We start from the raw sequence: 57,671 nt of genomic DNA, 5'->3' as shown, positions 1-57,671 counted from the left end.
AGCGTACGGATTCGCGTACCTCAACGCCGACTCGACCGACCCGCTGATCGGCGCCTCCGGAGCGATCGCCGGAGTCCTCGGCGCCTATCTGGTGCTCTATCCGAAGGCCAGGGTCTGGGTGCTCGTCCCGTTCCTGGTCTTCCTGCCGCTGCGGCTGCCCGCATGGCTGGTGCTGGGCTTCTGGTTCGCGTTGCAGGCGGTGTACTCGTCCGGCGGCGGCGTCTCCACCGCCGGAACCGTGGCGTACGAGGCCCACGTGGTCGGCTTCCTCGTGGGGATGCTGCTGGCCTGGCCGCTGCGCCCGGGCACCCCGCCACCGCCGGAACCGCGTAGCCTGCTGTTCGGCAGACAGGCGCGGCACAGCTGGTGAGGCGGGCGGTGCCGAGGCATGCGGCGCTGAGGCGTGCGGCGTCCCCCGTACGAGGTCAGCGCGCGGTCTGCTGGTGGACGTGCTCCACGAGGCGGGTCAGCGCGTCCGGGTCGGTGCTCGGCAGGACGCCGTGGCCCAGGTTGAAGACGTGGCCCTCGAGACCGGCGGCGGCGTCCAGCACCTCGCGGGTCTTGGTCCGAACGGCCTCGGTGGTGGAGAAGAGGACGGCGGGGTCGAGGTTGCCCTGGAGCGCCTTGCCGGGGCCGACACGGCGTGCGGCCTCGTCGAGCGGGACGCGCCAGTCGACGCCGACGACGTCCGCGCCCGCCTCGCCGATGAGGCCGAGCAGCTCGCCGGTGCCGACGCCGAAGTGGATGCGCGGCACGCCGTACCCGGCCACGGACTCGAAGACCTTGGTGGACGCGGGCATCACCGAGCGCCGGTAGTCGGCGGGTGCCAGGGCGCCGACCCAGGAGTCGAAGAGCTGGACGGCGCTCGCGCCCGCCTCGATCTGCACCTTCAGGAAGGCGGAGGTGATCTCGGCGAGACGGTCGAGCAGATCGGCCCACAGCTGCGGGTCGCCGTACATGAGCGCCTTGGTGTGCTCGTGGTTCTTGGACGGACCGCCCTCCACGAGGTAGCTCGCGAGGGTGAAAGGTGCGCCCGCGAAACCGATGAGCGGGGTCTCGCCGAGCTCGGCCGTCAGGAGCTTGATCGCCTCGGTGACGTACCAGACGTCCTCAGGGGTCAGATCGCGCAGCTGGGCCAGGTCGGCACGGGTGCGGATCGGGTTCTCGACGACCGGGCCGACGCCCGGCTTGATGTCGAGGTCGATGCCGATGGCCTTCAGCGGGACGACGATGTCGCTGTAGTAGATCGCCGCGTCCACGTTGTGCCGGCGCACCGGCTGGAGGGTGATCTCGGCGACCAGCTCGGGCCGCATGCAGGAGTCCAGCATGGCGATGCCCTCGCGCACCTTGAGGTACTCGGGCAGCGAGCGACCGGCCTGCCGCATGAACCACACCGGCGTGTGCGGCACGGGCTCGCGCCTACACGCCTTCAGGAAGGCGGACTCGTACGTGGCTGTCGGCGGCTGGCCCGTGGCGGGGCGGTCATTGGCACTCACGACGGAAAGTCTCGCACGCCCCGCCGACCCGCAAGTGCCGGGCTCCGGTGCCCGGACCGGACCCTTCCGGCCTGCGCATTCGCGCAGCGCGATCCGGACAGTGGTCCGGCGCACGGGTGTCTCTCCCTGCGCGCGGGCTCCGTTCCCCTTAATCTTCCCCGCATGGCTGCGGCTCAGGGACGACTGTCGGACGACGCTGGCGGAATGGACGATGCCAAGGAGGGGGACCGGGATGCGAGGGAGACGGCTCCGCCGCCCTTCCGGGCTGCCGTCGACGCATTGAGGGCGGCGCGACTGCGGCCCGAGATCGAGATCGACCCGACGCGCCCGCCACAGCGCCTGGCCCCCTACGCTTACGCGCTGGAGGCCGCGGTCGTCGCCGACGACGAGGACCTGGCGGACGGCCGGCTCATCCTGCTGCACGACCCGGCGGGGCACGACGCCTGGCAGGGCTCCTTCCGGCTGGTGACGCTGGTCCGCGCGGAGCTGGAGCCGGAGATGGCGGCCGACCCGCTGCTCCCCGACGTCTCCTGGTCGTGGCTGACCGGCGCGTTGCAGGCCCGCGGCCTGTCGTACGGCGAACCGAGCGGCACCGTCACCCGGGCGAGCTCGCACTACTTCGGGGGGCTGTCCGAGCGTCCCTCCGCGTCCCAGATCGAGATCCGGGCCTCCTGGACGCCTCGCGAGGGCCTGGGCGGCGTACCGGACACGGCCACACACCTCGCCGCCTGGTGCGATCTGCTCTGCCAGATCGCGGGCCTGCCCCCGGCGGGGCCGGGCGACGGCTCGGTGGTGACCCTCCCGCAACGCCGGGGGCCGCAGTCCCGCTGAACGCCCTTCTCTCGTTTCTCCGTCTTCCGGGGCGCCCGTGTCATGTCGAACGGGCGCCCTTCCCGACCTCGCGCAACGCCGCGCCCTTTGCCGAGTTCCTTGCCGAGGCTTTGTCGATACGGCCACTTTCAGCCGTGTCGCGACACGGAACGACTCGGTTCGATCTTCGGATGATCGATCGCGTGTCCGAATTGCACGGATTGTTACTCACCAAATCGTGATCATTCTCTAAAGGCCGACGGGTTTGATGCCGAAGACGTCTGTGACCTTGAAAGCACGGTTCGCCCCGGCTTCATCCCCACAGCCGGTCCCGTCCCGCACCCCCAGGAGGCCTGGTGTCCGTTCTCCTCGAGCAGCCCGCAAGCCTGGTCGCCTACCGCCCGAACAAGCCGACCGCCATGGTGGTCGTGGCCGACCCACGGGTCCGATCCACCGTCACCCGCCACCTCTGGGCGCTCGGAGTGCGCGACGTCATCGAGGCGTCGTCCGTCGCGGAGGCCCGTCCCCGAATCGGCAACCCGCGCGACATCTGTGTCGCCGACGTCCACCTGCCCGACGGCAGCGGGCTCACCCTGCTGTCCGAGACCCGAGCCGCGGGCTGGCCCAACGGCCTCGCCCTCTCCGCCGCCGACGACATCGGCGCCGTGCGCAACGCCCTCGCGGGCGGCGTCAAGGGCTATGTCGTCACCGGCACCCGTACGAATGTCGGGCTCCCCACCCGACCCGGTGTCGCGCCCATCGGCTCGGCCGCCGCCCGTATGCACCGCCGCCCCCCGGGTGCCCCGAGCCACCCGGGCGGCTACCGCGAGCTCTCCGGCCGTGAGGTCGAGGTGCTCCGGCTCGTCGCCGAGGGCCAGTCGAACAAGGCCATCGGCGTCTCCATGGGCCTGTCCGCGCTGACCGTCAAGAGCCACCTCGCCCGCATCGCCCGCAAGCTCGGCACGGGCGACCGCGCCGGAATGGTGGCGGTCGCCCTGCGGACGGGGATCATCCACTGAAAGCGGGGGCACACCCCCCACCGGACCGGATCTTTCACCGACCTGACTGGTTTACGACCCTCCTACGCCCGCCGACGGAACGTTCCGTCGGCGGGCGTAGTCCATACACAGATACCCTTGACAGGTGACCGACGCCCAAGAGACCGCAGAAGACAGCTCACTGCGAACCACCGGAGGCGGCCCTCCGGACGACGTCGAATCGGCGCCGATCCCTTTGCTTGAGCCCCGAGAGGGCATTCCGCCCGTCGTCGCCGACGAGACCTCGCTCGCCGAGGTGATCGCGGCCTTCGCCGCCGGCTCCGGCCCCGTGGCCGTGGACGCCGAACGCGCGTCCGGGTACCGATACGGCCAGCGCGCCTATCTGGTGCAGCTGCGCCGCGAGGGCGCCGGCACCGCGCTGATCGACCCCGTCGCCTGTCCCGACCTCTCCGGACTCGGCGAGGCCGTCTCCGGCGTCGAGTGGGTGCTGCACGCCGCCACCCAGGACCTGCCGTGTCTGCGCGAGATAGGCATGGTGCCGACGCGGCTCTTCGACACCGAGCTGGCCGGACGCCTGGCCGGGTTCCCCCGAGTGGGCCTGGGCGCGATGGTCGAGAGCGTGCTCGGCTTCGTACTGGAGAAGGGGCACTCCGCGGTCGACTGGTCCACGCGCCCGCTGCCGGAGCCGTGGCTGCGCTACGCCGCGCTCGACGTGGAACTGCTCGTCGACCTGCGCGACGCCCTGGAGAAGGAGCTCGACCGGCAGGGCAAGCTGGACTGGGCCCGACAGGAGTTCGACGCGATCGCGCAGGCCGAGCCCGCGCCGCCGCGCAAGGACCCCTGGCGCCGTACGTCCGGGATGCACAAGGTGCGCCGCCGTCGCCAGATGGCGGTCGTACAGGAGCTGTGGGAGACCCGGGACCGGATCGCCCAGCGCCGGGACATCTCGCCGGGCAAGGTACTGGGGGACGGGGCCATCGTGGAGGCCGCGCTCTCCCTTCCGGCCAATGTGCACGCGCTTGCCGCCCTGAACGGGTTCGGGCACCGGATGGGGCGGCGCCAGCTGGAGCAGTGGCAGGCCGCCGTGGACCGCGCGAAGGCGGTGCCGGACGCCGAACTGCCGCAGCCGGGGCAGCCCGTCACCGGGCCTCCCCCGCCGCGTGCCTGGGCCGACAAGGACCCGGCCGCCGCCGCCCGGCTCTCCGCGGCGCGGGCCGCCGTGTCGGCGCTGGCCGAGCAGCTCAACATGCCGCAGGAGAACCTGATCACTCCGGACACGGTGCGGCGGGTGTGCTGGGAGCCGCCGGCCGGTGCCGACGCCGAGTCGGTTTCGGCCGCGCTTGCCGGGTACGGTGCGCGGGCGTGGCAGGTGGAGCTGGTCACACCGGTACTGGTGGAGGCGCTGACGGTGAAGGGGGCCTAGTCGCCGTTCGTGGATCTGTCGTACGGCGACTGGGGGTTGTTCCGGGTTGCTCGCGCGGTTCCCCGCGCCCCTTTCGGGGCCCTTGAAGCGAAAGAGCGACGTCGAGATCACGCCAAGATCCGGGGACAGCATCTTGGCGCGCCGACGCGGCGGAGCCGTATATGTCACGGCCCCGCGCCCCTGACGGGGGCTCCTGCACAGCCTCGTGCCGGTGTGACGTTCGCCGCTCCCGTCGTCGGGGGTGGGCAGGGTGGTTACCCGCAAGTAGCATGAGCGGTGAGCGCGCGCTCAGGGCGTGTGTGTCGCGCAGCAGTGCCATCCCGCATCTGGAGGAGAGCCATCGTGCCTCGTACCGTCAGGGACGTCGTCTTCGTCGACGGCGTCCGCACCCCGTTCGGCAAGGCGGGCCCGAAGGGCATCTACCACGAGACCCGCGCCGACGACCTCGTCGTGAAGGCCATCCGGGAGCTGCTGCGCCGCAACCCGGGCCTCGACCCGAAGAAGATCGACGAGGTCGCCATCGCCGCGACCACGCAGATCGGCGACCAGGGTCTGACGCTGGGCCGCACGGCGGGCATCCTCGCCGGTCTCCCCCAGTCGGTCCCCGGCTACTCCATCGACCGCATGTGCGCGGGCGCGCTGACCGCCGTCACCACCACCGCGGGCTCCATCGCCTTCGGTGCGTACGACGCCGTCATCGCCGGTGGTGTCGAGCACATGGGCCGCCACCCGATGGGCGAGGGCGTGGACCCGAACCCGCGGTTCGTCAGCGAGAAGCTGGTCGACGAGTCCGCCCTGTTCATGGGCATGACCGCCGAGAACCTGCACGACCGCTACCCCACGATCACCAAGCAGCGCGCCGACGAGTACGCCGTGCGCTCGCAGGAGAAGGCCGCCAAGGCGTACGCCAACGGCAAGATCCAGCAGGACCTGGTGCCGATCTCGGTGCGCAACACCAACGCGGAGGCCGGTGAGACCGGCTGGGGCCTGGTCACCGCCGACGAGCCGATGCGTCCGGGCACCACGCTGGAGAACCTGTCCGGCCTGAAGACCCCGTTCCGCGTCCACGGCCGTGTCACCGCCGGCAACGCCGCCGGTCTGAACGACGGTGCGACCGCGTCGATCCTCGCCTCCGAGGACTTCGCCCGCGAGAACGGCCTGCCGGTCAAGATGCGCCTGGTCTCGTACGCCTTCGCGGGCGTCGAGCCGGAGGTCATGGGCTACGGCCCGATCCCGGCCACCGAGAAGGCCCTCGCCCAGGCCGGGCTGTCGATCGAGGACATCAACCTCTTCGAGATCAACGAGGCCTTCGCCGTCCAGGTGCTCGCCTTCCTTGAGCACTACGGCATCGCCGACGACGACGCCCGCGTCAACCAGTACGGCGGCGCCATCGCGTACGGCCACCCGCTCGCCTCCTCCGGCGTCCGTCTGATGACGCAGCTGGCCCGCCAGTTCGAGGAGCAGCCGGAGGTCCGTTACGGCCTCACCACCATGTGCGTCGGCTTCGGCATGGGCGCCACGGTGATCTGGGAGAACCCGCACCACAAGGACGCCGGAGGCAAGAAGTGAGCACCGCTGAACTCCTGAAGGGTGCGGCCGAGCTGTTCCCCGACGAGGTCGTGACGTCCGCGCACGTACGCCACCTCGACCTGCCGTTCGGCGCCGGGCGCTTCGCGCTCATCACGCTGGACAACGGCTTCGACCACACCAAGCCGACCACCTTCGGCCCGGCGTCGCTGGCGAACCTCAACACCGCCATCGACCAGGTCGAGGCGGAGGCCGCGGCCGGCGAGATCGTCGGTGTCGGCGTCACCGGCAAGCCGTTCATCTTCGCGGTCGGCGCCGACCTCAAGGGCGTCGAGCTGCTGAAGAAGCACGACGACGCGCTCGCCATCGGCAAGGGCGGCCACGAGGTCTTCAAGCGCCTCGCGGGCATCGCGGTCCCGACCTTCGCGTACTACAACGGCGCGGCGATGGGCGGCGGCGTCGAGGTCGGTCTGCACTGCCAGTACCGCACGGTGTCGAAGGCCATCGCGGCCTTCTCCCTCCCCGAGGTCTTCCTCGGTCTGGTCCCGGGCTGGGGCGGCTGCACGCTGCTCCCGAACCTGATCGGCGCCGACAAGGCCGTCTCGGTCATCATCGAGAACTCGCTCAACCAGAACAAGCAGCTCAAGGGCAAGCAGGTCTTCGACCTCGGCATCGCCGACGCCCTCTTCGAAGGCGCCGACTTCCTGGAGCAGTCGCTGATCTGGACCGCGTCCGTCCTCAAGGGCGACATCGCGGTCGAGCGTCCCGAGATCGACCGCGGCGAGGCCTGGGACCAGGCCGTCGCCAAGGGCCGGTTCATCGCCGACAGCAAGGTGCACGGGGCGGCTCCGGCCGCGTACCGCGCCCTCGACATCATCGAGGCGGCCAAGGACGGCGACCTCCAGAAGGGCTACGACGCCGAGGACATCGCCCTCGCCGACCTGATCATGGGCGGCGAACTGCGTGCCGGCATCTACGCCTTCAACCTGGTCCAGAAGCGCGGCAAGCGCCCCGCGGGCGCCCCGGACAAGAACCTGGCCCGTCCGGTCACCAAGGTGGGCGTCGTGGGCGCGGGCCTGATGGCCTCGCAGCTCGCCCTTCTCTTCCTGCGCCGCCTCGAAGTGCCCGTCGTACTGACGGACATCGACCAGGAGCGCGTCGACAAGGGTGTGGGCTACGTCCACGCCGAGATCGACAAGCTGCTGGCGAAGTCCCGCATCAACCAGGACAAGGCCAACCGCCTCAAGGCCCTGGTCACCGGTGTCCTGGACAAGGCCGAGGGCTTCTCCGACGCCGACTTCATCATCGAGGCCGTCTTCGAGGAGATCGGCGTCAAGCAGCAGGTGTTCGCGGAGGTCGAGGCGGTCGCCCCGGCGCACGCGATCCTCGCGACGAACACGTCCTCGCTGTCGGTGACGGAGATGGCGTCGAAGCTGAAGAACCCCGAGCGGGTCGTGGGCTTCCACTTCTTCAACCCGGTCGCGATCCTGCCGCTCCTCGAGATCGTGCGCGGCGAGCAGACGGACGACGCCTCGCTCGCCACGGCGTTCGCCGTCGCCAAGAAGCTGAAGAAGACCGCGGTGCTGGTGAAGGACGCCCCGGCGTTCGTCGTCAACCGCATCCTCACCCGCTTCATGGGCGAGATCCAGAACGTCATCGACGAGGGCACGCCGGTCGAGGTCGCGGAGAAGGCGGTGGAGCCGCTGGGTCTGCCGATGTCTCCGCTGGTCCTGCTCGAACTGGTCGGCCCCGCGATCGGTCTGCACGTCTCGGAGACCCTCAACCGGGCCTTCCCGGACCGCTTCACGGTCTCCCCGAACCTCGCGGCCGTCGTCAAGGCGGGCAAGCGCGGCTTCTACGTGTACGACTCCGGGAAGCCGGAGCTGGACGCCGAGGTCGCCGCGCTCCTGAAGCAGGGCGATGTCGTCCTCTCCGAGGAGCAGGTGCGCGCCCGTGTCCTGGACGCGGTCGCCCAGGAGATCGGTCTGATGCTCGACGAGGGTGTCGTCGCCGAGGCCCAGGACATCGACCTCTGCCTGATCACCGGTGCCGGCTGGCCCTTCCACCTGGGCGGTATCACTCCGTACCTGGACCGTGAGGGAGTCTCCGAGCGGGTGACCGGCAAGCGGTTCCTGGAGGTCGGGGTGGCTTCCGTCCCCGCGTAACCGCTCCGCTCTGTCTCCCGGGTGCCCTGTATGCCAACGCGGCGTACAGGGCACCCGCCGTTTCCTCGCCCCCGCCGCCCCTACCCGTCCCATCCCCCAGGGGCTCCGCCCCCTCACCCCCGCCAGGGGCGCTGCGCCCCCTGGACCCCCGCATCGGCCTGAACGGCCTCGTCCTCAAACGCCGGACGGGCTGAAGACGCGGCCTGGCCAGGGCGGGTGGGACATCGACCTCCATCCTCGTCCTCAAACGCCGGACGGGCTGGGAGGGCGGGTCGGCGTGGGTGAGCCGCGGTCCTCGAACGCTGGACGCCCCGCTGCTTTCAGGGGCGCGGGGAACTGCGCGACGAGCCCCCACCGGCCCGCAGGCCAAGGAGCCGCCCGGGGGCCGGGGCGAAGCCCCGCTGCTTTAGGGGCGCGGGGAACTGCGCGAACAGCCCCCACCGGCCCGCAGGCCAAGGAGCCGCCCGGGGGCCGGGGCGAAGCCCCGCTGCTTTAGGGGCGCGGGGAACTGCGCGAACGGCCCCCGCCGGGCCGCAGGCGAAGGAGCCGGCCGGGGGGCTGGGGGCGGAGCCCCCAGGGATGGGACGGGTAGGGGCGGCGGGGGCGGGAAACGGCTGTTACACCGGGCGCCACGCCTCCAACGCCAAGCCCGGTTCATCCTTGCGCCGGGTGAGGAGGATCTCCTCGCTGCCGGGGGCGAGCGTCGCCGCGACCACACGCCCTTCCTCGTCCTCCGCCAATGACACCTCGGCCCCGACGGGCAGCCCAGGACCCGACTCGGTCCACCACGCCCCCGTCGACTCCTGCTCGGTGAGATACGCGGCGAAGACGATCCGACCACTCGCCGAACGCTGGGCGAGCAACGTGCAGTCGTAGCCGTCGAGTTCGCAGCGGATCGCCGAGACGGGACCGGGGCCCGCCGAGGCGAGCACAGCGACAGGCTTGGTGCCCGGGCGCCACGCGCACACATCACCCGCCTCGTCGGTGAAGAAGAGGGTGGTGGCGGAGGGGGACGTGGCCAGGGCGCGGAGGGTGCCGGGGCGTACCGGTGTCTCCAGTGACTCCTGGAGCACCGGCTGCTTGCCCGGCTCCTCCTGGCGCCAGTGGGCGACCCCGTCGGGCACGGCCGCGTACAGCTCGACGAGCCCGGACTCCCCCGTCACGGCCGCCAGATCCTCCCGTACGTCACTGCCCTTGAGGTCGCGCCACGGATCCCAGCCGCCCTTCTCCTTCTGGGCGACCATGCTGACCCCGCCACCCTTGTTGCGCACGAAGACGTGGGCGCGCCCCTGCGCGTCGACCGCGACGGCCGGCGTACCGGTGCGGTCACCCGTCTTGTTGGGGTGCCCGATCGAGTGCCAGTCGAGCGCGGCGAGCCGCGGCCGGAAGTGCGTGGTGTGGACGAGACCGGACTCGCCGGGCACGGTGGGGCGCCAGGAGACGAGATGGGCGTAGCCGTCGGCGCCCTGGCCGACGGCCAGGACGGGGTGCAGTCGCTGCTCGCCGCCGATGGTGCGCGGTGGGTCCCAGGGGCCGCCGGGTCCGCGCTCCGCCCGGCAGTGCACGGCGGTGCCCGACACCAGGTACACACTGAGCCTGCCGTCGCGACCGCGTCTGAGCCATTCGCCGTTCACCGGTTCACTTTAATCCGGGGGCCCGGCCGTCATCGCCAGGGGCCCAGGGGGCTGCCCGCGGCCGGTGACAGCTGGCGCCTGACGTGCAGACGTCCGTCGGTGCCGATGACCGCCAGGACGACCGCGCCCGCGGCGTCGCGGGCCATCGCGAGGGCGTGGGTGAACATGTCGCCCGACTCGCGCCAGTGGGTGCCGGAGATGTCCTTGTCGCGGTCGGGCAGCGACACGACGGGGCGGCCGCGGCTGCCCCGGTGGGCCAGAAACGCCTCCCGGGCGCCGCGTTCGGGTGCCCACAGCGCGGCCACGGCGCCCGTACCGACGTGGCCGCCAAGCCCGGCGCCGGATCCGGGCCACCGGCCGTCGGCGTGTTGGCGGTAGGCCATGACCTGCTGGGTGCCGGCCTCCCGGTAGCACAGGCAGGTGCGGCCGCCGCCCGAGTCGACGGCGGTGATGCCGCCGGTCGCGGGGCGCCCGGTCTTGAGGGTGTCGTCGAGGGTGAAAGGGCCGCCCGGTTCGGGCTGGTACCAGCGCCATACGGTGTTCTTGCCGGGGACGTACAGCTCCACCGTGCCGTTCTCGGTGGTGAGGGCCGTACCCGCGTCCTGGGGGAAGGAGCCGCCGAGGTCCTCCCAGGGGGCCCAGGCGCCCGTGGTGTCGCGGCGGCGCAGGCTGATGCCCTGGGCGAAGTCGCGCACGAACACATGGAGTCGGCCCATGCCGTCGACGGCGGCCGACGGCACTCCCACCTCGCGCTGGCGGCGGCCGTCGCCGTGGGACCAGTCCGGGTTCTCCAGGGTCCGCCAGCCGCTGAAGCCGTTGCCGTCGGGGTCCTGGACGGTGTGGACGACGTCGACGGTGACCCCGCTGCCGACCACCGACTGGCGGCGCAGGCCGACGAGCTCGGCGGGGCCGCCGGGTACTCCGGTGACGGCGAGGGTGGGGGCGAGCCAGCCGTCGCCGAGGACGAAGGGGCCCTTCCGCTCGCCGCTCGCGGGGGCGGTCTCCGTCCAGAAGGCGAGCCGTCCGGCGAGCACCCCGAAGGCGTTCAGCCGGCCGTCGGGGCCCAGGCGCAGCCAGTCGGTCGTGGGCGAGTAGCGGTAGGCGGCGCTTCTCATGTGCGTGCTGCGGAACGGGTTCGGCCCCAACTGACGGTCCCCGCACCGCTCGCAGGTGCCGTGGGGGCAGGCCTGGGGTGCGTCGAGGCCCGCGTAGGTGGCGAGGTACTCGGCCTTCTCCGTGACCGCCGCCGAGTCGAGGTTGTAGCCCCAGAAGCGGTTGGCGTAGGCACGGTAGTGCTCGACGACCGGGGTGTGGCCCGCCTCCCGGTGCCGGGTGAGGGCGGCGAGCGCGAAGTGCGTGGTGGCGGTGTGGTCGACGTGGTCGGAGCAGACGTACTCCTCCTTGCCGCCGTCGTGTTCGGGGTCGGGGTCGGGGTCGAGGTCCATGGTCCGTACGACGGTGGGGCGGACGTGGGCCAACAGCGCGGTGAGCGCGCCGCCGAGGGTGATGCCGGTGTCGGTCACCTCGACCGAGGTGCACTCGGCGTGCTCCTGTCGCAGCACGGTACGCAGCATCAGCCGGCCGTTGGGCTGGGCGTAGGGGAGGTTCCAGCCGACGGAGCGGGTCGTCGGGCGGGCCATGAGTCGGGCGCGGGCGTCGATGAGCGCCCGGGTGTCGCGCAGGCCCGCCTTCATGTGCACGGCGGGCGACTTCGGGCTGTGGCCAACAAGCTCTGGTCCGGTTCCTACTTCGCAGGAACCGTCGGCGGCGCCCCACTCTCCGTGGTCAAGGAGTACATCGAGCAACAGAACCGGCCGGTGTGAGCATCACCCGGCTCCGCCAGGACCGGCCCATCACGGCGCTCCGCGCCACGGGTGGTGAACACGGGACCTCCGGCTCCGCCGAACAGGAACCCGCCGCAGTGCATCGGGTTTCAGCCCGGTGGTGAATGAATCCCGGTAGCCGGAGAGCCGGTCGAGTCCGACCTCGATGCCGAGCGCGTCGCTCGGGACGGTGCGCTGGACCCCGTTGCGGCCGCTCGGCCTCCCGCGTGCCCGCACGCGGAGGCGGCAGGGGAGCCGCGAGCCCCATCACAGAATGGACGTCTCCTGAAACTCGCGTGACGGCCGTTCAAACGGATGTCCAAACGGCCGTTCATGCGACGCTGGTCGGATGACCGACCAGCCACTGCTCGTGATCATCGACGCCGCCAACGTCGTCGGCTCCGTCCCCGACGGCTGGTGGCGCGACCGCCGGGGTGCCGCGGAGCGGCTGCGGGACCGGCTCGCCCTGGACGGACTGCCCGGGCACGAGGGTCCGGTGGAGCTGGTCCTCGTGGTGGAGGGCGCGGCCAAGGGTGTGGAGTCCGTCCCCGGTGTACGGGTCGTCGAGGCACCCGGCAGCGGCGACGATCGCATCGTGGAGGTGGTGACCGAGGCCGGTGACCGCCCCGTCCTGGTCATCACGGCGGACCGTGAACTGCGGCGCAGGGTGACCGAGTCGGGCGCGGAGGTGGCGGGCCCGCGGACGGTACGGGGGCCGTCCTGAGCGGGCGCGCGCCCGGTGGGCCGGGGCGGGTCGGCGGGTGAGCGGGTGGGCAAGTCCGGGGCGAGCGGGTGGGGCGAGCCCGGGTGTGCGGCGCGGCCCCGGGATCAGTCCGGCGGCCCCGTGCGGGCGTACAGCACCGCCCCGTCCACCGTGCCCGCCTCCTCGTAGCCCTCGGCCAGCAGCCGGCGCAGCGAGCGGACCCGGTCGGGGGTGTACGGCTTGCCCCGGGAGTCGTCGACGACGAGGGCCGGTGGGTGGGCTGTCAGCTCCGCGCGGAACACCGGCCAGGCGCCCTCGACGGCGTACTTCTCGCCGACCTGGGGACCGTCGCGGCCCCCGCTGTAGTTGGTGAGGAGCCCGGCTGTCAGATAGCGGCTGGCGGGGGTCCGGTTCGCCAGCCAGTACGTCTCCGGGTGTATGCCCCAGACGAGGACGCGGTCCCCGGGATCCGTACGGTGGTCCAGGGCGGCGGCGAGGCGCTGGGCGTGGCCGAGTTCGGGGCGTGGCGCGAGCAGGCCCCAGGCCAGGAACAGCGCGCAGCAGCAGGCCGAGGCGAGGACGGCGGTCATCAGGCGGTCGCGGGGCAGGACCTGGAGCGCGGCCGTCGCCAACAGGGCCACGGACGGGATGAGTTGCAGGTAGTAGTGGCCGAAGAAGTGGAAGCCGACCAGGACCGCCACCGCCGACGAACCGAGCCACAGCCAGAGTTCGGCCGCGCCGGTGCGGGCCACGCGCAGCGCCCGCAGGATCGGCGGGATCAGGCCCGCGCAGGCCGCCGCGAGGATCCCCGTGTTGGTCAACCCCCGTGACAGGACGTGGAGTTCGGAGCCCGTGAAGGAGACGTACGAGCCCGAACCGGTGACCGTCCAGAACAGGAAACCCGCCGGGGAGGTGAGCAGCGCCGCGCCAAGGACCGGGGCGACCACGCCAACTCCCAACCACAGCAGGCCTCTTCGGGCTGTCTCCTGTCGCCACAGCATCCAGAGCACCGGCACGAGCACCACCCCGCCGGTCTGCTTGGTGAGGAAGGAGCAGGCCACGGCCACCCCCGCGGCGCCCCAGCGGCGCCGGTCGGCGCACCACATCGCGGCCGTCGTGCAGGGCAGTATGAAGACCTCGAAGGTCGCCGCCTGTGCGTCCTCGGGGTTGAGCCCGATCGAGACCAGCACGTACAGCACCCCGGCCGTGCGCCCTGCCGGATCCCCCCAGCGGCGCCGGGCCAGCGAGGCCAGCAGCACGGCGGTCGACAGCTGGGCCACGATCGCGAGGACCCGCACCGACGTCAGCGAACCGGAGCCGAACACCGCGAACGCCGCCTCGTACAGCCACGGCACGAGTGGCGGCTTGCGGTCCACGACGGTCTCGTACAGCTCTCCCCCGCCCGCCAGTATCCGCGCCTGTACGGCGAGATAGCCCTCGTCGGGGTTCCACAGCGGCCGTACGAAGGAGGGGGCCCGGGTGAGGCAGACGAGCACCCCGAGGACGGGCAGCAGCCGTCTCCAGTAGCCGGGGCCCGACATCCGTGACGCGGCTACGGAGCGTGGTGTTTCCAGGAGCCCGGCGAGCATATGGTGCACGCTATCCGGCCCCGCGGTCTCCACCGATGCGGGACATACGGGGCCGGAGCATCAATAGGGGCCGATCACTGGGTGTTGGGGCGCGGCGGGCGCACCGCGGCCTCGGTCGTCTTCTCGTGCCCGAGACGGCTGTGCGAGCGGCCGTACAGGAAGTAGACGACGAAGCCGATCACCATCCAGATCGCGAACCGCAGCCAGGTCTCGGCGGGCAGGTTGAGCATCAGCCACAGCGAGGCGAGGACGGAGACGATCGGGACGAGCGGGACCAGCGGGGTGCGGAAGGAGCGGTGCAGGTCGGGGCGGGTGTGGCGGAGGATGACGACGCCGATCGCGACGACGACGAAGGCGAAGAGCGTACCGATGTTGACCAGTTCGGCCAGTTCGCTGAGGCTGGTGAAGCCCGCCAGGATCGCGATGATCACGCCGAGCAGGATGGTCGGCCGGTGCGGGGTGCGGAACCTCGGGTGGACCCGGGAGAAGAACCGCGGCAGCAGTCCGTCGCGGCTCATCGCGAAGAAGACCCGGGTCTGGCCGAGCAGCAGGATCATGCAGACCGTGGTCAGACCGACGGCGGCGCCGAAGCTGATGACGCCCGCGTACCAGGGGTGTCCGGTCGCCTTGAAGGCGTCGGCGAGCGGGGCGTCGATGGACAGCCGGTCGTACCTCTGCATGCCCGTGACGACGATCGACACGGCCACGTAGAGCGCGGTGCAGATGAAGAGCGAGCCCAGGATGCCGCGCGGCATGTCCCGCTGCGGGTTCTTGGTCTCCTCGGCGGCCGTCGCCACCACGTCGAAGCCGATGAAGGCGAAGAAGACGACGGAGGCGGCGGTGAAGATGCCCATCACGCCGAAGTTGGTGGGTGTGTAGCCGAAGATGAGCTGGACGAGCGGGGCCGTGAGACTGCTGCCCGCCGCCTGGGCCTGCGCCTTGGGGATGAAGGGCGTGTAGTTGTCGCCCGCGATGAAGAAGGCACCCGCGATGATCACGATCATCACGACGGTGACCTTGATGGCGACGACGACCGTGGTGACGCGGGCGGAGAGCTTCACGCCGACGACCAGGATGGCGGTGAGCACCAGCACCAGCGCGGCGGCGAGGATGTCGAAGCCGAACCCGGAGGACCCCTCACGCCCACTGAGATAGCCCGGCAGATGCCAGCCCGCGTTGTCCAGGAGCGAGCGCACGTACCCCGACCAGCCGACGGCCACCACCGCCGTACCGAGCGCGAACTCCAGCACCAGGTCCCAGCCGATGATCCAGGCGGGCAGCTCACCGAGCGAGGCGTACGCGAAGGTGTACGCGGACCCCGCCACCGGGACCGTGGAGGCGAACTCCGCGTAGCACAGCGCCGCCAGGGCACAGACGACACCCGCGACGACGAACGCCAGCGAGACCGCGGGTCCCGCGTTCTCCTTGGCGACCTTGCCGGTGAGGACGAAGATGCCGGTGCCGATGATGACACCGACGCCGAAGACGGTGAGATCCAGAGCCGACAGCGATTTCTTGAGTGCGTGCTCCGGCTCCTCAGTGTCCAAGATCGACTGTTCGACCTTCTTCGTCCTGAAGAGGGTGCTGCTCACGGGCCTACCTCCACGCTTGGTGTCCTCGACATGATCGAGGGGGCGTGCACCGCCCATGCCCGGGTACGGTCGAATTCACACAAATGGGCCGGTTTCGCCACCCGTGCGGGGTGGCGAAACCGGCCCAATGGACCTGTGTTCGACCGTGGTACGTCAGTCGCGGGCGGGCTCCACCGAGTCCACCGCCTGCTCGGCGGCCCCCGGGAAGCGGCCGTCGAGCTTGGAGACGAGACCGGTGACCTGACGGGCGATGTCCGGTGCGGTCAGGCCGATCTCCGCCATGACCTCGGCGCGCGAGGCGTGGTCGAGGAAGCGCGGCGGGATGCCGAAGTCGCGCAGCGGGACGTCGACGCCCGCGTCGCGCAGCGCCTGCGCGATCGTCGAGCCGACGCCGCCGACCCGGGAGTTGTCCTCGACGGTGACGACCACGCGGTGCTGCTCGGCGAGCGGGGCCATGGCCTCGTCGACCGGCTTGACCCAGCGCGGGTCGACGACGGTCGTGGAGATGCCCTGCTGGTCGAGGAGGCCGGCGATCTCCAGGCACATCGGCGCGAGGGCGCCGACGGAGACGAGGAGCACATCGGGCGCGTCGGTGCCCGGCTCACGCAGCACGTCCATGCCGCCGATCCGGCCCACCGCGGGCACCGCCGGACCCACCGCGCCCTTGGAGAAGCGGACCACGGTCGGCGCGTCGGTCACGTCGACGGCCTCGCGCAGCTGGGCGCGGACCTGGTCGGCGTCACGCGGCGCGGCGAGCCTGAGGCCCGGCACGACCTGAAGGATCGACATGTCCCACATGCCGTTGTGCGAGGCGCCGTCGGTACCGGTGACGCCCGCGCGGTCCAGCACGAACGTCACGCCGCACTTGTGCAGGGCCACGTCCATCAGGACCTGGTCGAAGGCACGGTTGAGGAAAGTCGCGTAGACGGCGAAGACGGGGTGCAGTCCGCCGGTCGCCAGGCCCGCCGCCGACACGGCGCCGTGCTGCTCCGCGATACCCACGTCGTACACCCGTTTGGGGAAGGCCTTGGCGAACTTGTCGAGGCCGACCGGCTGGAGCATCGCGGCCGTGATGGCGACCACGTCCTTGCGTTCCTGGCCGAGCTTGACCATCTCCTCGCCGAAGACGGAGGTCCAGTCGGCGCCGGACGAGGCGATCGGCAGGCCCGTGTCGGGGTGGATCTTGCCGACGGCGTGGAAGCGGTCCGCCTCGTCCTGCAGGGCGGGCTGGTAGCCGCGGCCCTTCTCGGTGAGGCAGTGCACGATGACCGGGCCGCCGAAGCGCTTGGCGCGGGCCAGCGCCGACTCCAGGGCCTCGATGTCGTGACCGTCGATCGGGCCGACGTACTTCAGGCCCAGGTCCTCGAACATGCCCTGCGGGGCGATGAAGTCCTTGAGGCCCTTCTTGGCGCCGTGCAGGGTCTCGTAGAGCGGCCTGCCGACAACCGGCGTGCGCTCCAGGAGGTCTTTCCCACGGGCGAGGAAGCGCTCGTAGCCGTCCGTGGTGCGCAGGGTCGCCAGGTGGTTCGCGAGGCCGCCGATCGTGGGGGCGTACGAACGCTCGTTGTCGTTGACGACGATGACCAGGTGGCGGTCCTTGGCGTCCGCGATGTTGTTGAGCGCCTCCCAGGCCATGCCGCCGGTGAGAGCGCCGTCACCGATGACGGCGACCACGTGGTCGTTCCTGTCCAGCACCTCGTTGGCCTTCGCCAGACCGTCGGCCCAGCCGAGGACCGTGGAGGCGTGTGAGTTCTCGATCACGTCGTGCTCGGACTCGGCCTGCGAGGGGTAGCCGGACAGGCCGCCCTTCATCTTCAGCTTCGAGAAGTCCTGACGGCCCGTGAGCAGTTTGTGGACGTAGGACTGGTGACCGGTGTCCCACAGCACCCTGTCCTTCGGCGACTCGAAGACGCGGTGCAGGGCGATGGTGAGCTCCACGACACCGAGATTGGGGCCGAGGTGGCCGCCTGTCTTGGAGACCGCGTCGACGAGAAAGGTCCTGATCTCGCCGGCCAGCTGGTCCAGCTGCTCCAGGCTGAGCCGGTCCAGATCGCGCGGTCCCGTGATGCGGGTCAGCAGCGGCACCCGTGCCTCCTTGCAGTAGAGCTGTTCGAGCTTTGCCGGGCCTGTCGAGTCTAATGTTCCGCCAGGACATGACTGTGCCCGGCACCGCCATTGGCGCCGGGCACAGGTCAAAGGGGGCTGCGTGCAGCGCGCCCCTCAGGGGCGCGGGGAACTGCGCGACCAGCCACAGCCGGCCCGCAACTTCCCTGCAAACCGCTACGCGCGCCCCGCCGTCTTCTGCGTCTTGCGGGTGACGGCGTCGATGACGACCGTGGCGAGAAGCACACCACCGGTGATCATGTACTGGATCGGCGACGCGATGCCCTGCAGCGCCAGACCGTACTGGATGGACACGATCACCAGTACACCCAGCAGCGCGTTCCACGTGCGACCGCGACCACCGAAGAGGCTGGTGCCACCGATAACCGCCGCGGCGATCGCGTTCATCAGGAGGTCACCGGCGCCCGCGCCCTGGTTGGCGGAGGCGATCTTCGAGGCGATGAACAGACCGCCGATGGCGGCGAACGTACCGGAGATCGCGAAGACCGAGATCCGGACCATCTCCACGTTGATACCGGCACGCCGGGAGGCCTCGACGCTGCCACCGAGCGCGAAGATCTTCCGGCCGTACGCGGTCCGGCGCAGCACGAAGTCCGTGATCAGCAGCACCGCGATGAAGATCACCACGGCCAGCGGAAGGCCCTTGTACTGGTTGTAGGTGATCGCCACGGCGAAGGCGACGATCGCCAGCAGCGCGGTGCGCAGGATGGTCTCGCTCAGCGGCCGGGACGGCACACCCGCGGCCTCGCGGCGCTTGTTGCCGTAGAAGGAGCTGAGGAAGAACACGGCGGTGACGCCGATGGCGAGCGCGTAGGCGGCGGCGACATCGGTGAAGTAGTAGCTGGTCAGCTTGGCGACGAGGCCGTTGCTGTCCAGGTTGATGGTGCCGTTGCTGCCCAGGATCTGGAGCATGAAGCCGTTCCAGAACAGCAGACCCGCCAGGGTGACGGCGAAGGCCGGCACACCGATGCGCGCGAACACGAAGCCGTGGAGCGCGCCCGCGACCGTGCCGGTGAGGATGGCCAGCACGAAGGCCAGATACTCGTTCATGCCGTGCGTGACGTTCAGCACCGCGAACGCGGCGCCGGCGACACCGGAGACCGAGCCGACCGACAGGTCGATCTCACCGAGCAGCAGTACGAAGACGATACCGACGGCGATCATGCCCGTGCCGACCATGGCGACGGAGATGTCGGACAGGTTGCCCGCGGTGAGGAAGTTGGAGTTCAGGCTCTGGAAGATGATCCAGATGATGACCAGGCCGAGGACGACCGGGATGGAACCCAGGTCACCGGCCTTCATCTTGCGCTTGAACTCGGAGGCGTAGCCGGCGAAGCCCTGCTCGCGCACGAGGAGCCGGGGGTCGACCGCGGTGACCGCCGCGGCGGCCGCCTCGGGGTTCTCCACGACGTGGTCCTCGGGGGTCTCAGAGGTCTTGTCGATGCTCACTTCTGAGCCTCCCCATTGCTGCGCGCCGCACGACGGGTCACGGCGTTCTCCGTGGCGCCCGTGATGGCGGAGATGATCTCTTCCTGCGAGGTCGACTTGACCTCGAAGATGCCGTTGTTGCGCCCGAGGCGCAGGACGGCGACCTTGTCGGCCACGGCCTTCACATCCGCCATGTTGTGGCTGATGAGGATGACAGCGTGACCGCGCTCGCGCAGCCGCTCGACGAGGTCGAGCACCTGGGCGGTCTGCTCGACACCGAGGGCCGCGGTGGGCTCGTCGAGGATGACGAGCTTGGGCTCGCCGAGCATCGAACGGGCGATCGCCACGGTCTGGCGCTGACCGCCGGAGAGCGAGGCGATCGGGATGCGGACGCTGGGGATACGGATGGACAGCGTGTCCAGCAGCTCGCGGGAGCGGCGCTCCATCTCGACCTCGTCCAGGATGCCGCGCTTCTTCAGCTCCCGGCCCAGGTAGAGGTTGCCGACGACGTCGATGTTGTCGCACAGCGCCAGGTCCTGGTACACGGTCGCGATACCGAGGCCCTGGGCGTCTTGCGGCTTGTTGATGTGGACGGTCTTGCCGTCCCACTCGATGGCGCCCTCATCGATGGGGTGCACGCCGGCGATCGTCTTCACCAGCGTGGACTTTCCGGCGCCGTTGTCGCCCACCAGGGCGACCACTTCGCCGGCGTGGACCTCAAGCTCTACATCGGTGAGCGCCTGGACGGCACCGAATCGCTTGGAGACCCCGCGCAACGCCAGGACAGGCGTAGCGGACACGTTAACCATCTCCTTCGCCGCCTGACCCGGCGGGAGGTTGTGCAGAAGTTTGTGGAGGGGGGTGTTCCGTCCGGCGCCCCGCCCTAGCTTTGCGGGGCTGATGGATGCGGGGCGCCGGAGGGGCTTCGATGACGCAAGTCCCGTACGGAAATTCAAGAACGAATTCCCGTACGTGGATAGAGACTTGCGGCGGCTACTTCAGTTGCTCGGACTACTTGATGCCGAGCGCGTCGCACTTGGCCTTGTAGGCGCTCGTGCAGATGTCGCTCACGGTGTAGACGCCGTCCTTGATGACGGTGTCGTTGATGTTGGCCTTGGTCAGCGAGACGACCGCGACGATGACCGAGGGGATCGCCTTGTCGGTCGGGCTGTCGACCTTGTCCTTGGCGACGGTGTCGAGCGACTTGCCCTGGGCGAGCGAGACAGCCATCTCGGCGGCGGCGTCGGCCTCGGGGGCGTACGGCTTGTAGACGCTCATGAACTGCTCACCGGCGATGATGCGCTGCACACCCGCGAGCTCGGCGTCCTGACCGGTGACCGGGACGGAGATGCCCGCGGCCTTCAGGGCAGTGATGATACCGCCGGCCATGCCGTCGTTGGCCGAGTAGACGCCGATGACGTTCTTCTTGCCGAGGGCGGAGATGGCGCCCTCCATGTTGGCGTTGGCGTTCTCCGGCTTCCAGTCCTTGGTGTCGTACTCCTTGCCGATGTTCACCTTGCCGTCGAGGACGGAGTGGGCACCGGCCTTGAACTGGGCGGCGTTCGGGTCGGTGGACGACCCGTTCATCATCACGATCTTGCCGGACTTGGCCTTGGAGCCGAGCGCGGTGAGGAGCGCCTGGCCCTGGGTCTTACCGACGGTCGTGTTGTCGAACGACGTGTAACCGCTGATCGGACCCTGCGCGAGACGGTCGTAGGCGACGACGGGGATGCCGGCGTCCTTGGCCTTCTGGACCGAGTTCTTGATGGCCGCGGAGTCCACAGCGTCGACGATGAGGACGTCCACCTTGTCGGTGATCATCGTCTCGACCTGCTGGGCCTGCGTGGTGGCGTCCTGCTTGGCGTTGGCGTACTGAACCGTGCCCTTGCCGTTCGTAAGCTCCTTGACCTTCTTCTCGATCAGCGGCTTGTCGAACTTCTCGTAACGCGCGGTCTGGTTCTCGGGAAGGAGCAGGCCGACCTTGATCGCGTCGCCCTTCTTGGCGGAGCCGGAGCTGTCGCTCTTGCTGCCACCGGACTCCTTGGCACTGCCACAAGCAGCCAGCGAAACGGCCATCGCACCAGCGGCAACGGCAAACGCGGCACGACGCATACGCGTGTTCACTCTTGAAACCTCCCTGACGAGGCCGCGTCGTTGCGGCCGAGGTGGCTGGAAGTCAACTCGGCCACGCGTGCGACGTCAAGAAGTAAATACTTAACGAGATGGCAACGGTGCCATGCGTTCTCTAAGTGAAGGCAGGGGTGACTGCAGACAGCGATCCGTCCAAAAGGGTCGAATCGCCCATCTCGCTGAGCGCGAGAGCAAGGGCCCCGAGCACCTCCGCACGGCCGCCAAGTGCCCCTGGCAGCACCGAGAGTTGACGTGCGGCACTGGGGATCGCGTACCGGCCGACCGACTCCCTGATGGGTCCGAGAACGAGCTCACCGGCCTCGGCGAGGTCGCCGCCGAGGACCACCCGACTCGGGTTGAGGAGGTTGCAGAGATTCGCAACCCCGCTTCCGATGTGACGGCCGACGTCGGCGATCACCCGACGACAGCCCGGATCGCCCTCGCGGGCCAGCCTGACGACGCCTTCCATGGTCAGGTCCGTGCCGTGACTGGACTGCAGAAGCGGCAGCACATAGCGCGCCGCCGCGAAGGTCTCCAGGCAGCCCCGATTGCCACAGCGACAGACAGGACCGGATTCATCAAGGGTGATGTGTCCGATTTCACCTGCCGTGCCGCCGGGCCCGCGGTAGATCTTGCCGTCGATCACCAGCCCGGCGCCGACACCGCTCGCGACCTTGATGTACGCCAGGTCCTTGACCCCGCGCCCGCTGCCCCAGACCAGCTCACCGAGCGCGCCCAGGTTGGCGTCGTTGTCCACGTACACGGGCACGCCGAGCCGCCCCCGCAGCTCCTCGGCGGGCTTCGCGCCGGTCCAGCCCGGCAGGATCGCGGTGGACCCCAGGGTCCCCGACTCCACGTCGATGGGACCGGGCACGCCGAGCCCCACGCCCGCGATCTTGGAGCGGTCCACCCCGGTCGCCGCGATCAGGCGGCTGACCAGCTCTTCCGCCCGGTCGAAGCCCTGTGCGGCGCTCGCGTCCACGTCCAGCGGCTCGGACTCCTCGGCCAGCACCTGGTGGGCGAGGTTCCCGACCGCGACGCGCAGATGCGTATGGCCGAAGTCGACGCCGATCACGATGCCGGCGTCACCGCTCAGGGACACGCTGCGGGCCCTGCGGCCACCCGCCGAAGTGGGGGTGACCTCGACCGTTCCGCCGTCCTTGAGCTCCCGGACGATATTGGAAACGGTCGCGGCGGAGAGGCCCGTCGTCCTCGCGATCTCCGCTTGCGTGAGCGAACCGGCAAGGCGCACCGCACGTACGACGCGCTCCAGATTGGCTCGGTGCAGCGACGACTGCGACCCCGGAGTCTCCACGACGACCTCCCGCGTACGAGGCCGCCACGATGAGGCCCCGCCTATGTCCAACTAGTGAACTCTAAGCTGAGCTGTTTGGGTTACCTCCCGTCAAGAGGTTGAGCTGCATCCGGCGCGGATGAGCACACGTGTGCGGGACAGACTGTGGCGTAGATCCTTCTATGGCCCAGGTCACACCCCGACTGATTACAAGTTGTCACCGCCCCCGGCCTGCAAGATCAAGACCACGCCGCCGCCCCGCCGGGCGTGGCTCCCGCGGAACCTTTCCCTGCGGGTGGAGCCGTTTGCGGGGAGATCGGGGAAATTCGGGACCGAATAGGCGGGACCGAATAGGCGGGACCGAGCACGCGGAACCGAGCAGGCGGAACCGAATATGTGGAGCCGAGTGTGCGGGACCGAGTACGTGTAATCCCCTCCGCGGATTCGGAGGGGATTACGTTCGACGGCTTTGGCCGTTACCGCGCTCGGCCTACTTGAGAGCCCCCGCCGTCAGTCCCTGTACCACCTGTCGCTGGAAGATGATGTACGCGGCCAGCACGGGGAGCATGGCCATCACCAGGCCCGCGAAGAGGCCCGACCAGTCACCCTTGTAGCCCTGGCTGGTCGCCAGCTCGACGAGGCCCTGGGAGAGGACCTTCTTGTCGGGATCGGTGTTCAGCACCGTCGGGAGCATGTACTGGTTCCACTGGCCCAGGAAGTTGAAGATCCCGACGCTGACGAGACCCGGCTTGGCCATCGGCAGCATGATCTGGAAGAAGGTCCTGGTGTGCGAGGCGCCGTCGACGAACGCCGCCTCGGCGATCGAGGTCGGCAGTGTCCTGAAGAACGAGGTCAGGAAGAAGACCGTGAACGGCAGCGAGTAGGCGATGTAGACGAGGATCAGACCCGGCAGCGTGTTCAGCAGACTCATGTTGTTCAGGACGTAGAACAACGGCACCAGGGCCAGCATGATCGGGAAACTCATTCCTCCGACGAAGAGGAAGTAAATGAAACGGTTGCCCGGGAACTCGAATCGGGCGAGGACGTACGCCGCCATCGAGCCGAGCACGAGCGTACCGACCAGCGAGAATCCCACGACGATGAGCGTGTTGCCGAAGTAGTCGCTCATGTGCGCCTGCGACCACGCGCGCGACCAGTTGTCGAAGTGCAGTTTGTCCGGCAGCGACCAGGGCGAGCTGAAAATGGAGTCGTCGTCCTTGAAAGACGTCATCACCGCCCACAGCAGGGGCAGCACGACCATGATCGCCCAGATGATGAGAATGCCGTGCGAGAAGGCGTTGAGAATGCCGCCCTCGCTGCTCTTCGCCTTCTGCGGCGGCGCCTTCTCCTTCGCCACCTGAGGACGGTCCTCGACCGGTTCCGCGGGCGGCGGGATGTCAGTGGTCTTCATGCTAGAACTCCAACCGCTCGCGCCGGCCCAGTCGCATCACGATCGCCGCGAACAGCAGCGTGACGACGAGGAGCGCGACACCGATCGTGGTGGCGTAGGCGGCGTTCGCGTCCCGGAACGCCGATTGGTACACGTACAGCGGAAGGACCGTGGTCGAGTAGTCGGGGCCGCCAGGGCCCACGGTCATGATCTGCACGGCGGCGAACGCCTCGGCGCCGAGCGCCAGGATCCCCATGTACACCCAGCCCGACTGCACGGTGTCCCAGAGCAGCGGAAGGGTGATCTTGAAGAAGGTGGTGGCGCGGCTCGCGCCGTCGAGCAGTGCGGCCTCGTAGAAGTCCTTCGGAATCGACGCCATTCCCGCCGAGAACAGCACGACGAAGAACCCGACCGTGCTCCACAGCAGCACCGCCATCACACACCACAGGGCGAGGTTCGGGTCGCCCAGCCAGTCCGGCTGGACACTGCCGAGGCCGATGGCCTTCAACGTCCCGTTGATGACGCCGTCGTTGGGGTTGTAGGCGAATTGGAAAAGCAGGGAGACGATCGCGATCGACAGCACCTGCGGGAAGAAATAGGCGATTTTGTAGAATCCCGAACCGCGCACTCCGGTGATGGCGGCGCCTTTTCGGCGCCGCCCACCGACATTGAGCATGAAGGCGAAGAAGAGCGCGAGGCCCAGCGTCACCAGCGGCAGCAGCAACGCGAACACCAGACTGTGCTGCAACGACTTCCAGAAGATGTCGTCGTGCAGCATTCTGGTGTAGTTGGCGAAACCGACCATCTTGAAGTCGGGGCTCAGACCGGTCCAGTCCGTGAACGAGTAGTAGATGGCCTGGACGAAGGGCCAGATCACGAAGATCGCGTACAACGCCAAGGGGGCCACCAAGAACCCCACAATGAACCGGTACTTGCCGTGTTGCATGGTTACCGACCCCGATCGTTTCGCGGATGCCGCCGCCGGCGACGCGTGGACACGCGCCGCTACTGGTGCTTGTAGTGCTTGATGGACTGGTCCTTGGCCGCCGCGTCCGCGTAGCCCTGGATCTTCTTGATGGCCTCGGCCGGGGTCAGCCGCCCTGCCATCATCTCGCCGAGACCGGCGACACCGATCTGCTCCTTCTGCAGCTTCACGTACCAGTCCTGGAGCCGCGGGTTGACCACGTTGGTCCCGGCCTTCTCCAGGGCCGCGACACCGGACTTGAGGCCCGGCGTCAGCGTGATGCCGTCGGTGCCGCCGTTGTAGGCGGTCAGCGACTTCACCTGGCTGGTGAAGTTCTTCGACGAGGCCTCGCTGAGCATGATGCGCAGCTGCTCCATGCCGCCCTCGGGGTTGTTCGCCTTGGCCGGCACGATGAACGGCTCGCCGCCGGAGGCCCAGATGGTGCCGAACGGCATCTTGTCGGAGCTGTCCAGGCCGGTCGGGCCGCTGACGGCCAGGTTGAAGTCCTTCGGGATGACGTTCGCGGACTCGTTCTCCACCCAGGAACCGTTCGGGATGAAGAGCGCCTTGCCCTTGGCCCAGGCGGTCTGCGACTGGATGTGGTCGATGCCCGGGGTGCCCTGGAGGATGTAACCCTTCTTGTAGAGCTCGTAGTACGCCTCGAACGCGGACTTGACGGCCGGGTCCTTCCAGGCGTTGGGCTCCAGGTTGTCGATCTTGTCGAGAACCTCGCGGCCGCCGATCTTGGCGATGAAGGGGTAGAGCGAGAACGGCAGGTAGTACGGGTACTTGCCCGCGTACGTCCAGCCGGCCATGCCCTTCTTCTTCGCCTTCTCGCACAGCGCGAGCATCGCGTCCCAGGTCTCGGGGTACGTCGCGTCGAGCTTGTCGAGGGCGGTCTGCGAGTACCAGACGCCGTAGACGGTGTAGGCGTAGTACATGATCCAGACCGGCGCGCCGTCGAACTGGCCCATCTCGACGATGCCGGGGCGCAGCGTGTCGCGGACCTTCTTCGACGGGTCGTCGATGGACGGCGCGTCGAGGAGCGGGGTCAGGTCGGTGAGCTGCTTCTTGCCGACGAGCACGCCCATGTCCATCTGCTGGGCGCCGGAGTTGTCGATCAGGTCCGGCGGGGTGCCGCCGTTGAACTTGGGCTGCAGTTCGGACTGGATCTTCTGGGTCGCATGGAAGTTGATCTTGACCTTGGGGTACGCCGTCTTGTACTGGGCGTTGGCGTCGGTCGCGTACTTCGTACCGAATCCGCCGTCGAAGATGACGACGGCGAGCGGGGCCGTCTCGTTGACGCCCAGCGGGTTCTTCGCGGTCTTCTTGCCGGCCTTGGCCTTGTCACCGGAACCGCTGTCGCTGCTCGCACAAGCGGACAAAAAGCTCATCGTCGGTACGGAAATCAGGCCGAGCGCCGCGGACCGCTTGATCAGGTCACGGCGTCCGACACCCTCGGTGTTGCTGTTCTCGGCGGAAGTGGATCCCATGCTCAAGTCCTCGCCTTCTCCAGGACTCAGGCGGTGAACCGGATCCTCCCCGGCACCGCGGTTAGGTCAAGCTGGGGTCGTGCGTGAGGGATTCAGTCGGTCAACGCGGCGATCCCTGCCCGTCACACTGGCCGCCGACGCCCGATTCCCCCCGGGACGTGCCTGCCCGCGGCCGTCGAGATCGGCTGGGCGGGTGCCGACAGGTATAGTCCACTTCCCGTCAGCGGAGCAAGATCGAAAGCGGGTTTACCCGCGGGTCTTTTCCGAGTTGAGACCTCGCGGAAATATGGCGCGTCCGCGACTTCCCCGCAGGAAGATCGACAGGGCACCAATCTCCCACCATGGGAGTAATGCGCAGCTCGTCGCACGATATTCACCCCGGACACCACACCCAACACCCTTGACACACTGACAACTTGACTCCCTACTGGTCCTTGCGCAGCAAATCTGACAACGTTGTCCAGGGCCAGGGAGGGTGCTTGCGCATGCAGCACAGAGCTCGGTACAGACGGAGTTCTTCGGCTCGGCTCAGATGGAGTTCCTCAACGATAATGGGGGTGGTAGCGCTTTCTCTGGTAGTGGCCTCGCAGGGCACCGCGATTGCCCTTCCGGCCCAAACGGCGTCCACCGATCGCGAGTTCGCGTCCTCGTTCGAATCAGGCGATCCGGCACCGACCTGGATCAACACGGTGGACACCGGAGCAGACGGGGCAAAACGCGCGTCGGGCGTCGACGGCGGCTACAGCACCGGCATCCCGGGCAATGTCACCGACCACGTCACGGACGTCAGCGCGAGCGGCGAGAACACCGGCGCGGGCGAGGTGAAGGAGAACCTCGTCGACGGCGAGTCGAGCACCAAGTGGCTGACCTTCGAGCCGACCGGCTGGGCGGAGTTCGACTTCGACGCCCCGGTCAAGGTGCTCACGTACGCGCTGACGTCGGCCAACGACCACGACGAGCGCGACCCCCAGGACTGGACCCTCCAGGGCTCCACGGACGGCAAGGACTGGAAGAGCCTCGACACCCGTTCCGGTGAGTCCTTCGGCGAGCGGTTCCAGACGAAGTCGTACGACATCGCGAGCCCCGTCGAGTATCAGCACTTCCGGCTCGACGTCACCAAGAACAACGGCGGCGACATCCTCCAGCTCGCCGACGTCCAGTTCTCGACGGGCCGGAGCGACGACCCGACGCCCAAGGACATGCTCTCGCTGGTGGACCGGGGCCCGAGCGGCTCCCCCACCGCCAAGGCCGGCGCGGGCTTCACGGGCAAGCGGGCCCTGCGCTACGCCGGTACGCACAAGGCGGACGGCCGGGCGTACTCGTACAACAAGGTCTTCGACGTCAACGTGGGCGTCGGGCGCGACACCGAGCTGTCGTACCGGATCTTCCCGTCGATGGCGGACGGTGACCGGGACTACGACGCCACGAACGTGTCGGTGGACCTGGCGTTCACGGACGGCACCTATCTGAGTGACCTGAACGCGGTCGACCAGCACGGGTTCGCGCTGACGCCGCAGGGACAGGGCGCGGCCAAGGTGCTGTACGTCAACCAGTGGAACAACGTCGCCTCGCGGATCGGTTCGGTCGCGGCCGGGAAGACCGTCGACCGGATACTCCTCGCGTACGACTCCCCCCAGGGCCCGGCGAAGTTCCGCGGCTGGCTGGACGACGTGGCGCTGAAGACCGTGGCCCCCGAGAAGCCCAAGGCGCATCTGGCCGACTACGCGCTGACGACCCGCGGCACCAACTCCAGCGGCGGCTTCTCGCGCGGCAACAACTTCCCGGCGACGGCTCTCCCCCACGGCTTCAACTTCTGGACGCCGGTCACCAACGCGGGCTCGCTGAGCTGGCTGTACGACTACGCACGCGCCAACAACGCGGACAACCTGCCGACCATCCAGGCGTTCAGCGCGAGCCACGAGCCGAGCCCCTGGATGGGCGACCGACAGACCTTCCAGGTGATGCCCTCGGCCGCCTCCGGCACCCCGGACACCGGCCGCACCGCCCGCGCGCTCGCCTTCCGGCACGAGAACGAGACCGCGCGCCCGTACTACTACGGGGTGACCTTCGAGAACGGTCTCAAGGCGGAGATGGCGCCCACCGACCACGCGGCGGCCCTGCGCTTCACCTATCCGGGTGAGGACGCGAGCGTGCTCTTCGACAACGTGACCGAGCAGGCGGGCCTCACGCTGGACAAGGACAACGGGATCGTCACCGGGTACTCGGACGTGAAGTCCGGACTGTCGACAGGTGCGACCCGGCTCTTCGTCTACGGGGTGTTCGACGCGCCGGTGACGGACGGCGGCTCGTCCGGCGTCAAGGGGTACCTGAAGTTCAAGCCCGGCGCCGACCACACGGTCACCCTGCGCCTGGCGACCTCCCTCATCAGCATCGACCAGGCGAAGGACAACCTGCGCCAGGAGATCCCCGACGGCACGTCGTTCGGGACGGTCAAGGAGCGGGCGCGCAAGACGTGGGACAAGCTGTTCGGCAAGGTCGAGGTCGAGGGCGCGACGCCGGACCAGCTGACCACGCTGTACTCCAGCATGTACCGGCTGTACCTGTACCCCAACTCCGGCTTCGAGAAGGTCGGTTCGAAGTACCAGTACGCCTCGCCGTTCTCCGCGATGCCCGGTCCTGACACCCCCACCCACACCGGCGCGAAGATCGTCGACGGCAAGGTGTACGTCAACAACGGCTTCTGGGACACCTATCGGACGACCTGGCCGGCGTACTCCTTCCTGACGCCCTCTCAGGCCGGTGAGATGGTCGACGGATTCGTCCAGCAGTACAAGGACGGAGGATGGACCTCGCGCTGGTCCTCCCCCGGGTACGCGGACCTGATGACCGGCACCTCCTCGGACGTGGCGTTCGCGGACGCGTACGTCAAGGGCGTGAACTTCGACGCGGAGGCGGCGTACGACGCCGCCCTCAAGAACGCGACCGTCGTCCCGCCGGCCTCCGGCGTGGGCCGCAAGGGCATGTCGACCTCCCCCTTCCTCGGCTACACCAGCACCGACACCGGCGAGGGCCTGTCCTGGGCGATGGAGGGATACGTCAACGACTACGGCATCGCCGAGATGGGCCAGGCCCTCTACAAGAAGACCGGCAAGAAGCGCTACAAGGAGGAGTCCGCGTACTTCCTCAACCGGGCCCAGGACTATGTGAACCTCTTCGACTCGAAGGCCGGGTTCTTCCAGGGCCGCGACGCGCAGGGCAACTGGCGCCTCGACTCCTCGAAGTACGACCCGCGTGTGTGGGGCTACGACTACACCGAGACGAACGGCTGGGGGTACGCCTTCACCGCGCCGCAGGACTCGCGGGGCCTGGCCAACCTGTACGGCGGCCGGAGCGGACTGGCCCAGAAGCTCGACGCCTTCTTCGCCACCCCCGAGACGGCCTCGCCGGACTTCGTGGGCTCCTACGGCGGGGTCATCCATGAGATGACCGAGGCCCGTGACGTACGGATGGGCATGTACGGGCACTCCAACCAGGTGGCCCACCACGTGAACTACATGTACGACGCGGCGGGTCAGCCCTGGAAGACACAGAAGAACGTCCGCGAGGTCCTCTCCCGCCTCTACACCGGCAGCGAGATCGGGCAGGGCTACCACGGCGACGAGGACAACGGCGAGCAGTCCGCCTGGTACCTCTTCTCCTCGCTCGGCTTCTACCCGCTCGTGATGGGCAGCGGCGAATACGCCATCGGCTCCCCGCTGTTCACCAAGGCGACCGTCCACCTGGAAAGCGGCAAGGACCTGGTCGTCAAGGCGCCGAAGAACAGCGCGAAGAACGTGTACGTGCAGGGCGTGACGTTCAACGGCGAGCGCTGGACGTCGACTTCACTCCCCCACTCGCTCATCTCCCGTGGTGGCGTGCTGGAGTTCGACATGGGCTCCAAGCCGTCGTCGTGGGGCACGGGCAAGGACGCGGCGCCCGTGTCGATCACCGAGGACGACAAGGTGCCCACGCCCCGGGCGGACGTCCTCAAGGGTGACGGCGCGCTCTTCGACAACACCTCGGCGACGGACGCCACGGTCACCTCGGTCGACCTGCCGACGTCCGCCGCGGCCAAGGGAGTTCAGTACACCCTGACCTCGTCCTCGGACCGCACCAGGGCGCCGGGCGGCTGGGTCCTGCAGGGCTCGTCCGACGGCACCACGTGGACCGACCTCGACAAGCGCTCCGGCGAGTCCTTCACCTGGGACAAGCAGACCCGGGTGTTCTCGGTCGCGCATCCGGGCTCGTACACGCACTACCGCCTGGTCCTCGACAGCGAGGCGACACTCGCGGAGGTGGAACTGCTGGGCTAGCACCCTCATGTGGGCGGGGCGGGCGCGGAGATCATTCTCCGCGCCCGCCCTGCTGTGCGGCCCGGGCTCAGCCGGCCTTTGGCAGCGTGTAGAACTCGCTCGGGTCGCCGGCGAGGGAGGCCTTGATGCCGGCGCTCCACTCGTCGGCCAGGACCTCGAGACGGCCGGCCTCCACACCGTCGAGCGCGGCACGGACGACGTCCGCGGGGTCGCTCTTCTCGCCGTCGTAGTGCGCCATCATGTCGGTGTCGGCGGACCCCAGGTGCAGGCCGGTGACCTGGGTCCCCTGGCCGTGCAGTTCGAGGCGGACGGCGTTGGTCAGACTCCATTCGGCGGCCTTCGCGGCACCGTAGGCGTTGGAGTAGTCGTAGGAGAACCAGGACATGGCCGAAAGGACGTTGAGGATGGCCCCACCGCCGCCCGCGGCCAGCACCGGAGCGAAGGCGCGGATCATGTCCAGCGTCCCGTAGAAGTGCGTGTCCATCTCCGTGCGGATCGCGTCGAGGTCGCCGGTCACGAGGTTCGCGTACGTGTTGCTGCCCGCGTTGTTGACCAGCAGAGTGACGTCCTGCGCGGCCGCCGCCGCGGCTGCGACCGACGCCGGGTCGGTGATGTCCAGCCGCAGCACCTCCACACCGGGGAGGTCGACGAGTCCGGGGGTGCGCGCCGTCGCGTAGACCTTCGCCGCGCCCCGCTCCAGCAACTGCAGGGCGAAGTGACGGCCGATGCCGCGATTGGCGCCGGTGACGAGGGCGGTGGAACCGTGGATCTTCATGCTGACTCCCGTGAGGACTCCGTATCGGGCCGTTCGCCGGCTACGCTAAAACCTGACGTTGACGTCAGAGGCAAGTACGTGTGGCCCGGGTCACCCTCGGCCGGGGTCCGCTCGATTCACGAGGAGGGGCGCCATGCGCATCGGGGAGCTGGCCGGCAGGGCGGGCGTGAGCGTGCGGGCGCTGCGCTACTACGAGGAGCAGAACCTGCTCACCTCCGAGCGCAGCCCCAGCGGGCAGCGGCACTATCCCGAGAGCGCGGTCGAGCGCGTCCAGTTGATCCAGCAGCTCTACGCCGCCGGTCTGGCGAGCAAGTCGATCGTGGGCCTGATGCCCTGTGTGGTGACCGGCGAGGTGACACCCGAGCTGCTCGAACGGCTTGAGGCCGAGCGGGATCGCATCGACGCGCAGATCAGCGGCCTCGCACGGACCCGGGACAAGCTCGACGGCATCATCACCCTGGCCGACGCGTCCGCCCGCGCGGGCCGGCCCTGCCCCCACTGACGAGCGACAGGACCGGCCCTCCTGCGAAGGTCTCAGCTCACCGCGAGGGTGAACACATGCAGGTCGGCGTTGTCCGGCAGCTTGACGCTCCTGACGGTCTTGCCGGACGGGGCCTGGAAGGGCTTGGTGGCGAAGACGTACGTCGCCACCGGGTCCTTGTCGGCACCCGCGACATTGCGGTACGCGGTCCTGGCGACGATCTCGTTGCCGTACTGGACGGTGCCGCCTCCGCCGCCGACGGTCCAGTCGGTGAAGGAGAGGTCGACGGTGTCCGTGCTGCCGTCGGTGTAGGTGACGGTCGCGTGGGTCTGCTGGTTGCCGTTGACCGCGCTGCCGATGAAGGACAACCGGTCGGCCGGGTGGGCGAGTTCGATGGTCTGGGCGGTCGCCGAGGCGTTGTCGGGGCGGCCGGTGGGCGAGTCGGGCCAGGTGTAGGTGAGGCCGTCCACGGTGCCCTGGGTGCCCGGGGTCAGGCCTCCGGCGGCGAGGGCCTGACGGGAGTAGCTCCAGCCGCCGCCGTCGTAGTCGGCCTCGTCGTGGTCGCCGGTGTCGTCGGAGACACCGGTGTTGTTGTAGGCGGCCAGGAGAGAGCCGGGCGCCGCGACGGTCAGGGCGACCGGCTGCTCGTACGAGGTGGCGGCCGACGTCACGGTGACCTTGACGTCGTAGAAGCCCTGCTGGGCGGTGTCACCGGCGGACAGGGTGATCTCCTGGGCGCCGTCGGTCACGGTGCCCTCGGCGGGGGTCGCGGTCACTCCGGCCGGGGTGTCCACCTTGAAGCGGACCTCGGGGCCGGTGCCGCCGCTCAGCGCGAGGGCACGGATGTCGAGCTTCGTGCTGCCGCCGGGTGCGAGCGTCGCCGTGGTCGGGCCGACCCCGATCTGGTACGGCTGCTCGCCCTCACGGAAGGACGGCGGGGCGGTGGCCGGGTCACTGCCCCAGGTGCGGTTCGGGGTACCGGAGAGGGTGTAGTCGAGCGTGCCGCCGTCGCGGACGAAGGAGGCGGGCAGCCAAGGGCGGTCGCTGGTACGGCCGTCCACCTTCAGCGACTGCACGTACGGGGCGTCCGCGGCGGCGCCGTTCGCCCGGATCTCGATGTCGTTGCCGCCGGGCCGGTTGATCTCCACCCGCGTGAACAGCGGTGAGGCGAGGACGAGTTCGGCGCGGGAAGGAACCTGCGGATACATGCCGAGCGCGGAGAAGACGTACCAGGACGACATCTCCCCGAGGTCGTCGTTCCCGGGGATTCCGCCCGGCTGGGTGGACCACAGCCCGTTCATCGCGGCGCGGACGGTCTGCTGCGTCTTGTAGGGCGCGCCCGCGTAGGCGTACAGGTAGGGCACGTTGATCGACGGCTCGTTGTCCAGCTCCGACTTGTCGCCACCGCTGCCCGAGAAGGCCCAGCTGCCGTCGGCGTTGTGGAAGAAGGCGTCGAGGCGGTCGAGTGCCTTGTCCCGGCCGCCCATCGCGGCGAAGAGCCCGGCCGGGTTGTGCTGCACCATCCAGGTGTACTGGGCGGCCGTACCCTCCACGAATCCGTTGCCGGTCGCCGGGGTGAAGCCGGTGACCCAGCTGCCGTCCGCCTTGCGGTTGGCGACGTAGCCACCGCTAGGGTCGGCCGCGATGTTGAAGTTGTTCTGCCACCACTGGGAGCGCCGGGCGAAGTCGGCGGCCGTCTGCTTCCTCCCCGCCGCCGTGGCGAGTTGGGAGAGCGCGAAGTCGGCGCCGGACATCTCCAGGGTCTCGGCGGCGCCGCCCCAGGCGTTGGACACGGACGGCATGTAGTGCTGCTTGAGGTACTTGTCCAGCGACGGCCGCTGCCCGACGGACAGGACCGGCTTGCCCGAGGAGGAGAGGTCGCCCTCGGTCGGCACGGTCGCCGCCTTGACCAGCGAGTCCAGCGCGCCGCGCAGGTCGAAGTCGGTGCCGCCGAAGGCCCGGATGCCGGCGAGCGCGGTCGGGGACGGGTCGCCGTTCATGACGTGGGTGCCGCTCGCGCCGTGCAGCCAGCGGTCCCAGACGCCGCCGTTCTGCCGGGCGAGTTCGAGCAGCGACTGCGCGATGTCGGAGCCGGTGTCCGGGCTGAGCAGGGTCAGCAGCTGGACCTGGGAGCGGTAGACGTCCCAGCCGGAGAAGGTGCCGTACTGGGCTCGGTGGCCGCGCCCGACGTCATGGACCTTGTCGTCGGGGCCCCGGTATCTGCGGTCGGCGTCACTGATGACGTTCGGGTGCAGAAGGGCGTGGTAGAGCGCGGTGTAGAAGGTCCTGCGGTCGGTGTCGCTGCCGCCGCCGACCCTGATCGCGCCGAGCAGGTCGCGCCAGGCGCGGTGGGCGGCGTCCTGGACCGAGGCGAAGGAGCGGGACGGCGGGTTCTCGGCCGCGAGGTTGGCGGCGGCGCCCGCGTGGCTGACGTACGAGATGCCGACCTTGACGTTCACGGGGTCGGTGCCGGGCTCGAACTCCACATAGCCGCCCGCGCCCTTGCCCGCGACGGGACGGCCGCCGCTCGCGAAGCCGCCGGTGCCGCCGCTCGCCTCCGTGGACCCCGGGCTCAGCTTGTCGTCCTGCCAGGTGCCGGTCGACTTGAAGTCGCGGTCGAAGCGGGCGGTGAAGTAGAGGGTGTAGTAGGCGCGTTGGCCCTCGGGGTCGAGGTAGCCGCAGAAGTTCCCGGAGGTGACGGACCCGGAGACGGTACGGGTCGCCGGGTCGATCTTCAGGGCCGAATCGGTCGAACCGACCTCGGAGTTGGCGCTGCGGACCAGCAGCGAGGCGGGCTTGTCGGCGGGGAAGGTGAAGCGGCCCGAGCCGGTGCGCGCGGTCGCGGTGAGGTCGGCGGTGACGCCGGAGGCGAGGCCGACCTTGTAGTGGCCGGGCTCGGCCGTCTCGTCGGTGTGCGCGAAGTCGGCCGCGTACACCGCGTCCTTGGTGTCGCTCGCCGGGGAGGACGTGACCTCACCGGCGTACGGGAAGAAGGGGATGTCGCCGCTGCCGCCCGCACAGCCCGTGCCGGACATATGGGTCAGGCTGAAGCCCCTGATGCGGGTGGCGTCGTACTGGTAACCGCCGGGCGCGGCCGTACGGGTGGCGTCGCCGCGGGTGTTCTCGGGGCTCCAGGAGAGCATGCCGAAGGGCACGACGGCGCCGGGGAAGACGTTTCCGCCGCTCTTGGTGCCGATGAGCGGGTCGACGTAGGTGGTGGGGTCTCGGACGAGGTCCGGTGATGCGGCGGTGGCGGCTGCCGCAGGGGTGACGGCGGGGGTGATCCCGGCCGCCGCCAGGGCGACGGCGAGCAGGACGGATGACGGACGGAAACGCATGACGCGGCCCCTCCTCCTTCGGACGGGTCGCGCACCTCAGGTCGCACAAGCCGCAGGGACAGTAACGTGCGCCACGGGTACCACGGAAGACCGCGCGCGGTCCCACAGGCACGCTCGGCGCACACCCCTATGGCGCAACGCGCCCCCCACTGGCCTCTCAACTCGCTTGACATCGTTGTCGGTTGAGGCGGTAGAGTCATGTACAGACCATCAGACAACGTTGTCGCACACCTCGGTCGCCACAAGCCACGCTCCCCCACGTTCTCGGCCTCGCTCGAGCAGGGGGACCACCACCCCGGGCGGCAACCCCCCTCGCCCGCCCGGGCTCGCGGACCGGGTGAGTTCCACACCACCCACCCGGTCCGCCCAGAGCCGGTCAACCCACCTGGCAGGCAAGCGTGGTCGCGGGATCACCGCCGGAGCCCGAGACGACACACCCGAAGGTCGCACTCCTCCCGGGATCCAGCGCACCGTTCCAGTCGGCGTCGTGCACCATCACGTCCTGACCGCTGTGGGTCGCGTCGCCGTTCCAGAGGCTGCCGACCGACGTTCATGACAGCTTCGGGCATGACGAACAGACCCTTCGCTCGATGTCGCGGGAATGTGAGGTGAGGTGGGAGCGACTCCCGGCGGGTTCCGGTCCGCCACATGGGAGCGCTCCCACCTCATGCGGACGTTAGCGCGCACAACCACCTCTGTAAACGCTTCACGTGTAAGCGCTTCACACACGAGGGCCGCACCCCCTGACAACGGGTGCGGCCCTCGCCATGGCCGCGCACTCCCCGGTGTCGAGCTCGGTCACCGTCGCTGGATCCCTTCGTCGTGGGCACGTCCGTGCCGGACGGCCGGGCGCGCACGTGGGGCAGCAACCTGAGGCGAATGTCAACTACCCGTCGCTAAAGCGACGGGCTTGCACAACGGGCATCACTGGCGGTGATGCTGCGTTTGCGTCCAGCCCCACTCCAAGGTGTTCGGGGTGGGGCAGGGGCCGTTGACAGGACCCCGCGTCGCCACAACTCCCAGGCGCGTGCCCGGATGTTGCGGGAGCTGTTCCGGTCCGCGTGCGCAACGACCCCGCAGTTCCGGCACGCGAACCAGGCCTGGGAGACCCGGTTCGCCTTGTCCACGTGCCCACACTCGGCGCAGGTGCGCGAGGTGTACGCCGGATCGACGTACACCACCGAAACCCCCGCCTTACGGGCCTTGTATGCAATGAACACTCCTAGCTGACGGAAGGACCAGGAGGAGTGGGTGGCCCGTTGGGGCCTGCGAAGCCGTACCCGTTCGCGGATGCCTGTGAGGTCTTCCAGGGCGATTCCGCGACCGGTGCTCCCCCACTGCCTAAAGGGCGTGGGAGGTACCCCCAGCCTCGGCCACCACACGCTTCGCGATCTTGTGGTTGATGTCCCGTGCCCGCCGCGCCTCCTTGCGCCGCCGTTTCCTCAGGCGCCGCTTGGCGGACGGAGTGTTCTTCTTCTGCAGCTTGGTGCGCAGTCCGCGCGCCCGGACCCGGGTGCGGTTCAGCTCGCGTCCGGCCATGATCTCGCCGTCGGAGGTGGTGGCGATGTTCACGATCCCCAGGTCGATCCCGAGGAAGTCCACCGGATCGGTGTCGAGCGGCGCTTCAGGGACCTCGCAGGTGGCATTGAGGAACCACATGCCGTCCCGCTGCAGCAGGTCCGACTCGCCCTTGCGGTACAGCGCCAGCGTGGCCAGCTGCTCGGGTGAGGCGGTGAAGGCCACGTTCTTGACCCGGCCACTGGTGGTCCAGACCGACACCGTCCGGTCCGGGATCTGCCAGGACAGCATCCGGTCGTCGTAGGGCTGCGCGCCCCGGGGGCGGAAGGCGATCGGCTTCTCGGCGGCCTTGCGGTAACGGCGCGCGCCGGGCCTGCCGAGGTTCCCGGCGCTCAGGTTCGCCTTCAACGTGGCGTACGCGTCGCACGTCTTCTTGATGACGTGCTGGGCGGCCTGCGCACCCAGATTCCAGCGGGATTTGACCGCATCGTAGGTGTGCTTGCGCAAGGCGAAGTTCTTGAACTCCCCGCACTCGAAAGCGATCTCACTCACCCACGTTGCGGCCTCGTTGCAGGCGTGAAGGGTCGCCTCGAGTGCCGCCGCCTGTTTCGGTGTCGGCTCCAGCTTGACCTGCACGACCAGCTTCACGATCACCGATCGTATGCACCCGTACGAGACACCACCACACGTTCGGGACCCTTCATCACATGGAGTGACTCATCCGGCCACGCGTTCGCACTACCTGGCTCCGCCGGAGAAGGCGCCCAGCCGCTCCGCACCGCAGCCACGGGGATGTGTTTCCTCCCGGGCCTCAACGCCCGGGGTTCCTCGCAAGAATTCGCTGAAGTGCGGGGAGGGAAAGCCCGGCGCGAGGACAACGAACCGCTCCCTTCCGGGCGCCGGGGCGGGCCGCTGTCGCGTCACCCGCGCATGGCGCGCACCTCGGTCTGACGTCTACGAACGTATGTCGCCGCCGAAGAAAGTGTCAACAATTTCGTTGACCTTCATGGTGGGTACACAGGGGCGGGAAAGTAGGCGCCGAGGATCAGGCCGACGCGGGTGCCGGAGCGGATGCCGGGTCCGGGGTCCTGGCGCCTTCGGCCGGGGGCAGTTCGAGCGTGAACTCCGTGCGGCCCGGGGCGCTCTCCACGTGGATGCGACCGCCGTGGGCGACGGTGACCGCCTCGACGATGGCGAGTCCGAGGCCGGAGCCGCCCTCCGTGGGGCCGCCGCGGGCGCGCGAGACATCGCCGCGTGTGAAGCGTTCGAAGACCGACGGGAGCAGTTGCTGCGGGATGCCGGGACCGTCGTCGCGGACACGGATCACGCAGGCCGCCTCCGTGGCCTCCACGGAGGCGACCACGGTCGTGCCAACGGGTGTGTGCACACGGGCGTTGGCCAACAGGTTGGCCACCACCTGGTGCAGCCGTGCCTCGTCGCCGACGACCAGCGCCGGGGAGTCCAGCAGCAGCGCCAGCTGCCAGTTGTGGGTGTCCCCCGCGGCCCGCGCGTCCCACACCGCCTCGGCGACCAGTGCCGCGAGGTCCACCTCGGCCGCGTGCAGCGGCCGGCCCTCGTCCAGCCGGGCGAGCAGCAGCAGGTCCTCGACGAGGCCGGTCATCCGGGCCGACTCGGCGGAGACCCGGCGCCAGGCCAGGGTCGGTTCGATCCACTCGGTGCCGCGGTTCATCAGTTCCGCGTATCCGGCGATGGAGGCGAGAGGTGTACGGAGTTCGTGGCTGGCGTCGGCGAGGAAGCGGCGCATGCGTTCCTCGCTGCGGCGCATCTCCTCCTCGCCGCGCCGGCGTTCGGCGAGCGAGGACTCCACGTGGTCGATCATGCGGTTGAGGGCGGCACCGACCTGGCCGGCCTCGCTGCCGGGGTCGGTGTCGCGTTCGGGGACGCGGGTCAGGGCGGTGACCTCGCCGTGGCCCAGCGGGGAGCGGGAGACCTCGACGGCGGTGGCGGCGACCCGTCCGAGGGGCCGCAGTTGGCGCCGTATGACGACCGCGCAGACGCAGCCCGCGGCGGTGAGGCCGGCGGCGGCCACCACGCCCTCGACCGCGACCAGCCGGCCGATCATGTCCTGTACGTCGCCCATGGGGAGCCCGGTGAGCACGGGGACGCCGTCGCCGCCGAGGGCGGTCACACGGTAGCTGCCGAGGCCCGGGACGGTACGGGTGTGCAGGGAGCCGTCGGTGGTGATGCCGTCGAGGGCGGCGCGCTGGACGGCGGTGAGGGTCTGCCGGCCGCCGTCGTGGGTGACGACCTCGGCGGCGAGGATGTCCCCGTCCTCGTCGAACCGGGCGGCGAGCGTGCCGACGGCCTGTCCCCGTTCGTTGAGGAACCCCAGGTCCGTGTCGTCGCCGCTGCGGCGCTGGAGGCCGCCCTGGCTGCGCTCGGCGGCGTCGCTGACGCGCTGGTCCAAGTTGCCGAGCAGGTAGGAGCGTTGGGCGAAGACGGTGGTGAGGGCCATCGCCGCGCAGACGGCGACGATGGTGGCGCTGATGAAGAGCAGCAGCCGCGTGCGCAGCGAACGCCCGGCCCGCGCCGTGTGTCGGGAGCGTCCGGGGAGCCGGGTCCGTCGGAGGCTCATCTCCCGTCCTCCACGGGGCGGATCGCGTACCCCACCCCGCGCACGGTGTGGATCATCGGCGCCCGCCCCTTGTCGATCTTCCGGCGCAGGCTGGAGATGTAGACCTCGACCAGGTTGCCGCCGCCGTCGAAGGAGCTGCTCCACACATGGTCGAGGATCTGGGCCTTGCTCAGCACCTGCCGCGGGTGGCCGAGCAGCAGGCCGAGCAGGTCGAACTCCTTGGCGGTGAGCTGGATCGGCGTACCGTCGCGGCGCACTTCGCGGGTCTCCTCGGTCAGGACGAGATCGCCGAGCATCAGGACGGAGTCGTCGGTGCGGATCGGTTCGGCTCCGGCCCTGCGCAGCAGTCCGCGCAGCCGCAGGACGACCTCCTCCAGGGAGAAGGGCTTGGTCACGTAGTCGTCGGCGCCCGCGGACAGGCCGTCGATGCGGTGTTCCAGCGCGTCGCGCGCGGTCAGCATGAGGACGGGCAGTCTCGGATTCTCGTAGCGCAGCCTGCGCAGCACCTGGATTCCGTCGAGGTCGGGCAGCATCCCGTCGAGCACGACCGCGTGCGGGGCGCAGCCGCGGGCGGCGCGCAGCGCGCTGTGCCCGTCGGCGACCGGGTAGGGCCGCCAGCCCGCCTCGGTGACGGCCGCGGAGAGCAGTTCGGTGAGTGCGGGTTCGTCGTCGACGATCAGCACGCGGACACGGTCCCCACGGATCCGCTCACCACGGAGGCGGTCCCCATGGAGGCGGTCCCCGCGGCTCCCCTCGCCGCGCACGCGGTCCCCACGGACGTACTCACCACCGTCACGCTCAGCGCGCACGCGGGCGCCACCGTCACGTCCGGCACGGGGGCGCTCGCCACCGTCACGCTCGCCGGGGACGCGGTCGTCACCGGCGCGCTCGCCATGGACGGGCTCGCCGGAGGCGCGTGTGGCGCGCAGACGTTCGCTTCGGGTGCCAGACATATGACGATCCTGTCCCGGTTCGCTGGGAGAACCCTGTGTTCCGACTTTGCCGCAGCCGTGCGAAGGGCCTCCCGGGAGGACCCGGCGCTCCTCAACCCCCGTGACCGAAGGGGGCATTGGCACGCCCCGGCCACAGGAATCCCTTGAGCCCCTTCGTGCCCGGCCCGCACGCTGGTCCAGACCTCACCAGGTCTCTCAAGGGGAGGAAAGCCCACAGATGCGAAGACTCCACGCCCTCTGGGCCATGGCAGGCGCCGCCGCTCTGCTCGCGGGTGCGGTCGCGCCCTCGGCAGCGGCCCCGACCCCCTCGTCGAACCCCCCAACGGGCGCGGCGCAGGGCATTACCCGGACCGTCACTCTCCTCACCGGCGACACCGTGTCGCTCACCGCCGGACCGGACGGAAAATATGCCGTCGACATCCAGCGCGGCAAGGGCCGTGAGGCCGCCACCTTCCTGTCGAGCGAGCGCGACGGCGAGGTCAGTGTCCTGCCGGCGGACGCGATCCCGCTGGTGAAGGCGGGCCGTCTCGACCCGGCCCTGTTCAACGTCACCCAGCTGGTGAAGCAGGGATACGCCGACGCGAAGACCGGCACCACCCCGGTGATCGCGACGTACAAGAGCGGCAGCGCGACCCCCGACGGCGCACGCCGGACGCTCAAGCTGCCCGCGATCGACGGGGCCGCGCTGAGCGCGAAGAAGTCGACCTCCTTCTGGGCCGACATCGCCCCCGCTCTCGGCACCGAACCGACCACCAAGGCCGCCAAGCAACTCGGCGAGGGCATCGACAAGATCTGGCTCGACGGCAAGGTACAGGCGTCCCTCGACGTCAGCGTGCCGCAGATCGGCGCACCCGAGGTGTGGAAGTCGGGCTACGACGGCAAGGGCGTCGACGTCGCGGTCCTGGACACCGGCGTGGACACCGGGCACCCGGATCTGGCGGGGAAGATCGCCGAGACGCAGAGCTTCGTACCGGGCGAGACGGTGCAGGACGGTCACGGTCACGGCACCCATGTGGCATCCACGATCGTCGGCTCGGGCGCGGCCTCGGACGGCAAGCGCAAGGGCGTGGCACCGGGCGCGGAACTGCGCGTCGGCAAGGTGCTCGACAACACCGGCCACGGCCAGGACTCCTGGATCATCGCGGGCATGGAGTGGGCGGCCAAATCCGGCGCGAAGATCGTGTCGATGTCGCTGGGCGGTGACGCCACCGGCCCCTCCGACATCCTGAGCGAGACCGTCGACAAGCTGTCCGAGTCCACCGGCACCCTCTTCGTGATCGCGGCGGGCAACTCCGGCCCGTCCGAGCAGACCGTCGGCACCCCGGGCATCGCCGACTCCGCGCTGACAGTGGGCGCCGTGGACAAGTCCGACAAGCTGGCCTCGTTCTCCAGCCGCGGTCCGCGCGCCGGTGACTACGCGGTCAAGCCGGAGATCACCGCGCCCGGCGTGGCCATCACCGCGGCCCGCGCCGCGGGCACCAGCATGCCTGGTGGTACGCCGGTCGACGACTACTACACGACGGCGAGCGGTACGTCGATGGCCACCCCGCATGTCGCGGGCGCCGCGGCGCTGGTCGCCCAGGCCCACCCCGACTGGACGGGCCAGCAGATCAAGCAGGCGCTGGCGACCACGGCGAAGACCATGCCGGACGCCGACGTCTTCGAGCAGGGCGACGGCCGGGTCGACGCCGTACGGGCCGTCAACCAGGCCGTCTTCGCGACGCCGACGCTGAGCTTCGGCACGTACGAGGAGACCGACACCGAGGCCGCCAACAAGGACATCACGTACACCAACACCACGGACAAAGCGATGGAGTTGAGGGTGTCCTCGTCACTTCGCGACGCCACTCTGAACGCGGACACGGTGACCGTCCCGGCGAAGGGCACCGCCACCGTCGCGGTCACGGTCGACCCGGTGAAGGAGGCAACGGGCCGGTACACGGGCCACATCACCGCGAGCGCCGACGGCGTCCTCGTCACCACGGCCATCGGCTTCGAGAAGCTGCCGAAGACCTACGACCTGAAGGTGTCGCTGCTGGGCCGTGACGGCAAGCCGACCACCTCGTCGTCGATCTTCATGCTGCAGGAGCTGAACGGCGCCTACCCGGACACGTACGGGTTTATCGGCAAGAGCTACACCTTCAAGGTGCCGGCCGGTACGTACTCCACGGCGTCCTGGATCTCGCAGCGGGACGCGGCCGGACTGGAGGTCACCACCTCGGTCGTCGGCGATCCGGAGATCAAGGTCGACCGTGACACCGAGGTCGTCCTCGACGCCCGCAAGGCGGTCGAGATCAAGCCGAAGACCAAGGAGGACTCCGAGTTCCAGGGCTTCAGCACCAACTGGCACCGGGAAGGCCCGGGCACTGCCTTCGGGGTGACCTACAGCCAGGGCTGGTGGACCGACCACATCTATGTGGCGCCCACCGAGAAGGTCACCCAGGGCATGTTCGAGTTCTCCTCGAAGTTCCGGCTGTACGCCAAGGAGCTGACGGCGAGCGTCACCGGCCCGGAGACGTACGCGCTGCCCCTCGACTACGCGCAGACGTACAGCGGCCTCCCCGTGAAGGTCAGCGGTGATCACACGGTGCGGGCGGTGGACGCGGGCGCCGGAACCGCGGCCGACTTCAAGGGACTCGATGTCAAGGGCAAGGTGGCGGTCGTCCGGGTGGGCGCCGGTGCGACGGCGGACGAGGCGCTGGCCAACGCGACCGCGGCCGGGGCCGGTTACGTCCTCGCCTACCGCGAGACGCCCGGATACTGGCTCGGCTCCGTGCAGAGCATGACTGTCCCGCTGATGCTCGCCACCGGCGAGGACGGCGCGAAGCTCGGCGCCCTGCTGAAGAGCGGGAAGAAGGTCAAGCTGAAGCTGGCCGGCACTCCGGTCAGTCCGTATGTGTACAACGTGATGTTCCCGCAGGTGGGAGCCGTCTCGGCGAACCAGACGTACAATCTGAACAGCTCCAACACGGTGAAGCAGACGGTTCGTTACCGCGGGGCCGGGGCCGGGGATGTCGGCAAGGACGCCGTGTACCGGTACCGCCCCTGGCAGAGTGCCGACATCGCGACCACCACCAACGTGCGGCTCGGCACGGAGCGCACCGAGTACTACAACGTCTCCGACAACCGGATCTGGCACGCCGTCTATCCCCACTGGGAGGCGAACCAGCCTCAGTGGGGTCCCGTGCGGACCTTCGACAAGGCGGGCAAGCAGCCCGCCGAGGACTGGCTGGGCCAGGTCGTCCGCCCGGCGACCGCTCAGCGGTCCGGCCTCTCCCAACGCACCGGTGACAAACTCACCTTCCGTATCCCGGAGTTGAGCGATGCCGCACCGGGCCACTACGGATACGCGGACAACGTTCTGGACACCGCGAAGGGCAAGCTGTACGCGGACGGGCAACTGATCGGCGACACCGCACTCGGCGGCTACGGCACGTTCACCGCGCCGGCGGCGAAGTCCTCGTACCGCCTCGTGGTCGACACGCAGCGCACGGCCGACTGGGCGGCGTACTCCACCGCCACCCACACCGAATGGTCCTTCGCCTCGGCGCACACGGACCAGCAGACGGCGCTCGGGCTGCTCTCGGTCGACTACGACGTGGCCGGGCTCAACCTTCTCAACCGTGCTGAGGCCGGACACACGTCGAAGCTCGGCCTCTCCGTCCGGAACCAGTCGGGCGGCGTCACCGCCAGTTCCCTGAAGGCCTGGGTCTCGTACGACGACGGCACCTCATGGAAGGAAGTGAAGGTCAAGCACGGCAAGGCGGAGCTGAAGCACCCGAAGAAGGACGCCCGGTTCGTGTCGCTGCGCGTACGGGCCGGCGACCGGGACGGCAACATCGTCGACCAGACGGTCGTACGGGCGTTCGGACTGAAGTAGACGAGCGCAGCCAAACGTTGCGAAAATTCTTAACAAAGATCGTCTACCGTGCCGGGCCATGGTGAACACGGCATACGACACGGCAAGGGAGACCCCTGCCGCGAGCCCCTGGGCCGCGGTGGGGGTCTCCGCGTTCGACGAGCTGTTGTACCAGGCAATCCTCAACCAGCCCGACGCCGGCGCGGCCGGCTGGGCGCTGCTGACCGGTGCCTCCCCGGCCCGGGTCCGCGAGGCCTGCAACCGGCTGCTCACGCTCGGGCTGCTGCAACCACCGGACTCCATGGGCGGGTTACGGGCGGTCGACCCCCGGGTGGCGATCCGCGCGCTGATCCGGCGGCGCGAGACGGAGTCCGAACTGCTGGCCGCCACCGCCGAGGAGATGGCGACCGCGTACGAGGCGGGGCTGCTTCGCGAGGAGCCGTCCCGGCTGGTCGAGGTGGCCTCCGGCGAGGGCGCCATCGCGGCACGCCTGGAGGAGATGTACGCGCGCGCGGAGCACGAGGTGTGCCTTTTCGACACACCGCCGTATCTCGCCCCGCCCGCTCCGCAGGTGGATCTCCAGGCCGATCTGCTCAGCCGCGGAATCGTCTCTCGGGGGATCTACGCGGCGACCGGCCTGGAGGATCCGAAGGTCCTGTCCCGCGCCCTGAGTATGGTCGAACTCGGCGAGCAGGCCCGGGTGTTGCCGACCGTGCCGCTCAAGCTGCTGGTGGTCGACGGATGCCGGGCGCTGCTGCCGCTGACCGCCTCCGCGGCCGGCGGCTACTGTGCCGTCGTGGTGTGGCACTCGGCGATCACCGAGGCCTTGCAGAAGCTCTTCGAGCTGGCCTGGCAGCAGGCGACCCCGCTCGGCCAGCCGGTCTCCGACGGTGAACTCACCGAGGACGAGCGGACGTTGACCCGGCTGCTGGCCGCCGGGATGAAGGACGAGGCGGTCGCCCGTCACCTGGGAGTGAGCCTGCGGACACTGCGCCGCCGGGTGAGTGATCTGCAGGAGCGGCTGGGCGCGGCCAGCCGTTTCCAGCTGGGGATGCGGGCGGCGCAGCGCGGCTGGGTGTAGGTGCGCGGACGTGCCGTCGCATGCGAAGGGCCGCACCCCTGCGAAGAGGAGTGCGGCCCGGCCGCCGTACCGGATCGCCTACTTGCGGATCAGGTTGCGCAGCACGTACTGCATGATGCCGCCGTTGCGGTAGTAGTCCGCCTCGCCGGGGGTGTCGATGCGGACGACCGCGTCGAACTCGACGCCGGTGTCGGTGGTGACCTTCACCGTGCGCGGGGTGGTGCCGTTGTTGAGCTCCTCGACGCCGGTGAAGGAGAAGGTCTCCTCGCCGGTGAGGCCGAGGGTCTCGGCGGTGGCGCCCTCCGGGAACTGGAGCGGCAGGACGCCCATGCCGATGAGGTTCGAGCGGTGGATGCGCTCGTACGACTCGGCGATGACGGCCTTGACGCCGAGGAGCGCGGTGCCCTTGGCGGCCCAGTCGCGGGACGAGCCGGAGCCGTACTCCTTGCCGGCCAGGATGACCAGCGGGGTGCCCTGCTCGATGTAGTTGCGCGAGGCGTCGTAGATGAACGCGACGGGCGCGCCCTCGACGGTGAAGTCGCGGGTGTAGCCGCCCTCGGTGCCCGGCGCGATCTGGTTGCGCAGGCGGATGTTGGCGAACGTGCCGCGGATCATGACCTCGTGGTTGCCTCGGCGCGAGCCGTAGGAGTTGAAGTCACGACGCTCCACACCGTGCTCGGTGAGGTACTTGCCGGCCGGGGTGTCGGCCTTGATGGCGCCGGCGGGCGAGATGTGGTCCGTCGTCACCGAGTCGCCCAGCTTGGCGAGCACACGGGCACCGGCGATGTCGGTGACCGGGGACGGCTCGTGCGCCATGCCCTCGAAGTACGGGGGCTTGCGGACGTAGGTGGACTGCGGGTCCCACTCGAAGGTGTTGCCGGTCGGGATCGGCAGCGCCTGCCACTGGGCGTCGCCCGCGAAGACGTCCTGGTAGGACTTGTTGAACATGTCCTCGCCGATGGCGTTCGCCACGACGTCGTTGACCTCGGCCTCGGAGGGCCAGATGTCGGCCAGGTAGACCGGCTTGCCGTCCTGGTCGATGCCCAGCGCGTCCTTGGTGATGTCCACCTTCATGGAGCCCGCGAGCGCGTACGCGACGACCAGCGGCGGGGAGGCCAGGTAGTTCATCTTGACGTCGGGGTTGATGCGGCCCTCGAAGTTCCGGTTGCCGGAGAGGACCGAGGTGACGGCGAGGTCGTGGTCGTTGACGGCCTTGGAGACCTCCTCCGGCAGCGGGCCGGAGTTGCCGATGCAGGTGGTGCAGCCGTAGCCGACGAGGTTGAAGCCGACCTTGTCGAGGTAGGGGGTGAGCCCCGCCTTGTCGAAGTAGTCGGTGACGACCTTGGAGCCCGGGGCGAGGGTGGTCTTGACCCACGGCTTGCGGGTCAGGCCCTTCTCGACCGCCTTCTTGGCCACCAGCGCGGCGGCGACCATGACGTACGGGTTCGAGGTGTTGGTGCAGGAGGTGATGGCCGCGACCGTCACCGCGCCGTGGTCGATCTCGTAGGTCGAGCCGTCGGGAGCGGTGACCGTGGTCGGACGGGTCGGTACGCCGTTGGTGGTGGCCGGGGAGTCGGAGGCCGGGAAGGACTCCTTGCCCGCCTCGTCGTCCTCGTCGACGTAGTTGCGCACGTCCTGCGCGAACTGCTGCGCGGCGTTCGCCAGGATGATCCGGTCCTGCGGGCGCTTCGGGCCGGCGATCGACGGGACGACCGTCGAGAGGTCCAGCTCCAGCTTCTCGGAGAAGTCGGGCTCGGCGGCCGGGTCGAGCCAGAGGCCCTGCTCCTTGGCGTACGCCTCGACGAGCGCGAGCTGCTGCTCGCTGCGGCCGGTCAGCTTGAGGTACTTGATCGTTTCTGCGTCGATCGGGAAGATCGCGGCCGTCGAGCCGAACTCCGGCGACATGTTGCCGATGGTGGCGCGGTTGGCCAGCGAGGTGGCGGCGACGCCCTCGCCGTAGAACTCGACGAACTTGCCGACGACGCCGTGCTTGCGCAGCATCTCGGTGATCGTGAGCACGAGGTCGGTGGCGGTGGTGCCCGGGGTGAGCTCACCGGTCAGCTTGAAGCCGACGACGCGCGGGATGAGCATGGAGACCGGCTGGCCGAGCATCGCGGCCTCGGCCTCGATGCCGCCGACGCCCCAGCCGAGCACACCGAGGCCGTTGACCATGGTGGTGTGCGAGTCGGTGCCGACGAGCGTGTCGGGGTACGCCTGGCCGTTACGGACCATGACCGTGCGCGCCAGGTGCTCGATGTTCACCTGGTGGACGATGCCGGTGCCCGGCGGGACGACCTTGAACTCGTCGAAGGCGGTCTGGCCCCAGCGCAGGAACTGGTAGCGCTCCTTGTTGCGGCCGTACTCCAGCTCGACGTTCTGCGCGAACGCGTCGTTCGTGCCGAACTTGTCGGCGATGACGGAGTGGTCGATGACCAGCTCGGCCGGGGCCAGCGGGTTGATCTTCGCCGGGTCGCCGCCGAGCTCCTTGACGGCCTCACGCATGGTGGCGAGGTCGACGACACAGGGCACGCCGGTGAAGTCCTGCATGATCACGCGGGCGGGCGTGAACTGGATCTCCTGGCTGGGCTGCGCCTGGGAGTCCCAGTTGCCGATGGACCGGATGTGGTCGGCGGTGATGTTCGCGCCGTCCTCGGTGCGGAGCAGGTTCTCCAGCAGCACCTTCAGGCTGTACGGAAGGCGAGCCGAGCCTTCCACCTTGTCCAGCCGGAAGATCTCGTACGACTCGTCGCCCACCTGCAGCGTGCTGCGGGCGTCGAAGCTGTTCGCCGACACGACAGTCTCCTTCATTGATGTGCGCGTTCCCACCGCATCCTGCCGCCACGACGTCTTGGCCGATCCGCTAAGGTAAGGCTAAGTTAGGTAAGCCTTACCGTCAGACCTGATGACAACGTGCGGCTGCGGTGCACCTCGGCAGATATCTCGATGTCGAGATAACTCTAGTACATGGGCGCCGACTGGTCATGCCCGGCATGCTGTCGACGCGCCCTCGGCCGAGCTTGGCGAGGACACGGAACGACGGAGCGTGCGGTCCCGAGCCCGTCTTCCTGGCACTGCCAGTACCAGGCACGGGCGGGCGGACCGGTGCACAGTGGGGGGATGGCGAGTACGGAGTTCGGGCGGACGGTCCGGCGCTGGCGGGACCGGGTCTCCCCCGAGGCGGCCGGGCTCCCCGTCGGCGGACACCGGCGCGCGGCCGGACTGCGCCGCGAGGAGCTGGCGCTGCTGGCCGGGATCTCGGTCGACTATGTCACCCGGCTCGAACAGGGCCGGGCGAGCAACCCCTCGGAGCAGATCGTCGAGGCGCTCGGCCGGGCGCTGCGGCTGTCCGGCGCCGAGCGCGAACACCTCTTCCATCTCGCCGGGCTGGTCCCGCCGGGACGCGGCACGGTGCCCGCCCACATCACCCCCGGCGTGCACCGGATGCTGGACCGGCTGACCGGAACGCCCGTCGCGGTCTTCGACGCGGCGTGGAACCTGCTGCTGGCCAACCCGCTGTACGCGGCCCTGATGGGTGACCCGTCCGGGTGGCGCGGCAATGAGCGCAACCCGGCGTGGCGCAACTTCGTCGGCCCGGGCACCCGCGTGCGCCACACGCCCGAGGCCCGGCGCACCTTCGAGGCCACGCTCGTGGCCGACCTGCGCACGACCGCGCGCCGGTATCCGGCGGACCAGCGGCTGCGGCGTCTGATCGAGGAGTTGCGCGCGAACAGCGACCGGTTCGCCGCGCTGTGGGACTCAGAGGCCGTGGGCCACCACGAGGCCTCACGCAAGACCATCGACCATCCGCAGCTGGGTCCCCTGACGCTCGACTGCGACGTGCTCAGCGTCGCGGGCAGCGACCTGCGCATCATGGTCTACACGGCCGAGCCGGGAACGCGGGACGCCGAACAGGTCGCCCTCCTCGGGGTCATCGGCACCCAGACGCTCGTGGAGCGCGGGGCGGCCGAACGAGGCTGAGCACGCCGGGAGTTCACAGGCAACCATCGCCCGCTTCGGGGTACTGGGAACGGGACGCGCCGCAGTCGGCGGTGCGAAACGACAGGAATGCCGTGAACTGCCCCAAGGGGGACCAACCATGCCTCTCACGTTCCGCAAGAGCTTCCGCATCCTTCCCGGGGTGCGGCTGAACATCAACCGGCACTCGTGGTCGATCACCACGGGCGGCCGGCACGGGCCGCACCACACCCGCAGCAGCACCGGACGCCGCACCACCTCGATGGATCTGCCGGGCCCCTTCGGCTGGCGGCGCACGACGCGTCGACGGGAGCGCTGACCGAACTCCCCCGTGTGTGCGGTGTGCTGCAGCCCACTACCCGGACGGGTGCGCTCCGTTTCTCTTTATCTCACATCAGATATACGGTCGCGCCATGGCAGACGACTACCTCGTACGCATCGGCAAGCTCATCCGTGACGCCCGGCAACACCGGGGCTGGACACAGTTGCAGCTCGCCGAGGCGCTCGGCACAAGTCAGAGCGCCGTCAATCGCATCGAGCGCGGCAACCAAAACATCAGCCTTGAGATGATCGCTCGAATCGGTGAAGCCCTGGACAGCGAAATCGTGTCCCTGGGCTACGCGGGTCCGATGCATCTGCGCGTGGTCGGCGGACGTCGTCTGTCCGGCTCGATCGATGTCAAGACCAGTAAGAACGCGTGCGTCGCGCTGCTGTGCACGACGCTGCTGAACAAGGGGCGCACGGTGCTGCGCCGGGTGGCCCGGATCGAAGAGGTCTACCGCCTTCTGGAGGTACTCGGTTCGATCGGCGTCCGCACCCGCTGGATCAACGACGGGGTCGACCTCGAGATCGTGCCCCCGAGCGAGCTGGACATGGAGGCGATCGACGCCGAGGCCGCCCGCCGGACGCGGTCCATCATCATGTTCCTCGGCCCGCTGCTGCACCGTATGGACACCTTCAGGCTGCCGTACGCGGGCGGTTGCGACCTCGGCACCAGGACCATCGAGCCGCACATGATCGCGCTGCGGCGGTTCGGGCTCGACATCGCCGCCACCGAGGGGCTCTACCACGCCCAGGTCGACCGGGCCGTCTCCCCCGGCCGGCCCATCGTGCTGACCGAGCGCGGGGACACCGTCACCGAGAACGCGCTGCTCGCCGCCGCCCGCCACGACGGCGTGACCGTCATCCGCAACGCCTCCTCCAACTACATGGTCCAGGACCTGTGCTTCTTCCTGGAGGCACTCGGCGTACGGGTGGAGGGCATCGGCACCACCACACTCACCGTCCACGGCGTGCCGAACATCGACGTGGACGTGGACTACTCGCCCTCCGAGGACCCGGTCGAGGCGATGAGCCTGCTCGCCGCCGCGGTGGTCACCGAGTCGGAGCTGACGGTGCGCCGGGTGCCGATCGAGTTCCTGGAGATCGAGCTCGCGGTACTGGAGGAGATGGGCCTCGACCACGACCGCACACCGGAGTACTTCGCCGACAACGGCCGTACCCGGCTGGTGGACCTGACCGTACGCCCCTCCAAGCTGGAGGCGCCGATCGACAAGATCCACCCGATGCCGTTCCCGGGCCTGAACATCGACAACGTGCCGTTCTTCGCGGCCATCGCGGCCTCCGCACAGGGCAAGACCCTCATCCACGACTGGGTCTACGACAACCGGGCCATCTACCTGACCGACCTCAACCGGCTCGGCGGCCGGCTGCAACTCCTCGACCCGCACCGCGTGCTGGTCGAGGGCCCGACCCGCTGGCGCGCCGCCGAGATGATGTGCCCGCCCGCACTGCGGCCCGCCGTGGTCGTGCTGCTGGCGATGATGGCGGCCGACGGCACGTCCGTGCTGCGCAATGTGTACGTCATCAACCGCGGCTACGAGGACCTGGCCGAGCGGCTCAACTCGATCGGGGCGCAGATCGAGACGTTCCGGGACATCTAGGACGACCGGAAGGTGGTGGGGCTCGCCGGGGGACGACTTCGCGTCGTCCTCAGGCGAGCCCGCCGGGTGCCGTCCCGTCCCGCCCGTGTGCCGGCTCAGCCCTCCATGAGGGTGATGTCCTGCTGCTGCAGCGCGTGGAACAGCGGCAGCGGCAGACCGCCCAGGGCGGGGCTCAGTTCCATCAGGGTGGCCTCGACATGGGCGGCGCCCGGTGCGAGGGTGCCGGGTGTGCGCTTCTCCGAGTTGGTCCATCGGTGCTCCGCGCCGTCGCAGACCGCCGCGCTGCCGCCGATGCCGTAGCGGATCCGGGTGTCGCCCTGCGACACCGACGAGGAGACGAGCACCGGACCCGTACCGCTCAGACAGCGGTAGGTGCCGGAGAGGGTGACGGTTCCGTCGGCGGCGAGGTGACCGGTCGGGTCGACGGTGACCGTCTCGGACGGGGCCGACAGGGCGCCGACGGACACGGCGACGGCGGACGGTGTGAACAGCAGCAGGAGCGCGGCGCCGGTGGCCGCGCCGATGACCTGGCGCAAGGGCATGAGGTACCTCCTGGAACGTGGGGGCTCCACAGGTACCGGGCGCACGGGCCCGAGGCAGTGATCCTCACTCCTTTGGTGGCGAGTCCGGTACCCGGCGGGTCCGGTCCGTCGTGGGTCGAGTCCGTCGTGGGTCGAGTCCGTGCGTCATGGGAACGTTCGAGAGTTGTCCGCGTGTTGTCACGCTTCTCGACCGGCGGTTCCGATGAGTTCGCCACGGGAGCATGGTCTTACGTATGCGAGGCGGCGACAGCGCCGTCGACACTCATCGCATCCGACGTGGAGGTGCGTCATGTGTTCCCACCAAACTCTGTGCCCGTCCGCGGACTCCAACGCTCCGCACATCGTGTCGGCCCACCCCGAGCAGGGCTGGAGCCTGCTGTGCAACGGCGCGATCGTCTTCGACGACAGCGGTGAACTGCTTCCCGACGGCAGCGTGGTCGCTCCGCACCGGGTGTTCGCCGAGCGGCTGGCCGTCGCCGCCTAGTCCCTCCGGGATTTCCGGGGCGGGGTGCTACGGCAGCACCGCGAAACCGTCGAGTTCGACCAGGGCCTGTTCGTCCCAGAGGCGGGCGGCGCCGACGACGGCCATCGCGGGATAGTCGCGGCCCGCCAACCGCCGCCAGACGCGGCCGAGTTCGGGGGCTCGCACACGGTAGTCCGCGACATCGGTGGCGTAGACCGTGACCCGCGCGAGGTCGGCCGGGGTGCCGCCCGCGGCCCGCAACGCCGTCAGCAGATTGGTCAGCGCCTTCTCGAACTGCTCCGGGAGGGTCTCGCCGACCACCTTCCCGTCCGTGTCCAGCGCGGTCTGGCCCGCCAGGAAGACCACGCGGGTACCGGTCGCGACGACGGCGTGCGAGAAGCCGGTGGGCGGGGAGAGCTCGGGCGGGTTGACGCGCTCGGTGCTCACGGAACCTCCAGGCTTTCGACGCTCACGGGGCCTCCACCGACGCGTACAGCTCCTTGGCGATGACCGCCCGCTGGACCTCGCTGGCGCCTTCGTAGATACGCGGCGCGCGGACCTCCCGGTAGAGGTGTTCGAGAAGATGGCCGCGGCACAGGGCACGGGCGCCGTGCAGTTGGACCGCCGCGTCGACCACGTACTGGGCCGTCTCGGTCGCCAGCAGCTTCGCCATCGCCGCGCGCCGGGGCACGTCCGGGGCCCCTTCGTCGTACGCCGCCGCCGCCGCGTAGACCATCAGGCGGGCCGCCTCCGTACGCAGCGCCATCTCGGCGACCTGGTGGGCCACCGTCTGCAGGTCCTTCAGCCTGCCGCCGAACGCCTCCCGCTCGGCCGTGTGCGTGAGCGTCGCCGCGAGGGCCGCCCCCGCCATGCCGACCGCGAAGGCGCCCACGCTCGGGCGGAAGAGGTTGAGGGTGTGCATCGCGACGCGGAAGCCGCGGTCGGGCTCACCGAGCACGTCGTCCGCCGTCACCGGTACGGCGTCGAAGGCGAGGGCGCCGATGGGATGCGGGGAGAGCATGTCGAGCGGGGTACCGGTGAGGCCCGGCCGGTCGGCGGGCACCAGGAAGGCGGTGACGCCACGGGCTCCGGCGCCCGGGGTGGTCCGCGCGAAGACGGTGTAGAAATCGGCCTCGGGCGCGTTGGAGATCCAGCACTTCTCCCCGCTGAGCCGCCAGCGCCCCCAGCCCTCGCGCTCGGCGACGGGCGGGGAACCAGGGTCCGCGGGCGAGGCTCCGGGATCCGCGGGCAAGTCTCCGGGGACCGCGGGCGCGGCTCCAGAGGCTGCGGATGAGGCTTCACGGGCCGCGGGCGCGGCTCCCCGGGGCGCCGAGGAGGAAGATCCGGACGCCCGTGGGGCTTCCCGGTCCGCGCGGAGCGCCAGCGCCGCCGCGTCCGAGCCCGCGCCCGGCTCGCTGAGCGCGAACGCGGCCACCGCGCTGCCGTCCGCGACCCGGGGCAGCCAGCGCTCGCGCTGCGCCCGGGTGCCGTACGCGTGCACCGGATGCGCACCGAGACCCTGCAGGGCGAGCGCCGTCTCGGCCTCGGTGCAGCCGTGCGCCAAGGACTCCCGCATCAGGCACAGATCGAGCGCACCCGAGGTGAACAGCCGGTCGATCAGCCCGAGCCGGCCCAACTCGGCGACGAGGGCACGGTTGACGTGCCCCGGCTCACCCTTCTCCGCCAGCGGACGCAACCGCTCCTCGGTCAGCGCGCGCAGCTCGGCACACCAGGCGGTCTGTGCCGGATCGAGCGAGAATGCGGTCATTGCCGGTTCCCTCTCCGCCGTCGGACTGCGGACCCAAGGTTATCGCGAGACGTTGACTGTCGTCACCAACACGATACGCTCCTTGTGCGAGCCGAGAGCACTGAAAGCTGAGCACTGAGAGCCACGAGCTGCGAGCTGAGCGCTGCGAGCCCACCACGACAAGGGGGCGAACCTCCATGGACGGCGACACCCTGGAGCCGACGACCTCGGCCCACGTCGACACCTTCGCCCGCGACCACCTCCCGCCCCCCGAGCAGTGGCCCGAACTCCCCTTCGACCTGCCCGAGCTGCACTACCCCGAACGGCTGAACTGCGCCGCCGAACTCCTCGGCGACAAGCCACCGCAGCGCCCCGCCTTCCGCACGCCGTCCGGCGACCTGTGGACGTACGGGCACCTCCTCGCCCGGGTGGACCGGATCGCCCACGTCCTGACCACCGAACTGGGCGTCGTGCCCGGCAACCGGGTGCTGCTGCGCGGGCCCACCACACCCTGGCTCGCCGCATGCTGGCTGGCGGTCCTGAAGGCGGGCGCGGTCGCCGTCACGGTGCTCGCCCAGCAGCGCCCGCACGAGCTGACCACCATGTGCGCCATCGCCCACGTCAGCCACGCGCTGTGCGACGTACGGTCGGTCGACGACCTGGCGAAGGCGGAGATCCCGGGGCTGCGGATCACGACGTACGGCGGGGACGCGCCCGACGACCTGCTGCTGCGCATCACGGGCGCTCCGGACGAGCCGTTCACCGCGGTCGACACGGCCGCCGACGACGTCGCGCTGATCGCGTTCACCTCCGGCACCACCGGCCGCCCCAAGGGCTGTGCGCACTTCCACCGCGATGTGCTGGCCATAGCGGACACCTTCTCGAAGCATGTGCTGCGGCCGCGCGAGGACGACGTCTTCACCGGCAGTCCCCCGCTGGGTTTCACGTTCGGGCTCGGCGGCCTCGTCGTCTTCCCGATGCGGGCCGGCGCCTGCTCCCTGCTGCTCGAACAGGCGGGCCCCAAGCAGTTGTTGCCCGCGATCACCGAGCACCGCGTCTCGGTGCTGTTCACCGCGCCGACCGCCTACCGGGCGATGCTGGCGGACCTGGACGAGCACGACACGACCTCGCTGCGGCGCTGTGTGTCCGCGGGCGAGAACCTGCCCGCCGCGACCTGGCGGGCCTGGCACAGCCGCACCGGGCTGCGCATCATCAACGGCATCGGCGCCACCGAGCTGCTGCACATCTTCATCTCCGCGGCCGACGAGCACATCCGCCCCGGGACGACGGGCGTCCCCGTACCGGGGTGGCAGGCGCGGGTGGTCGACGCCGAGGGGGCACCGGTGCCGGACGGCGAGCCCGGACTGCTCGCGGTGCGCGGCCCGGTCGGCTGCCGCTATCTCGCCGACCCCCGGCAGCGGGAGTACGTGCGCGGCGGCTGGAACATCACCGGCGACACCTATGTGCGCGACCCCGACGGCTACTTCCGCTATGTCGCCCGCGCCGACGACATGATCGTCTCGGCGGGGTACAACATCGCCGGGCCCGAGGTCGAGGACGCCCTGCTGCGCCATCCGGACGTGGTCGAGACGGCCGTGGTGGGGCGGTCGGACGAGGCACGCGGACAGGTCGTGGTGGCGTACACGGTCCTCAGGCAGGGGGCGCGCAAGGACGCCGAGGCGCTGCGCGCCTTCCTCAAGTCCGAGCTGGCGCCGTACAAGTGCCCCCGCGAGTTCGTCTTCCTGGACTCCCTGCCGCGCACGGCGACGGGAAAGCTGCAACGCTTCCGGCTGCGTACGGACGCTCCGCCGCCGAGCGGGGAGACCCCGTCGTCGCCCGCGCCGAAGGGTGAGTTGTCCACCGGCGGCGGTCCCAAGTGATCTTCGCGCACTAGAGTGATCAACGTGTCAGAGCAGCACGCCCCCCGGTCCCTCATCGTCACGTTCTACGGCGCGTACGGCCGTTTCATGCCCGGCCCCGTGCCGGTGGCCGAGTTGATCCGGCTCCTCGCCGCGGTCGGCGTCGACGCGCCCTCCGTACGCTCGTCGGTGTCCCGGCTCAAGCGCCGTGGACTGCTCGAACCGGCCCGTACGGCGGCGGGCGGCGCGGGGTACGCGCTGTCGCCGGACGCCCGCCAACTGCTGCAGGACGGCGACCGGCGGGTGTACGCGACGGCGCCCCCCGAGGACGAGGGCTGGGTGCTCGCCGTCTTCTCCGTGCCGGAGTCCGAGCGGCAGAAGCGGCACGTACTGCGCTCACGCCTCGCCGGTCTCGGCTTCGGGACGGCGGCCCCCGGCGTCTGGCTCGCCCCCGCGCGGCTCTACGAGGAGACCCGGCACACCCTGGCGCGGCTGCGGCTCGACCCTTACGTGGAGCTGTTCCGCGGGGAGCACCTGGGCTTCGCGGCGACGGCGGACGCGGTCGCGCGCTGGTGGGACCTGGCGGCGATCGCCAAGCAGCACGAGGCCTTCCTCGACCAGCACGCGGCCGTGCTGCACGACTGGCGGCGGCGCGCGGACACCCCGCCCGAGGAGGCGTACCGCGACTATCTGCTCGCCCTGGACACCTGGCGCCACCTCCCCTACGCCGACCCGGGGCTGCCCGCCGCGCTGCTGCCCGAGGACTGGCCGGGCGCCCGCTCGGCCGCCGTGTTCCGGGCGCTGCACGAGCGGCTGCGCGACACGGGGGCGAGCTTCACCGAATCCACCGACGTGTGACCTCGGTTACATCATGAGGCGCTAAGGGAACCCTCAGCCTCTTCCGTCCCTCTTCTCATGTTTCTTACCTAGCGTCGGGAGCCGCACGCCAGGACAGGAAGAGGACCGCACGGATGACCACCACGGCAAGGGCTCAGGGAGCCACCGTCTGGCTCACGGGCCTGCCGAGCGCGGGCAAGACGACCATCGCCCGGATACTCGGTACCCGCCTGAAGGCGGAGGGGCACCGGGTGGAGGTCCTCGACGGCGACGAGGTCCGCCGGTTCCTCTCCGCGGGTCTCGGCTTCTCGCGCGAAGACCGCAACACCAACGTGCAGCGCATCGGCCTGGTCGCCGAGGTGCTCGCACGCAACGGTGTCCTCGCCGTGGTGCCCGTGATCGCCCCGTACGCCGACAGCCGCGACGCCGTCCGGGAGCGGCACGAGGCGAGCGGGACGCCGTACATCGAGGTGCACGTCGCCACCCCTGTCGAGGTGTGCAGCGAGCGCGATGTGAAGGGGCTGTACGCCCGGCAGGCGGCGGGCCGGCTGACCGGGCTCACCGGCGTCGACGACCCCTACGAGCCGCCGCTCGACCCGGCGCTCACGCTGGAGACGCATCTGCAGACCCCGCAGGAGTCCGCGGACTCGGTGCACGCGGTGCTCGCGGCGAGGGGGCTCGTGTGACCTCCGCGACCGTCGAACAGACCTTCACGCTCTCGCACTTGGACGCCCTGGAGTCCGAGGCCGTGCACATCTTCCGTGAGGTCGCGGGCGAGTTCGAACGGCCGGTGATCCTCTTCTCCGGC

At 69.7% G+C, this 57,671-nt stretch carries 40 protein-coding genes and 4 pseudogenes (1 of these 44 running past the window's edge); 21 read left to right on the top strand and 23 right to left on the bottom strand.

Annotated features, from left to right (window positions below; genetic code table 11):
- Positions 1 to 370, top strand: partial view of a rhomboid family intramembrane serine protease gene (locus tag ACFZDJ_RS46885; protein WP_101401514.1) — the 3' portion only. The gene continues 449 nt to the left of window position 1, outside the view; only the last 370 of its 819 coding nucleotides appear in the window; the start codon falls outside the window, past its left edge; the stop codon is at positions 368 to 370.
- A gap of 55 nt (positions 371 to 425) precedes the next feature.
- On the opposite strand, the gene hemE is transcribed toward ACFZDJ_RS46885, so the two are convergent.
- Positions 426 to 1,496: a uroporphyrinogen decarboxylase gene (gene hemE / locus ACFZDJ_RS46880; protein WP_390938352.1), complete on the bottom strand. Its 1,071-nt coding sequence runs from the start codon at positions 1,494 to 1,496 to the stop codon at positions 426 to 428.
- 204 nt (positions 1,497 to 1,700) lie between these two features.
- Between hemE and ACFZDJ_RS46875 the strand changes: the two genes are divergently transcribed.
- From ACFZDJ_RS46875 to ACFZDJ_RS46855, 5 genes are all read left to right on the top strand, one after another.
- Entirely contained in the window at positions 1,701 to 2,327 is a 627-nt protein-coding gene (locus ACFZDJ_RS46875) for a DUF3000 domain-containing protein (protein WP_384917887.1), read from the top strand.
- A 335-nt stretch (positions 2,328 to 2,662) separates the two neighbouring features.
- Complete coding sequence (locus tag ACFZDJ_RS46870) at positions 2,663 to 3,325, top strand: response regulator transcription factor (protein WP_054234007.1); 663 nt, start codon at positions 2,663 to 2,665, stop codon at positions 3,323 to 3,325.
- A gap of 124 nt (positions 3,326 to 3,449) precedes the next feature.
- The gene (locus tag ACFZDJ_RS46865; protein WP_168496628.1) at positions 3,450 to 4,727 is read left to right on the top strand and encodes a ribonuclease D; all 1,278 of its coding nucleotides are present in this window, start codon (positions 3,450 to 3,452) and stop codon (positions 4,725 to 4,727) included.
- A gap of 342 nt (positions 4,728 to 5,069) precedes the next feature.
- Entirely contained in the window at positions 5,070 to 6,296 is a 1,227-nt protein-coding gene (locus ACFZDJ_RS46860) for an acetyl-CoA C-acyltransferase (protein ID WP_391068586.1), read from the top strand.
- Positions 6,293 to 8,419 (top strand): 3-hydroxyacyl-CoA dehydrogenase NAD-binding domain-containing protein, encoded by a 2,127-nt coding sequence (locus ACFZDJ_RS46855; RefSeq protein WP_391068583.1) that lies wholly within the window; start codon positions 6,293 to 6,295, stop codon positions 8,417 to 8,419. The genes ACFZDJ_RS46860 and ACFZDJ_RS46855 overlap by 4 nt, the downstream gene beginning before the upstream one ends.
- A 617-nt stretch (positions 8,420 to 9,036) precedes the next feature.
- Here ACFZDJ_RS46855 and ACFZDJ_RS46850 read toward each other — a convergent pair.
- Both ACFZDJ_RS46850 and ACFZDJ_RS46845 read right to left on the bottom strand, forming a co-directional pair.
- Complete coding sequence (locus tag ACFZDJ_RS46850) at positions 9,037 to 10,053, bottom strand: hypothetical protein (protein WP_391068580.1); 1,017 nt, start codon at positions 10,051 to 10,053, stop codon at positions 9,037 to 9,039.
- Between the two features lie 29 nt (positions 10,054 to 10,082).
- Positions 10,083 to 11,747: a hypothetical protein gene (locus ACFZDJ_RS46845; RefSeq protein ID WP_391068747.1), complete on the bottom strand. Its 1,665-nt coding sequence runs from the start codon at positions 11,745 to 11,747 to the stop codon at positions 10,083 to 10,085.
- A 33-nt stretch (positions 11,748 to 11,780) separates the two neighbouring features.
- Between ACFZDJ_RS46845 and ACFZDJ_RS46840 the strand changes: the two are divergent.
- Positions 11,781 to 11,876: pseudogene (locus ACFZDJ_RS46840) on the top strand (transposase); the annotation flags it as partial.
- Positions 11,877 to 12,225: 349 nt separating this feature from the next.
- Positions 12,226 to 12,600 carry an NYN domain-containing protein gene (locus ACFZDJ_RS46835; RefSeq protein WP_168512098.1) on the top strand — a complete coding sequence of 125 codons (375 nt, stop codon included), beginning with the start codon at positions 12,226 to 12,228 and terminating at the stop codon, positions 12,598 to 12,600.
- A gap of 104 nt (positions 12,601 to 12,704) precedes the next feature.
- Here ACFZDJ_RS46835 and ACFZDJ_RS46830 read toward each other — a convergent pair whose 3' ends face one another.
- The 10 genes from ACFZDJ_RS46830 to ngcE form a co-directional block, all read right to left on the bottom strand.
- Entirely contained in the window at positions 12,705 to 14,168 is a 1,464-nt protein-coding gene (locus tag ACFZDJ_RS46830) for a glycosyltransferase family 39 protein (RefSeq protein WP_391068577.1), read from the bottom strand.
- Between the two features lie 74 nt (positions 14,169 to 14,242).
- Positions 14,243 to 15,760 (bottom strand): amino acid permease, encoded by a 1,518-nt coding sequence (locus ACFZDJ_RS46825; protein ID WP_391068574.1) that lies wholly within the window; start codon positions 15,758 to 15,760, stop codon positions 14,243 to 14,245.
- Positions 15,761 to 15,913: 153 nt separating this feature from the next.
- The gene (dxs, locus tag ACFZDJ_RS46820; RefSeq protein ID WP_384917853.1) at positions 15,914 to 17,845 is read right to left on the bottom strand and encodes a 1-deoxy-D-xylulose-5-phosphate synthase; all 1,932 of its coding nucleotides are present in this window, start codon (positions 17,843 to 17,845) and stop codon (positions 15,914 to 15,916) included.
- A gap of 195 nt (positions 17,846 to 18,040) precedes the next feature.
- Positions 18,041 to 19,333 carry a sugar ABC transporter permease gene (locus ACFZDJ_RS46815; protein ID WP_168512092.1) on the bottom strand — a complete coding sequence of 431 codons (1,293 nt, stop codon included), beginning with the start codon at positions 19,331 to 19,333 and terminating at the stop codon, positions 18,041 to 18,043.
- Positions 19,330 to 20,121, bottom strand: a complete 792-nt coding sequence (locus ACFZDJ_RS46810; protein WP_168512090.1) for an ATP-binding cassette domain-containing protein — start codon at positions 20,119 to 20,121, stop codon at positions 19,330 to 19,332. Before ACFZDJ_RS46810 ends, ACFZDJ_RS46815 begins: the two co-directional genes overlap by 4 nt.
- Before the next feature lie 202 nt (positions 20,122 to 20,323).
- Entirely contained in the window at positions 20,324 to 21,424 is a 1,101-nt protein-coding gene (locus ACFZDJ_RS46805; RefSeq protein WP_390938416.1) for a substrate-binding domain-containing protein, read from the bottom strand.
- Between the two features lie 133 nt (positions 21,425 to 21,557).
- A complete protein-coding gene (locus ACFZDJ_RS46800) occupies positions 21,558 to 22,757 on the bottom strand; it encodes an ROK family protein (RefSeq protein ID WP_390938368.1) in 1,200 nt (399 codons plus the stop codon).
- A 469-nt stretch (positions 22,758 to 23,226) separates the two neighbouring features.
- Positions 23,227 to 24,147 (bottom strand): carbohydrate ABC transporter permease, encoded by a 921-nt coding sequence (locus ACFZDJ_RS46795; protein ID WP_384917846.1) that lies wholly within the window; start codon positions 24,145 to 24,147, stop codon positions 23,227 to 23,229.
- A 1-nt stretch (position 24,148) separates the two neighbouring features.
- Entirely contained in the window at positions 24,149 to 25,072 is a 924-nt protein-coding gene (locus tag ACFZDJ_RS46790; protein WP_385374068.1) for a carbohydrate ABC transporter permease, read from the bottom strand.
- A gap of 59 nt (positions 25,073 to 25,131) precedes the next feature.
- A complete protein-coding gene (ngcE, locus tag ACFZDJ_RS46785; RefSeq protein WP_384917843.1) occupies positions 25,132 to 26,583 on the bottom strand; it encodes an N-acetylglucosamine/diacetylchitobiose ABC transporter substrate-binding protein in 1,452 nt (483 codons plus the stop codon).
- 485 nt (positions 26,584 to 27,068) lie between these two features.
- Between ngcE and ACFZDJ_RS46780 the strand changes: the two genes are divergently transcribed.
- Positions 27,069 to 30,896: a GH92 family glycosyl hydrolase gene (locus ACFZDJ_RS46780; protein ID WP_391068571.1), complete on the top strand. Its 3,828-nt coding sequence runs from the start codon at positions 27,069 to 27,071 to the stop codon at positions 30,894 to 30,896.
- Positions 30,897 to 30,963: 67 nt separating this feature from the next.
- On the opposite strand, the gene ACFZDJ_RS46775 is transcribed toward ACFZDJ_RS46780, so the two are convergent.
- Positions 30,964 to 31,671 carry an SDR family oxidoreductase gene (locus tag ACFZDJ_RS46775; RefSeq protein WP_390938374.1) on the bottom strand — a complete coding sequence of 236 codons (708 nt, stop codon included), beginning with the start codon at positions 31,669 to 31,671 and terminating at the stop codon, positions 30,964 to 30,966.
- Positions 31,672 to 31,804: 133 nt separating this feature from the next.
- Between ACFZDJ_RS46775 and ACFZDJ_RS46770 the strand changes: the two genes are divergently transcribed.
- On the top strand, positions 31,805 to 32,173 hold the full coding sequence (locus tag ACFZDJ_RS46770) for a MerR family transcriptional regulator (protein ID WP_168496602.1): 369 nt from the start codon (positions 31,805 to 31,807) through the stop codon (positions 32,171 to 32,173).
- A gap of 32 nt (positions 32,174 to 32,205) precedes the next feature.
- Here the strand turns inward: ACFZDJ_RS46770 and ACFZDJ_RS46765 are convergent, their stop codons facing one another.
- The 5 genes and pseudogenes from ACFZDJ_RS46765 to ACFZDJ_RS46745 all read right to left on the bottom strand — a co-directional run bounded on the left by ACFZDJ_RS46765 (position 32,206) and on the right by ACFZDJ_RS46745 (position 40,287).
- Positions 32,206 to 35,490, bottom strand: a complete 3,285-nt coding sequence (locus ACFZDJ_RS46765; RefSeq protein WP_391068567.1) for a GH92 family glycosyl hydrolase — start codon at positions 35,488 to 35,490, stop codon at positions 32,206 to 32,208.
- Between the two features lie 376 nt (positions 35,491 to 35,866).
- Positions 35,867 to 36,034: pseudogene (locus tag ACFZDJ_RS46760) on the bottom strand (cellulose binding domain-containing protein); the annotation flags it as partial.
- A gap of 352 nt (positions 36,035 to 36,386) precedes the next feature.
- Positions 36,387 to 37,656 (bottom strand): annotated as a pseudogene (locus ACFZDJ_RS46755) (RNA-guided endonuclease InsQ/TnpB family protein).
- A 397-nt stretch (positions 37,657 to 38,053) separates the two neighbouring features.
- Complete coding sequence (locus ACFZDJ_RS46750) at positions 38,054 to 39,604, bottom strand: ATP-binding protein (protein WP_391068565.1); 1,551 nt, start codon at positions 39,602 to 39,604, stop codon at positions 38,054 to 38,056.
- Positions 39,601 to 40,287, bottom strand: coding sequence for a winged helix-turn-helix domain-containing protein (locus ACFZDJ_RS46745; RefSeq protein ID WP_391068562.1), 687 nt, complete (start codon positions 40,285 to 40,287; stop codon positions 39,601 to 39,603). The genes ACFZDJ_RS46750 and ACFZDJ_RS46745 overlap by 4 nt, the downstream gene beginning before the upstream one ends.
- Before the next feature lie 45 nt (positions 40,288 to 40,332).
- On the opposite strand from ACFZDJ_RS46745, the gene ACFZDJ_RS46740 reads away from it, so the two are divergent.
- The 3 genes from ACFZDJ_RS46740 to ACFZDJ_RS46730 all read left to right on the top strand — a co-directional run bounded on the left by ACFZDJ_RS46740 (position 40,333) and on the right by ACFZDJ_RS46730 (position 45,497).
- Positions 40,333 to 40,704: a hypothetical protein gene (locus ACFZDJ_RS46740; protein ID WP_391068559.1), complete on the top strand. Its 372-nt coding sequence runs from the start codon at positions 40,333 to 40,335 to the stop codon at positions 40,702 to 40,704.
- A gap of 70 nt (positions 40,705 to 40,774) precedes the next feature.
- Entirely contained in the window at positions 40,775 to 44,437 is a 3,663-nt protein-coding gene (locus tag ACFZDJ_RS46735) for a S8 family serine peptidase (RefSeq protein ID WP_391068556.1), read from the top strand.
- Between the two features lie 58 nt (positions 44,438 to 44,495).
- Positions 44,496 to 45,497, top strand: coding sequence for a LuxR C-terminal-related transcriptional regulator (locus tag ACFZDJ_RS46730; protein WP_390938386.1), 1,002 nt, complete (start codon positions 44,496 to 44,498; stop codon positions 45,495 to 45,497).
- A 78-nt stretch (positions 45,498 to 45,575) separates the two neighbouring features.
- Here the strand turns inward: ACFZDJ_RS46730 and acnA are convergent, their stop codons facing one another.
- Positions 45,576 to 48,290, bottom strand: a complete 2,715-nt coding sequence (gene acnA, locus ACFZDJ_RS46725) for an aconitate hydratase AcnA (RefSeq protein WP_384917816.1) — start codon at positions 48,288 to 48,290, stop codon at positions 45,576 to 45,578.
- Positions 48,291 to 48,614: 324 nt separating this feature from the next.
- Here acnA and ACFZDJ_RS46720 point away from each other — a divergent pair, with 324 nt between their 5' ends.
- From ACFZDJ_RS46720 to ACFZDJ_RS46710, 3 genes are all read left to right on the top strand, one after another.
- The gene (locus tag ACFZDJ_RS46720; RefSeq protein ID WP_384917813.1) at positions 48,615 to 49,475 is read left to right on the top strand and encodes a helix-turn-helix transcriptional regulator; all 861 of its coding nucleotides are present in this window, start codon (positions 48,615 to 48,617) and stop codon (positions 49,473 to 49,475) included.
- A gap of 118 nt (positions 49,476 to 49,593) precedes the next feature.
- Entirely contained in the window at positions 49,594 to 49,791 is a 198-nt protein-coding gene (locus ACFZDJ_RS46715) for a DUF4236 domain-containing protein (RefSeq protein ID WP_054234029.1), read from the top strand.
- Positions 49,792 to 49,885: 94 nt separating this feature from the next.
- On the top strand, positions 49,886 to 51,415 hold the full coding sequence (locus tag ACFZDJ_RS46710; protein WP_391068552.1) for a UDP-N-acetylglucosamine 1-carboxyvinyltransferase: 1,530 nt from the start codon (positions 49,886 to 49,888) through the stop codon (positions 51,413 to 51,415).
- Between the two features lie 95 nt (positions 51,416 to 51,510).
- Here ACFZDJ_RS46710 and ACFZDJ_RS46705 read toward each other — a convergent pair whose 3' ends face one another.
- On the bottom strand, positions 51,511 to 51,957 hold the full coding sequence (locus ACFZDJ_RS46705) for a DUF6299 family protein (protein WP_385374099.1): 447 nt from the start codon (positions 51,955 to 51,957) through the stop codon (positions 51,511 to 51,513).
- Positions 51,958 to 52,246: 289 nt separating this feature from the next.
- Between ACFZDJ_RS46705 and ACFZDJ_RS46700 the strand changes: the two genes are divergently transcribed.
- Entirely contained in the window at positions 52,247 to 52,441 is a 195-nt protein-coding gene (locus ACFZDJ_RS46700; protein WP_095852133.1) for a DUF5999 family protein, read from the top strand.
- 27 nt (positions 52,442 to 52,468) lie between these two features.
- On the opposite strand, the gene ACFZDJ_RS46695 is transcribed toward ACFZDJ_RS46700, so the two are convergent.
- Both ACFZDJ_RS46695 and ACFZDJ_RS46690 read right to left on the bottom strand, forming a co-directional pair.
- Positions 52,469 to 52,867, bottom strand: a complete 399-nt coding sequence (locus ACFZDJ_RS46695) for a Rid family hydrolase (protein ID WP_390938397.1) — start codon at positions 52,865 to 52,867, stop codon at positions 52,469 to 52,471.
- Between the two features lie 22 nt (positions 52,868 to 52,889).
- Positions 52,890 to 54,188, bottom strand: coding sequence for an acyl-CoA dehydrogenase family protein (locus tag ACFZDJ_RS46690; RefSeq protein ID WP_390938399.1), 1,299 nt, complete (start codon positions 54,186 to 54,188; stop codon positions 52,890 to 52,892).
- Between the two features lie 176 nt (positions 54,189 to 54,364).
- Here ACFZDJ_RS46690 and ACFZDJ_RS46685 point away from each other — a divergent pair, with 176 nt between their 5' ends.
- The 4 genes and pseudogenes from ACFZDJ_RS46685 to ACFZDJ_RS46670 all read left to right on the top strand — a co-directional run.
- Positions 54,365 to 56,047 carry an AMP-binding protein gene (locus ACFZDJ_RS46685; RefSeq protein ID WP_391068549.1) on the top strand — a complete coding sequence of 561 codons (1,683 nt, stop codon included), beginning with the start codon at positions 54,365 to 54,367 and terminating at the stop codon, positions 56,045 to 56,047.
- Positions 56,048 to 56,062: 15 nt separating this feature from the next.
- On the top strand, positions 56,063 to 56,884 hold the full coding sequence (locus ACFZDJ_RS46680; protein ID WP_168512058.1) for a PaaX family transcriptional regulator C-terminal domain-containing protein: 822 nt from the start codon (positions 56,063 to 56,065) through the stop codon (positions 56,882 to 56,884).
- 113 nt (positions 56,885 to 56,997) lie between these two features.
- On the top strand, positions 56,998 to 57,549 hold the full coding sequence (cysC, locus tag ACFZDJ_RS46675) for an adenylyl-sulfate kinase (RefSeq protein ID WP_328758446.1): 552 nt from the start codon (positions 56,998 to 57,000) through the stop codon (positions 57,547 to 57,549).
- Positions 57,546 to 57,671: pseudogene (locus tag ACFZDJ_RS46670) on the top strand (sulfate adenylyltransferase small subunit); the annotation flags it as partial. The gene cysC and the pseudogene ACFZDJ_RS46670, both read left to right, overlap by 4 nt.

Origin of the sequence: Streptomyces sp. NPDC007896 (assembly GCF_042959425.1) — a bacterium.
Classification (GTDB): domain Bacteria; phylum Actinomycetota; class Actinomycetes; order Streptomycetales; family Streptomycetaceae; genus Streptomyces.
This window is presented reverse-complemented; position numbering and strand designations above follow the sequence as displayed.

Bases quoted from the DNA above. Each gene is read 5' to 3' on its own strand.
- ACFZDJ_RS46875 (WP_384917887.1), top strand. From the start codon at position 1,701: ATGGACGATGCCAAGGAGGGGGACCGGGATGCGAGGGAGACGGCTCCG.
- ACFZDJ_RS46845 (WP_391068747.1), bottom strand. From the start codon at position 11,747: ATGAAGGCGGGCCTGCGCGACACCCGGGCGCTCATCGACGCCCGCGCC.
- ACFZDJ_RS46835 (WP_168512098.1), top strand. From the start codon at position 12,226: ATGACCGACCAGCCACTGCTCGTGATCATCGACGCCGCCAACGTCGTC.
- ACFZDJ_RS46830 (WP_391068577.1), bottom strand. From the start codon at position 14,168: ATGCTCGCCGGGCTCCTGGAAACACCACGCTCCGTAGCCGCGTCACGG.
- ACFZDJ_RS46810 (WP_168512090.1), bottom strand. From the start codon at position 20,121: ATGGTTAACGTGTCCGCTACGCCTGTCCTGGCGTTGCGCGGGGTCTCC.
- ACFZDJ_RS46805 (WP_390938416.1), bottom strand. From the start codon at position 21,424: ATGCGTCGTGCCGCGTTTGCCGTTGCCGCTGGTGCGATGGCCGTTTCG.
- ACFZDJ_RS46795 (WP_384917846.1), bottom strand. From the start codon at position 24,147: ATGAAGACCACTGACATCCCGCCGCCCGCGGAACCGGTCGAGGACCGT.
- ACFZDJ_RS46790 (WP_385374068.1), bottom strand. From the start codon at position 25,072: ATGCAACACGGCAAGTACCGGTTCATTGTGGGGTTCTTGGTGGCCCCC.
- ngcE (WP_384917843.1), bottom strand. From the start codon at position 26,583: ATGGGATCCACTTCCGCCGAGAACAGCAACACCGAGGGTGTCGGACGC.
- ACFZDJ_RS46780 (WP_391068571.1), top strand. From the start codon at position 27,069: ATGCAGCACAGAGCTCGGTACAGACGGAGTTCTTCGGCTCGGCTCAGA.
- ACFZDJ_RS46775 (WP_390938374.1), bottom strand. From the start codon at position 31,671: ATGAAGATCCACGGTTCCACCGCCCTCGTCACCGGCGCCAATCGCGGC.
- ACFZDJ_RS46770 (WP_168496602.1), top strand. From the start codon at position 31,805: ATGCGCATCGGGGAGCTGGCCGGCAGGGCGGGCGTGAGCGTGCGGGCG.
- ACFZDJ_RS46765 (WP_391068567.1), bottom strand. From the start codon at position 35,490: ATGCGTTTCCGTCCGTCATCCGTCCTGCTCGCCGTCGCCCTGGCGGCG.
- ACFZDJ_RS46750 (WP_391068565.1), bottom strand. From the start codon at position 39,604: ATGAGCCTCCGACGGACCCGGCTCCCCGGACGCTCCCGACACACGGCG.
- ACFZDJ_RS46740 (WP_391068559.1), top strand. From the start codon at position 40,333: ATGGAGGCGGTCCCCGCGGCTCCCCTCGCCGCGCACGCGGTCCCCACG.
- ACFZDJ_RS46735 (WP_391068556.1), top strand. From the start codon at position 40,775: ATGCGAAGACTCCACGCCCTCTGGGCCATGGCAGGCGCCGCCGCTCTG.
- ACFZDJ_RS46730 (WP_390938386.1), top strand. From the start codon at position 44,496: ATGGTGAACACGGCATACGACACGGCAAGGGAGACCCCTGCCGCGAGC.
- ACFZDJ_RS46720 (WP_384917813.1), top strand. From the start codon at position 48,615: ATGGCGAGTACGGAGTTCGGGCGGACGGTCCGGCGCTGGCGGGACCGG.
- ACFZDJ_RS46715 (WP_054234029.1), top strand. From the start codon at position 49,594: ATGCCTCTCACGTTCCGCAAGAGCTTCCGCATCCTTCCCGGGGTGCGG.
- ACFZDJ_RS46710 (WP_391068552.1), top strand. From the start codon at position 49,886: ATGGCAGACGACTACCTCGTACGCATCGGCAAGCTCATCCGTGACGCC.
- ACFZDJ_RS46705 (WP_385374099.1), bottom strand. From the start codon at position 51,957: ATGCCCTTGCGCCAGGTCATCGGCGCGGCCACCGGCGCCGCGCTCCTG.
- ACFZDJ_RS46700 (WP_095852133.1), top strand. From the start codon at position 52,247: ATGTGTTCCCACCAAACTCTGTGCCCGTCCGCGGACTCCAACGCTCCG.
- ACFZDJ_RS46690 (WP_390938399.1), bottom strand. From the start codon at position 54,188: ATGACCGCATTCTCGCTCGATCCGGCACAGACCGCCTGGTGTGCCGAG.
- ACFZDJ_RS46685 (WP_391068549.1), top strand. From the start codon at position 54,365: ATGGACGGCGACACCCTGGAGCCGACGACCTCGGCCCACGTCGACACC.
- cysC (WP_328758446.1), top strand. From the start codon at position 56,998: ATGACCACCACGGCAAGGGCTCAGGGAGCCACCGTCTGGCTCACGGGC.